Raw genomic sequence first — 41429 nt, forward strand, 5'->3', positions numbered from 1 at the left:
TTTCGGTAAGCTTTGGCCGATGAGATCCCGCCCAACAAACCAGTACAACATACTCGCGTCGGATGCGGCATCGGCCTTCAATGCAATATGTTCATTTAAATGACTTTGCCTCAAGCTATAAGTGACATTTCTCAGGGGGGAGCGAATAACAGGATCTATGTTAGTGAGCTGAATAGTGTTACAACAAGATTCGGGCAACTGTGGCGCCAACTTACGTGGTAACCCCGCCTGCTCAAATAAACTCGCCATGTCCGAAGGCCAGAACGCGAAGACTTCTTGGTGCTGGGTTTGAGTATCATAGGGTGGACACACTGCCATACCCGTTTGATTATCAACCCAAACGGGACGATGTAGCGTAGACACTTTGACGGGTGAAACGCCGGGAATAAACCAACCCTCAACCACTTTAGGGCACCACAGGTTAGGCAACTCACCTGACTCAGCGCAAATGTTCACTTTTTTCACTGTACTAGGTTGAGCTAAGGCTTTATCGGCGGTACTCGGCAGACTTGCCTGCAAAGCATCACTGATACTAAAAAATAATGGCCCAGCAATTTCAGCACCAATAAAAGCAGCATTCGGCGTTGCATCGAAATTCCCTACCCAGACCACCAATACATAGGGGCCAGCGACGCCAGCGCTCCAGGCATCATGGAATCCCCAAGAGGTGCCCGTCTTCCAAGCCACACGCCAGCCCTGTTTAGGTAAACCATCGGCGCGTGGATTGTCTTTAAGCATGTCCAATACAAGAAAGCTCGCCGCTGGACTCAATAATTGAGTGCTCGGCGGATTGATGGGCTGATCTGTCCTCTCCCGTAAAGGATAATATCGTCCCTCACTCGCCAGCATTAGGTAGAGTCTGCCAAGCTCCATCATAGTCAGCTCGCCACCCCCTAAGGCAAGTGCCAGCCCATAATGGCTTTCTCCCCTTAGGCCAAGTATCTGGGCTTGTCGTAAAAAGCCGTACAAATTAGGACGAGTCAACTGCCCTGCCAACCACACGGCAGGTAGATTGCGGCTCTTGATCAAAGCATCGTGGGCACTAATAGGGCCCGTGAAGCGATGGTCGAAATTCTCCGGTTCAAAACTCCCAAAAGCGGTAGGCGCATCCTTAATGATACTTTGGGGATGAATAATTCCTTGATCTAAACCTAACGCATAGAGAAAGGGTTTCAGAGTTGAACCCGGAGATCTACGGGCGACAACACCATCAACCTGACCATAAATCATGGGATTAAAAAAATCAGCGGATCCCACCCAAGCCTTAATCGCCTGATCACGGGTATCGATCAATAGCGCTGTGGCATTATTCACGCCCAAATGGCGCTTACCCGCAACATACTGACGAATTCGCAGTTCCAGCAGCGTTTGTAACTTAGGCTCTATTGTCGTGTGAATAATGGTCGCGTCTTGGCGTAGTTGTCGACGAGTAAAATGGGGCGCCTTAAAAGGCAGCTCGTTGCGTTCAGCACCTAGGGCCGTCAACACCAGCAAGCCTTGATTGCGAGGATCATCTGGATAGGTCTGCTGCCAAAATAGCGCCAGCCTATCCCTTGCCGCTTGAAAGTCTGCCTGAAATCGAGCCCGACGCGCCGGACTCTGAGGCATAACCGCTAAGCTCAAGGCTTCGCTCAAAGACAACTCACCCGCGATTTTATGGAAATAAATCTGACTTGCAGCACCAACCCCTTCGATATTGCCCCCCATGGGTGCGAGGTTAAGATAAGCCTCTAATAGCTCATGCTTGCTATAACGAGCCTCTAACCAAAATGCCGCCAAGATCTGCTCTAATTTGCCCGACACAGTGCGACTGTTAATATCATAAACTCGACGAACTAACTGCATAGTCAGGGTCGAGGCACCTTGACGATCACCGCCCACATAAGTGGCTAACATGGCACGTACTAATGCGACTGGATTAACACCTGGGTGATAATAGAAATAGCGATCTTCCTTTAACAACATGACCTTAATCATGATGGGGGAGATATCCTCTAAATCTTGCCAGAGTCGATATTGGCCATCAGTGGCTAAGGTCAGGCGCATTAAAGAGCCATCGGCAGCCAACACCTCACGTGAACTGGGCATCAGTTGACTCAATGGCTGCGCAGGCCAAAGTCTAAGCCCTAGCAATATAACGGCTAGGGCGACTAAGGCTAGATAAACGGATCTCATGGAGCAGAGATCACTAATTCACTGCCCGCCCCCAGTGCTTGTTGCAGAGGATCATACAGCCCTTCAGCATAGGCAGCTGGCACTTGGAAATGGCCAACATTGGTTGCGCGAGCTTTATAAGTAAAGGTGCCCACATCACGGCTAGCCGTGCCATACAATACGACTCTATCCTCACGGACATTGAGCCAAGAAGGTGACCAATCACTCCGTTCGCCAACGCCTATTGGCGGCTGCCAACCACTGAATTCTTCACCTTTGTCTCTATATACTGGCTCAACACCACCTGGGAGCAGATCGATAACAACGACTTGTTCCAACTGTTCGAGCGACGTCGCACGCAGTCGCAATCGAACTAAGAACTCCTCTCCGACTTTCAATCCCTTAAGCGGCTCGCCCTTAAGATCGAGATAATCGCGACTCACTTCTAAACCGTGACTGAAAGCGGCAACGGGCTGCTTATCAAAACCCGCTTCCATCAACATGTAGAATGCATCGGCAGCACCCGTCTTTTGGACTTTGACCTTATCGGTAGTAAACGGTAACTCAGTCTTGGGCAAAGTTTGCAGCAGCCACTTGTCCGCCACTTGAGCGGTTAACGTCAACTCACCACTGCTTGCTTGCTGATCGTAAGCCGCCAGTGCTCGTACTAAGGTTCCTGCAGATAGAGAAGTATAACGTTGTGCCGATAGCCAATTACCCACACGTTCTAAGAATCCCTCGGGTAGCTTCTCAAGGCGTTCTGGTGCGTGGCGGGCGACTAGGGTTAGCAATTGAGCATCATGGACCAAAGGATCTAAATATAGATCGAAACGCTTCGGCGTTTTCTGCATCAATTCCCATGTTTGTGCTTCCCACAGCGGCTTAGCCAGCGTCTGTTGCTGCATGAGTGTAAAACTCGCCGCTAGCCAAGCACTTGCAATATCAGACTGCCAATCTTTAGGATAATAACGCTGTAATCGATCGCGAATATCAGCCAGAGCACCACTGACCTGCACACCTTGGCGAGCCAAGAGATAAGTGCCGTAGGCGCGCTGACGCAACTCGCTCAAACCACTACTCGGGCCACTACTCAGCACTGATAAATAGCCGTTGGCTCTCTCTAGCATGTCCTGCGGCACAGCATAGCCATTGCCTTTGGCGTCCAATAGCATATCCACGACATACAGGGATACCATAGGTTCGACAACGGGATTTGCCGCCCATAGACCGAAGGCACCTTCACTGTTCTGGCGGCTACGGAGCTGAGCAATCAGTTGATTAAAGGCGGGGAAATTCTCCTGCGGTTTCCCTAATATCAGGGCTGGAACAGATTTAGATACCAGTTGTTCGGTACAGGCATGGGGATAACTATCGAGATAAGCACTTAATCCCTGCGCCCAGACCAAGGGACTGCTTTGCAGTCCCGCCTCTTTGCGGCTAAAAGGCTCAAATAACTTACGCTCCAGCGATAATTGCTTCTCAGCACTATCCAACACTGCCGTCTGCAACTGCACGCGATTCGTGGCTAGAGGCCGGATTGAAATACTCTCTCCAATCTGGAAATCTCCTTGTTCACCCTTGAGCGTCCAATGCAACTTCGCCTCTCCCAGAGGCTCAATCGCCTTGAGTTTGAAACGCGCCGTCGCCTCTTGTCCCGGTAGAATATCAAACGATTGCTCAGCACCCTCTAGCTGGGTCAATCCCCCCTCCAAAGATAGCGCCACTTGGACATGGGTAGATGTAGGCTCAGTATTGTAGAGACCCAGTGTGATTTCGGCCTCATCACCTGGAGCCAAAAACGCGGGCACATTTGGACTCATCACCACTGGCGCCTTCACGTGAACAGAAGCTTCGGCAACACCCATATTGCTGTCAGTCACACTGACGGCAAAGAAATGAATCTTTCCATTAAACGTATCGGGGACACTGTAATTAAACTGCTGTTCACCGGCGCTGAGCTCCTGTAGTCCAGACCAATATACGACTGGCGATGCACGCTTACGCTTAAACGGATTCAAATTTGCAGCGAGCAAGGCTTCGGCATCGCCGCCCGGTGCGGCATTACGCATTAACACGTTAAGATCTGGTAATAACAAGTCTAAGATTTGGCTCGAGTTTACCGTCAACGCCTTTTTAGCAAAGAAGTGTCCTAACGGATCGGGAGTTTGATAACGGGCGACTTGTAATATGCCTTCATCCACCCCAAAGACCACGACTTTTGAGGCTGTAGACAAGTTCAAGGCAATCTTTAGATCATTACCCGGCTTCATCTGCTCTGGCAGGCTTAACGACAAGGGCTGACGACGTTCGCCTAAATCTATCTTAAAGGGTTTAACCGCATAGGATAACGGACTCATAAAAATCTCATCTGAGTCTGGCGCGCGCAAGAACTGCACGTTTACATAGGCATTGCCTTCTATCCCCTTTGGCAATTGGATCGATTGCACCGAGCGACTGCTATCTGCTTTAAACCATTTAAATGCATAAACTTTATCTCGCTCAATGGTGATCAAACCCGCACCAGTGTAGGGAGCTTGAATCGCGAGTTTGATCGTCTCGCCGGGTTGATACTCATCTTTGTCTAACTTGAGCTGGAGTTCAGCATTACGCTCTAAGGCACGACTCGCATTTCCCTGACCCGCAACACTATAGTCAATTTGATTAAGCTGGCGCCCTTCGGCATCGATGATCCTTAATCGGTAATCACCAGACTCACGCGTATCGAGAGACAAATCGAGTTGACCCTGCTCAAGCTGTAAATCTGTGCTTTCCAATAGCGTATCTTTACGACGTGACTCATAACGATACGTGCCATCATTTTGCTTCACTAACACAGAGACCCAACGTCGAGCAATACGTTCAGCCTTAAGTTGTACGGCTCGAGGTTGTAAATCTTGACCCACAGTCACTAGCTTAAGATGCCGCTCTCCACCTTTGCTAATAAAGCCCAAATCACCATCGGCTTGATAACCCAGTAGCATATCGGCGCTCGAGACCAGCGCCTGATCTTGAGCACTCACACCTCTACCGGATCCTGCCTCATACACTTTTGCGAGCAGATGCAACTTGAACGTCGTCTGTCCGAAACGATCTAAGGCGAGATTCAGCCCTGCAACGCCTTCTTCATTGGTGTTCACTTCCGCTAAGGTCTCACGGAAGGATTCTTTCAACTCACCTAACACACCAAAGTAATAACCTGGCCATTGCTTAAAACTAATATCCGTGGGCGACAGTACAATTTCACCCGTCACGCGTCGATCACCCGCAGGTCCACCAAACAGCTGCTCGGCCTGAACCTTAGCCGACACGTCCTCAGGTTTTAACCACCCTAAACCAGTGCCGCCATCCGTCGCACCTAGGGTTACTCTGACCTTGATACGATCAGGTTCAAAATCGCGAACTTTAAAGCTCACCTCACCCAAACGAGTCAAACGATGTTTATCGCGGATTAACGATAAGCTGGCAGTGTAATCACCTGCCACTGCGGCCTCGGAACTGCTAAAGTCCAAACTGTTAAAACCGCTCGTGTCTAAATTAAATGTGCGATCTAATACATTAATGCCACGCGGATCTGTCACCACCATTTTGACCGGCAAGCCCTTAAAAGAGGCTGCCCAACTCTGGCTCCTGACTAAACTCGCCACATGGGCCGTTTCACCTGGGCGATATAACCCACGGTCAGTAAAGAGATACGCACTCAGCGTATTAGGATCTTCACTCTCGTAGCTACCGCCAATATCAAAACGGGACATATCGAGCTGACGGTGCCAATCGCCTATCGGCAAGAAAGACACATCTCCGGCTTTTTCTACCCGATAGAAAAGCGGCGTCTTTTCACGACGCAATTCACCTAACTGAGGTAAATGCACATGGCCTTGTGGATCAGTAAGTCCTTGTGCCACTGGCAGACCGTTGCGTCCGACCACTTCCACCTTGGCATCGGCAATCGCTAAGCCCTTGGATAATGACTGCACAAATATATCCAAACTGCCGTCGACACTGCGCTTAGCCAAAATCCCCAGATCAGTGACTACCACAAAACGTAAATCATGGGCCTCACGTGGATAATCGTCGAAGGTACCGTAATTATTCTCTTCGGCGGGCGTTAACTTAAGCACAAAAATGCCGCGCTTATCCGCGAAGTAGGATTTAAGATCCACCTGACCATAGGAGGTTTTAGCGGGATCAGTCGATGCGAAGCTTTGGGTTATTTCCGTGCGCGTCACCAGTCGATCGAAGGCGGCATTGTTAAAATACTGAGCCGTGAAAATTCCCGAATTCTGATCCACCAGCTGATGAAGTTGATCGGGCAACAGTTGAGCGACCTCAATCCTGACATCTGCAACACCTCTCACGAAATAACCTAAACGTTGATCATCATTTAACGTTAGTAGCGCGCCCTCGCCGAGGAACGAAAGCGCCTTGGGATATTCCGGCATACGCACCACGGAAAAAGCGGCATCACGGGACAAATAGCCACCCTGACCTTCCACATGCTTAGCCACCTTGATGGCAAGATAACGACCAACAGGTGCTTTAAATTTAAAACTATGTAACTGGTTAAGGCCTTCCGCTCCAGGGTTTTGACTCAAAGACACTTTAGGTGCTGCCAGCAACACTGAGTCAGTGACATTTTGAGTATTCCAGTACGTATTCCCTTGGGGGTCTTTCTGAGGCAACAACCAAGCTTCGACCTTGCCTTTAAGTGCCTCATCTCCCACGGGACGAGAACTCTCCATGGTCAGTACAGGCTCAGGTTCTTCCTTATCGTTATAGGCGAAACCAATTTGTGCCGCGGAAAAACTCAACTGATAACGTCCCGGTACACTAACCTGCGTACTGCCTTCTGCGGCCGGATTCCCGCCAGTTGCCGCTTTAATCCCTTTACTCAGTTCTAACTTAACCGAGCTCGGTTCCAATGGCGTCGCTAAAGGCGCCGAGTGAATATAGGCATTCAGGTGTTTATCATCGAAGGTCAGCTCATAATCACTGTCTTGGCTATAGGTTAAACCTGGGCTTAACAGTACAGACAAAGCTGGCTTAACGGTTTGTGTTGCGACGGGATGACTAAAATGAACGGTTGCGACAAACTTTTGAATATTGGGCTGATTCGGATCATGGTAAAGGCGGGCATCGCTAATATTGGCACTAAAGGGAGCGGTCTTAAACTCGAGGCGATACTTATCCAGTAGGATATGACTGGCTAATAATGTGTCACTATCCAGTGTGAGATCGTAGGCTTGATCCACTGGCCAGTCACCATCCGGTTGAAACTGTAGATGTTTATCGCTCGCCCAGCGCCATTGACCAGCAATAGCGGGGCTCAAATGAACGCCCTTATTCAAGGGTTTGCCTATGTTATCTAGGGGGGCAACTGAATCGCTAAAACGAACGACGAGCGGTGCAACCTGAGTCGTCTCAGCCTCGTAATTAGTCAATGACGGCGCGAATATTCTAGACTGCACAGTCTGTGGTTTAGGTAAATGCTGATACCAATCCCACGCCTTCCATAGGCCTGCTGCAACGAATAATAGGGCTAATAGGCTACCGACACTTTTGCCTGGATGAGCTTTGCACCAGCGCATCCAAGGTGGTGATTGCCAATGACCAAAAATATTTGCTAACAGAGTCTTCATCCCTAATTTCTCCTACATCCCCGCGGATGCATCCAATGGCAGTATGACCAACACGAATTAAATAAATACCCACATCAACCGAGGCGAATGGGGCTAGATGTTACAACCCATATACGATTTTGCGTGGGCTATGTATTTCCATCCACAGCTCCGCCGCAGCGTCTGCCTAGACTGACAGCAACCAAGTTTAAACTAACATCTCAATAGATTACTTAGCCTTAGGCCTGAATGGCTTGATCACGGCTTCGTTGCACTCTAAATACGGGCCTTCCATCAAGTCGATACAGTACGGAATGGCGGGGAACACGGCATCTAAACATTCGCGAATCGATTTTGGCTTGCCGGGTAAATTCACTATCAAAGAATCACCCCGTAAACCTGCGGTTTGGCGCGATAAAATGGCTGTCGGTACAAACTTTAAGGATTCAGCACGCATCAACTCGCCAAAGCCAGGCATCATGCGATCGCATACGGCTTCTGTGGCTTCAGGGGTAACATCGCGTTTCGCAGGTCCTGTGCCACCCGTGGTGACAATCAAACAGCAGTCCTGCTCGTCGGCCATTTTGATCAGCGTCGCTTCAATCACATCCTGCTCATCGGGGATCACTTGATAAATCGGCTCCCACTCGCTGGTGAGGTAGTCGTTGAGCGTGTCGATAATCGCCTTGCCTGAGATATCTTCATAAATCCCCGCGCTGGCGCGATCGCTTACCGTCACAATACCGATTTTTGCTTTGCTCATAGGAAATCCCCAATGATGTTGAAATAAAACATACCGAAATAAAAATGTCGACATCTAGCATGGAAGAAGCCGCTGCAGCTTCGACCTTAAGTCGCAGCTAAAATAGCATAAATGCTCGGAAAAGGGGGCGACTAAAACGTGATTAGGTTCGCGCTATGCTATTGAAAAATGACGAGCGGAAAATCTAAAAGGCAAAAAATCCAAGGTCAACTCAACAGGCTCGCCTTGGATTTTATCGTTAATACAGGCAGGTTTAGCTAACCTGCGCCAACGTAGGTAAGGAGGGAAACGCGCCCTTTTGTCCGCAGGTAATCGCGCCGCAGCGAGTTGCAAACACCACCGCCGCCTCTAAGTGCGCTTTGCTTTCGAGCCTTTGTTTCAAGGTCAAATTGCCTAAATCGTATTCCAGCTCTAAGCCTAAGGCGAACAGGAAGCCTGAGATAAAACTGTCGCCCGCGGCCGTGGTATCGACGGCTGAGATTTTGGGGACGGGTACGCTAAACCTTTGCTGCGCTGTGATGCATTGCACTGGGTTGGCGCCATCGGTGACCAAAATCACCTCAACCCCTTGGGCGAGGCAGAACTGCAGATAATCTTCAAAGCTCTTATCCCGCGCCAGCGCTAAATAGTCCGCTTCTTCGCGGCTCATTTTCAGCACTTGAGTGTAGCGAAAACACTGCTCAACCCGCTCGGCCAGCAAGGACGTATCCTGCCACAGGGATAAACGCAGGTTCACATCGAAACTCACTAAAGTCGCGAATGCATTGGCACAACGCGCACCATAAAGGCTAGTGTTAAAGATGGCGGTTTCGGTAAAGGTATTCGAGCAAAGGTGAAAGATATCAATCCCCTGCCATGGGATATTGTCAAAATGCTGATTGCTGTAGCGCATATCGGCTGTGCCATTTCGGTTGAACTCAAAGGTGCGCTCACCCTGTTCATCTAAATTCACCAGCACAGTCGCGGTAGCGGCGCCCGGCACTTCGGCAAGATAATCGGTCGCCACCCCCTGATCCGCTAAGGCTTGCTTTAACATAACGCCATAATGGTCGGCGCTGATGCCACCGGCAAAGTAACTCTTACCGCCGAGTTTAGCGTAACCCACGGCCACATTAGCGGGCGCGCCACCCGCAATCGGCTGATGATGTTTGCCCGTGGCATCGGTTGGCAGCAAGTCCACTAACACCTCACCAAAACTGAGTAATTCCGTCATTTCCACTCCAACTTTGTATTCTATATTCTGCATTCTGTAGCAGGCAAAAAGCCCACTTTCATGGGCTGTTTTGGGCTTAACATTTTTTCTGTAAAAACAGTTTCTGTAGCAAGATCCGCTTAGAACTCGTATTTAAGCGTCGCACTCGTGGTGCGGCCATTAATGGTACGGGCACGGATGATATTGTTATCAGGGATTGAGCCTTCTTCCGCTTCAGTAATACCAGTGGCATTAAACAAGTTGTTGACGTTTAAAGACACACTCATAGCTTCGGTCAGATTGTAAGTCGCAAAGGCATTTACTTGGTTGTAGCCGTCGAAACTTAAGTCGTTATTATCTTGAGCATAAGAATCCGTGGTACCGATTAAGTTAACGCCCACTGAACCTTGGTCAAAGTTGTAACGGCCCATCAAAGAGTAGATAAAGTCAGCCTGTCTTCTTGGGGTGTTACCCACCACTTCTGGCGTTAATGCATCTTTAGCAATCTCAGCATCGGTCCAGGTTAGGTTGCCTCTAAAGTCGAAGTCACCGATAAAATAGGCAGACTCGATTTCGATACCTTTGGCTTTGTACTTACGGTCGAAGAAACGTTGGCTGGTGGCTTCAAAGTTTTGCTCTTCGGTTTCAGAGTAGAACGCCGTCGCGAACACAGACAAATCATCGTAACGGTACTTAACACCTAACTCATATTGGTCAACGATATCAACCGCATCTTCCTTCGCCACTGAACCATCGGCACGCACTTTACCAAATAACAGACGGTCGGCATTGGCGCGGCCACCGTGGCTCAAGCGTGCAAAAGCAGCTAAGTCACTGGCAAACTGATAGTTAGCACCTAATGAGTAAGAGGTGTAGCTCCAATCGTAATTTACTGGCTGAGGATTCGCATTGTCGATGGAAGACACGCTCTGCTCAGGGATTGAAATCACCCCATCGAGATTCATATCCACTTGCGATTGCACGCTACCTGCGTAGTTACCGCTCGCATCACCGCTGTCATAACGCACACTGGCATCAAGCGATAAGTCACCAAAACTCGAGGCTAACGCGAGGTAAGGCGCTTTAATGGTGTAGTCGGTATCGTAATTACGTTGGCAACAATTTCCCCAGTAAGGTACGCCATAACCATAGAGGCCATTGTCAGAATACGCCGTGCCATCGGCGGCAACCACATCTAATAGCGCGGCATTATCGCCCTTCACTTCCATCAGATAAGAGTTCCACATCCAGGTCATGCTGATGTTTTGCACCGCATTGTAATAACCTAAGGTCACGCTGGTATCGTCGAAGGTTTTAGTCAATTTGAAGTCGTTTACGATTGAGCCAAAGTCATTCATCTGCACATCAAAGGTATTGATACGCATGGCTAAACCGTCCATCTGACTACCAGCATTAGGGCCATTGGCGTAAATCAACTTAGCGCCAGTGCCTGCAATACTGGTGGCGATGTCGCTACCGTTGGCCACTTCGGCGGGGAATGGCGCGATGAAGTTACCGCTCACATCGGAGAAGCGGAAACGGTTTTCCACCTGCCAATCGTTACCTAAATCGAATGATGCTTCTAAGCCGACAGAATTAACCACAGGATTCATGCCATCGCGCATATCGCCACGGCGACGTTCTCCGTCGGCACCTAAGCTCAAGGTTGATTGGAAATACGCGGATTGAATCGCATCGGATTTAGCATCAAAACCTGGGATTGAACTACCATCTGAGTACATAGGCATAGGTAAGTAACCAATGCTTTTATCGTCTAAATGTTTGAAATACAGACGAACGTAACCCTTATCGAATTCTTTGGTTAAGTTAGCTTTGATCTGGCCGCCTTTGTTAGCGTTATAGCCAGCGTCGCGTGGGCCTTCGCCCGTACGCACAAAACCGCCCACATGGAAACGCAGGCTGTCGTTGATGCTAGTGCCGTATTCAAAGTCGGTACGGAAAGTGTCGTAATCCAGCCCTAGAGTGGTAGCAACACTGCCCGAATCCGAGGTGCCCGTTTTACTGATCACGTTGATAATGCCGCCGGGCGCATTACTGGCTGCAGTCGATGCCGAGCCACCACGGATAGATTCAATGGTTTGCACTGTTGAATCTAAGCGTAAAAAGATGTCTGCGTTACCGAAGGCGATATCGCCAAACTGTAGGATTGGCAATCCATCTTCTTGAATTTGTAGGAACTTAGCACCACCAGACGCCACAGGTAAACCACGCACGGCAATGTTAGCGTTACCTTCGCCACCAGTAGACTCAACCTTCATCCCCGGAATAATACGAAATGCCTCGGCCGATGAACGTGGTGAGCTCACTTCCAGCTCAGCCAGTGACACGCTGCTGACTGACACACTCGAGTCCATAACACGAGTGCCGCGGGCAACCCCAGTCACGGTAATTCTTTCTAAACCTAACGCGTCTTTCTTGGCTTCTTCCTGTTGTGGTGCTTCGGCAGCCCAAAGGTGAGAACTCACCAACACGGCCAATGTACTTAACAAGAATTTCTGTGATGTGCTTTTTATCATTTTTATGTCCCCACCCATATTTGAGATGCAGCCCTATCTCCCCATGGCTGCCTCTACCGAATTGTGATTAATCGAAGAACCATCTTAGTGATTGCTCAAGGTCATATTGAACTTAACTCTGAATCAACTTAATCGATTAAGTTAACAAGTTAGCAACTTAACAACAAAAAGCAAGTGCGTTTTTTGCACAGTTTTGGTTCGCACTCTGGGTGCACTAGGTCAAAGCATTGATTAATTGAAGAAATGTGACAGAAAAATATTTTCTGTCACAGCCCAAATTAGTGCGCTTCAGCCGTTAACAAATGGCGGGCAGGATCTTTAACGAGATTAAATCCGCTCAAGAGGCATAACAAAATGGCAAAACCAGTGGCGAGGTAGAAGCCATATTTAACATGGCCGAAAATATCGCCCACTAACCCCATCAACAAGGGCCCAACGGCAGCGGACACGGCAGTAAAAAACAAAATCACCCCAGCCACAGAGCCATGCTGATCCACGGGGAAACAGCTAATCCCCTTAGAATTAAGTGTGGGATACATCATCGACATAAACAGCCCAGACAAGGGCAACAAGACGACTGCCGCTTCAATACCGTAGATCATAGACCCGAGATAACAAGCACTTATCGCGAAGCTAAACCAGAACATTACTTGCTGCCACGGGAAGCGATCGAGCACCCAACCCCCTAAAAAGCGCCCACCCGCACGCAGGGTAAAGAAGATCGTCAGGGCATAGGCCGCAAGCGTGGTGTAATCGCCTTGATAGCTTTGCAGCAAGGTCGGCATCCACACGTAAATCGCCACTTCGGTGGCAACATATAAACCTATCGCGAGTGAAAACCCTAATGCATAAGGGTTTTTCATCATCTTAAAGGTGCTGGCAAGGTTAATGGCATCCGTCGAGGAGCGCTTAATTTGCGGATAGTCAGCCCGATAAGCTAACCAGCACAGCACTAAACAGAAACAACCAGCGCCAAAATACAGATACTTCCAAGAAACGCCGCTGATCAGTAAATAACTGACGATGGCCGGCCCTATCATGGCGCCGACACCAAAGTAGCCCTCCACCGTATTCATAGTGCTCGAATGCTGTTTTGAGGAAGTCGAGATATCGCCGATAAGCCCGAGTGCGCCGGTTTTAAAGACGCCAATCGCCGTGCCGACAAAGGCAAGTAGGAACAAGAAATAGTAAAACGATTCCCCCAGCGCGAACATAAAGCAGGCGAGCGCGAATAATAATAACCCCAATAGAATGGTTAACTTACGCCCAATCTTATCTGCTAAGAAGCCTAAAAACAGTCCACTCATCGCGATAAAAATCATCGGCATATAATGGAAAGCACTGGCCTGCGACATGGACAAACCAAACTGGGATATCAGCTCTGGAATAATGACACCCACGGCATCTGAGGTCATAGCGAACATGAAAAACATTAAATATGTGAGTACCCGAATACGGGTGTGATTGCGGTTATCGCAACCTTTTGAATCACTTACCATACCATTTCACCTTATCGTTATTATAACTAAGCACCCTCTTACTAAGTGGCAGCATTAAGAGAGCGTTTTAGTTTTTATGTTGTGTACAGCAGTGAGCCAGCCTCCCCCAAAACTTGAGACTAACTCAAAAATCCAACAAACCACTTGAATAATGTTTCATATTGGTTAAATATACAACTTAATCGATTAAGTTTAGTTGTGCAATCAATTAAAGGATTGCCATAAACCTTTACTCTAAAAAGACAACTCAAGCGTGGGCAAAGTATGAAAAACCAAGTGCAACTGATCACCTATGTCGACAGAATTACCAATGCAGGGCTCAAGGAGCTCAAAGCGCTACTCGATGACGAGTTGCAAGGTCTATTCGGCGGCGTACATCTTTTGCCTTTCTATTTCCCCATTGACGGCAGCGATGCGGGCTTCGATCCGATAGACCATGTGCAAGTCGATTCACGCTTAGGCAATTGGGATGACGTTAAACGCATTGGTGACGACTACGACATCATGGCCGACCTTATCGTTAACCACATGTCCGCCGAATCGCCAGAATTTAAAGACGTGCTCAAGCACGGCAAACAATCGACTTACTGGGATTTGTTTTTAACCAAAGACAAGGTATTTCCTGAGGGGTTAAGCGAGCAAGATCAAGCCGCTATCTATCGTCCGCGTCCGGGCAGTTGTTTTAGCACTTACACCTTAGCCGATGGCTCGACCGAAGAGTTTTGGACCACCTTTACCCGCAATCAAATCGATATCGACGTTCATTCCGCCGCGGGTAAAGATTATTTAAACCGAGTGCTGGCGCGTTTCGACCACAGTAAAGTGAATCTGATCCGCTTAGATGCTGCGGGTTATGCAATTAAAAAGCCCGGCACTAGCTGCTTTATGATTGAAGAGTCCTTCGAGTTCGTGGATAAGTTAGCTAAGCAAGCCAATGCGTTAGGTATGACAACGCTGGCCGAAATTCATTCGCACCACATGACTCAGGTCGAGATCGCCAAGCGGGTCGACATGGTGTACGACTTCGCCCTGCCACCGCTCATCTTGCACACGCTGTTTAGCCAAGATTGCCAAGCCTTGACCCATTGGCTGGAAATGGCGCCGCGCAACTGCATCACCGTACTCGACACCCACGACGGCATCGGCATTATCGACGTCGGCCCTATGGATGGCTTGCGCGGATTATTGACCGAAAATCAAATCGATAATCTGGTTGAAACCATACATGGCAACAGTAAGGGCGAGAGTCTACAAGCCACAGGCGCGGCCGCCAGCAACGTCGATTTGTATCAAATCAACTGCACCTATTACGATGCCCTCGGTCAGAATGACCTAGATTATTTGATGGCGCGGGCGATTCAGTTTTTCGCACCCGGTATTCCGCAGGTGTATTACGCGGGTCTGCTGGCGATTCCAAACGATATGGATCTGCTCAACAAAACCCATGTCGGTCGCGATATCAATCGCCCTTACTTGAACCGTGAAAAAGTGCAGCAAGCCATGCAGAAACCTGTCGTTAAGGCGCTGACTCAGCTGATTAAACTGCGTAATAGCAGCCCTGCCTTCGATGGCCGCTTTACGATGGCATCAGCAGAACGCACGTTAACTTTATCTTGGACAGCGGCCGAGGCTCAGGCGAGTCTCACCCTCGACTTTGCCAATAAAGAGGGCCAAATCATCCTTTTAGATAAGCAAGGTAAAGAGACACAAGTGTCGTTATCAAAACTGTTGGCTCAAGCATAAGCTTGCGTTCCTGTTCGGACTTGAGCTTAGGTTTAAGTTCAAGCTAAGCGACATAGTGTTGAGATAGCAAAAAGGCGCATTGAATGCGCCTTTTTTAGTTAAAAGATGTAGAGACTAGCAGCTCTTACCGAGACGTAATTCATAGCCCAAGACTTCCGCATGCACGGCATCACTAACAAACATTTGCGCCGCTTTTCGGCCCTTCTGCTCAGAATATTGATAGACTGTCGTTAACGGCGGATTTGAACGTGTGCCTTCATCTATGCCATCAAAGCCCACGACTCGCACATCTTCAGGAACATTCAGCCCCATGGCCTGCGCCTCACCGAGCACACTCAAGGCGATTAAGTCACTCATGCATAAAAACACATTCGGCCGTGGAGTCGAATTCAACGCTTCTTTTGCCGCTATCGCCGCATAGTCGGCATTGCTCTCGGGGATATTCCAAATGCGGTCCTGCCCCAGAATAACGCTCACTTCTTCAATCGCTTGCAAGTAACCCTGTAATCTTTGATGGGCAACTGAGGTGTCGATTTCTAACAAATTCAGATCATACACGCGGCACGTTAAGTGGGTATCGAGCAAACGTAGCCCCAAAATAGCCACATTGTCTGCGGGTGACTGCAATGCCAGTTTCGCCACTTCATAGGCGGCTAACTTATTGTCTATGCTCACTGATGCATTGCGGTGGATATCAAAATCGACGGTGACGACCTTTTTCTTGACCTGCTTTAACTGCTCGGCCAACAGGGCATTACGCGGGCGACCATAACAAATAAAGCCATCCACAAAGTCGGCCACCGCATTCACGCTGTCCGAACTGCCCGAAAACAGCAGCAAATTGAGCTTTTCTTGCTCCAAGACAGAGGCCACGCCCTTCATAAATTTACTGGCGACGGGATCGGACACCATGTATTCCACGCTGTCCGACAGTACCAAGGCGACAGTATCGAACTTGCCCTTACGTAGGGATTGAGCCGCTTTATTTGGTCCGAAATATCCCAACTTAGTGCAGGCAGCTAAAATGTCGTTACGACGTTTTTCAGATAATTGGTCGGGGCGATTAAACGCGTTAGAAACAGTGGCATTAGAGACACCCAACTCGTTGGCTATGCTCTTTAGGGTCCAGTGTTTTGTTGTTGTCATGCTTATGTCCTGGAATCGAATAAGGCCACAAAAATACGGCTCAGCGCAAATAGTACACGGCTTAAATGGGTCGTGCACCTGCAAATCTAGACTTAATGCGCAGTTTCGCTATCGTGATCTTTTAATGCCGTTGCAGGGGATAAAAAACCGACTATCGCGGCACACAATGCCACACCCGCAGCGGCCATAAATCCGTACTGGAAGGCTTGATGCACCACCTCTGTCGGCAATGTTTTAATGGCGGCGATGCCAAGTTCAGAACCCGTGAGTGGCAACAGACTATAAAGCAGCACGCTAAACAGCGCAGTACCGATAGCTGCCCCCATAGAACGACACAGTGACACCATAGCCGTGATCTGGCTGAGTCGCGCCTTGCCCGACACGCTCTGCACTACGAGCTGCACACTCGGCATCACAGTCCCTAATCCTATTCCGACCAACACACCTAAGCCGCCGATCACATTGGCATTAGGCGGCACAAAGCTAATCAATAACAAGCCGATGAAAGCTAAGCCCATACCAAAGGTCGGCAACCACTTAGGCGCGACATCTTTACTTAATAGTCGGCCCGCAATCGTCGAGCCAGTAACAATACCAAAGGTCATAGGCAAGAGCAGCAAACCGGTTTTGGCGGGATTAGTGTGTAAACCCACTTGCAGATAAATCGGCAGGAAGAAAATCATCGCAAACAAACAGGCCGCAAACAACGCCGCCGTCAACAGTGGCATATACACGGCCTTCTTCGCCAGTAAATCTAACGGCAGAAACGGGCTAGCCAATCGCCGCTCCCACAATAACAAGCCTAAAATGCCGAACACCACAAAAACGGCAAAGCCTAAGCTAGTCGCAGAAAGCCAAGCAAATTCTTGCCCCGCCACAGATAACCAATATAAGAGTGCGGTGATAATGGTCGGAAACAAGACCACGCCCACTAAATCAAACTTGCCTTGACGTACGGGTTTAACGCTGCGCTTATGCAGCCCATTGAGTCGCCATACCGCCAGCATGGCCAGTGGAATATTCGCCCAAAATAGCCAATGCCACGAATAGGCGTGCACCACAATACCGCCAATGACAGGGCCGCCAACACTCGCTAGGGTAAACATAGCAGCAAAATAGCCTTGGAAACGTGCCCGCTGCCGAATGGGAACTAACTCGCCAATCAAAGATTGAGACAAACTCATCAAGCCGCCACCGCCCATGCCCTGCAAGATACGTCCGGCGATCATGTGATCCATAGTGCCCGCACTCGCCGAAACGATGGAACCCAGTGCAAAAATCACTATGGCGATCATCAGGATTTTCGCGCGACCGAAGTTATCCCCTAACCAGCCATAAATCGGCACAGAAGCGGCCATCGCCAGCATATAACCGATAGTGATCCACGAGGCTTGGCGCAGGCCGCCAAGATCTTCAACTATGGCTGGCGTCGCCGTGGCGAGTAAGGTTTGATCGACTGCCGCCAAAAACATGGGCAAGAATACAGCCGAGAAAATGGCGAGAAAAACAGAAGTAGGTAAAGGGTCACTCTGGGATAACGCAGGCTCTAAGGACATATTGTCTCCGCTAACTCATCAGCCCAAGTGCAAAAAGAAAGTGCATAAAGAAGATGTGCTAAATTCGCCGTGCATTCCAATACTTAGACGCCCAATAACTGTTATGCAGGCTCGAAATCTTCACCCCTTGGCTAGTGGAAACATGGAGAAAATTATCGTCTCCCACATAAATGCCAACATGGTGTGTGCTCCAACCTGTCTTGAAAAATACTAAGTCGCCCTTGCGCAGTTGATTTCTCGGCACAGGTTTTCCTAGTGCTTGTTGTTCTTCAACCGTGCGCGGCAAGGTCATACCCAACATCTTCTGATAGGCGACCGACACAAAGGCCGAGCAATCTATGCCCCGCTTAGTGCCACCGCCTAAACGATAGGGCACACCGCGCCACTCAGAATGCAGTTCGGAGATATTGCTATCGTTCCAAACCGTGGCGGGTTCAACTTGCTTTACCACAGGCTTAGGTTCTGGCGCGCTAGCACAAGCACCAAGGCCTAAGGCTAAGATAATTATCAGTAATCGTTTCATAGCTTCAAACTCATTGCAGGCAGATTTCACAGTAACGTAATTTTGAGTTTTTATCAGGTAAATTCAGGGCGGCTGGGGATCAAAATGCCCCAACACCCGCGCACTCTAGCAGACTAATGTAACCCAAAGCTTAAAACTATAACGCCGTCCACAATAAACGCACGCCCACCAGCACCATTAAAATCAATATGATGCGCTTAAATAACCTGTCGTTAATTTTATCTTGAATAAACAGACCTAGCTTTACCCCTAACCATGCCAGCGGCACCAGTAACAGAGAAACTAAAATATTCTCTTGGTTAATCTGCCCAAGCAAACTGTAGGGGATAAGCTTGACCAGATTTACCACAGCAAAAAATACCACAGCCGTGGCTAAAAATTCTGCCTTAGCCAAACGCAGCGGTAACAAATAAGCGTTGAGTGGCGGCCCGCCCGCATGGGCAACAAAGCTAGTAAATCCCGCAGTTAAGCCACACAAGCGCCCTACCAGAGGTGAAGGTGATGCTTGGGTTTTATCCCCCAGAATCAAACCATACAAACCAAAACCAAGGGACACACAACCTAAAATCGCCCGAAGATATTCTTCATTCAACCTATCAAACAACAGATAAGCGATAAAAATACCCACTATCGCCGCGGGCAGTAATATCCATAAATGACGCGGATTATGTTGCCCCCACCAAGAACGCACACTCAAAAAATCCATATAAATCAGCAGCGGCAACATAAGCGCCGCCGCTGTGGTAGGGCTAATGGCCAGCGCCAATAGCGGGACAGTTAAGCCGCCCACGCCACCCGCAAAACCGGATTTAGAAATCCCCGTAATCAACACTGCGGGTATAGCCACCAACCAAAAAAGAGGGTCCGTTAACATCAACACATCCTGAATAACGCTTTATGGCTATCAAGTTACCTGTTGTTGAGGTGATAAAAAAGCAAAAAATCCGCAGCCATTTAGCTGCGGATTTTTGTTTTAGCTTTTGGCTAAGCCGGACTAAGTGTGTGTGCTTAAGCCGATTCTGCCGTCATGTTCACTAAGCGCGGTGTACTCTTAGTCGCTTTCTTGGCTGACACTGGGTTTTTAGGTTCTGGTAAACGTATGGTTAATGACATCACTAACGCCACCACCAGCAGCACTAAAATCACGTTGAAGGTCGCAATAAAGCCACCGAATAACGAGGCGACAATCGAACCGATAATGCTGCCGACACCAAAACCTAAGTAGATAACCCCATAGTTTTTAGTCAGGTTATTCAGGCCGAAGAAGTCGCTCACCAGTGAGGGATAAACAGTAATAGTGCCACCAAAACTAAAGGCAACGCAGGCGACCGCGACGAAGAACAGGTTAGCATTCAAAGGAATGAACAACAGTAACACCATACCTACTAAGGTGATGATCTGCGCCAGTGAAATAACGCGAATGCGGGGGATTTTGTCCGACAGAATACCCAGCACTAAACGACCACTGAGGTTCGCCATAGCAATCACAGCAACAGCATTGGCGGCGACCAGTACAGGCAAGTCGACCATCTTCTCGCCGATATCTTTAGCCACACCAATCACATACAAACCACTCATACAGGCAGACAGGAACATCAGCGCCAGCATCCAGTATTGCGGCTTACGCATGGCTTCTGCGAGGGTGAAGTCGCGGCTTTCGGCCTGCTGACTTGCGGCTGATTGTGCAGGCGCATCTTTCATCAACATACCGCCACATAACACCAGCGCCATGGCGATCAGGCCCCACTGTTGGAAGGTGGTTTCAAGGCCAGTATTTTCGAGTAACAGCACGTTGATGTACTTAAATCCAAGACTACCTAGACCATAGGCGCCAATCGCTAACGCCGAAATCAGCCCTTTGCGTTCGGGGAACCACTTCACGCAGTTAGACAAGGTCATCAAGTAGCCAGTGCCATCGGCAAAGCCCACTAAAATCCCTGCGCAAAGATAAAGCATCATCAAGTTACTGGCTTGGGCTGTGAGTAAGAAACCCAGCCCAAGTAATAGGCCTGCGCCTAAGGTGACATTACGCACGCCGAAGCGTTCCTGTAATTTGCCCGCCATGGAAGACGCCACGGCCAAAGACAAACTCAGCAAACCAAATACAAACGCCACTTGGCTGACAGGCTCGTCGAGCTTAGCAGCCAACTGCGCATTGAACAGGCTCCAAGTGTAAACTGAGCCGAGTGCAAACTGGGTGATAATAGTACCAACTAAGGTCAGGTACCGAGTACGGTTCATCTCTTTAGTCATGATGCATCTCGCTTTAGGGGATCAGGAATTGAGTCCACTATAAGAGAGATGCCATTCGCGCCGATCAATTAAGGCATGAAATACAGATCTGCAGGAATGAATGACAATTACAGCCTCATCAGCTGTCGAAAAGCCTTAATATTACTACGGCTAACGGGCACCTCGAACGACAAATCATGCAATCGGATCAGGTAAGTACTATTGAACCAAGGCACGATTTCGCGGATCTTGTTGATATTGACGCAATAGGAACGGTGGCAGCGGAAAAAGCCCTCGGCGGGCAAGCGGCTGACAAACTCGCTAATGGTCATCTGCATCACATAACGGTCGGTGCGGGTATACACATAGGTCAGTTTTTCATCGGCCTCGGCGTAATAAATTTGCTCGCAAGGCGTAACGATAATCCGCTCCCCTTTGACTAAGTTCACGGTACGACTCGCATTACTCGCGGCTTCATGTTGCGGCTTTGGCGCTTGCCGCCCCGCCTGTTCAATCTTCTGCAATAAGCTGATGATCCGCGGCTCATTGTAGGGCTTGAGAATATAATCAAAAGCTTCAAGCTCAAACGCTTCTACCGCAAATTCTTTATAGGCAGTGACAAACACCACATGGGGTGGATGGGTCGATTTATGCAGATTCTTCGCCAACAATAGGCCATCGATAGACGGAATTTGGATATCCAAAAACACCACATCAACCTCATGATCCTGCAGATATTTAAAGGCCTCCAAGCCATCTTCAAAGCTTGCCACTATGTCTATCTCACTGTGGCTCTTTACTAAATACTCCAGCTCCTCACGGGCCAGATATTCATCTTCAACTATGATGGCTTTTAACATACTTGCGCCTCATTTTCCGGTAAATAAAAGCTGACTTCAGTCCCCGGTTCCAGCCGTTTAAGCTGCAGCCCTTCGCCGTACAATAACTTCACCCTCTGGTGCACATTCATCAGCCCAATACTGCTGCTTTCTATGCGACCCGCGGCGACGCCATCTATCACCTCTTGGCTGATGCCATAACCTGTGTCACGCACGGCCACGCGAATGCCAGAATCGAGTTTTTTCACTTCTATGGTCACTCTACCCGGCGCACTGCGCGGCTGAATGCCGTGCAAAATGGCGTTTTCCACCAGCGGCTGCAACAAGAGGCAAGGTACACAAAAATGCACATCGTCGACATCGAACACCACTTCAAGCTTGTCGCCAAAGCGCGCTTGCTCAATCGCCACATAATCGCGTACTTGTTTGACTTCCTCTTGGATATCAATCAACTCATCGCCCTTGGCTAGGTTATAGCGCAGATAATCGGCCAGATTGGCAATCAACTCCCGCGCCTGCTGCGGCCGAATTCGGATCAGAGAAGAAATCGCATTGAGGGCATTAAATAAAAAGTGCGGGTTAATCTTGCTCTGCAGCGCAGTAAACTCCGCCTTGCGGGTCATCTCCTGCAGTTGCTCGATACGCGACACTTCCATCTGGGTCGAAATCAACTGCGACAAGCCCACCGCCATCTCTCGCAGCGAGCTGGTAATCCGATAGTTATTGCGATAATAAATCTTCAGCGTACCGCTCACAGTGCCGTTTTCACGCAGCGGGATTATGATGACCGAATGAAAATCCGATAAATGATATTGGCGTAAGTCGTTGTTAATAATGTTTTGATCTAGCTCTATCGCCCTTTGAGTCATCTCGCTAATCGCTTGATGACCATCGACCTCGTAGTAATCTTTGCCAACGCCCATATAGGCCAATACATCGCGAGTATCAGTAATGGCCACGGCATCGGCATGGATCTCATTACGGATAACGGCGCACACTTGCTCTAAGGCATGGCGGTCAATTTTGCGGAAGAAAGGTAAGGTTTTATTGGCGATATCCAGCGCGAGCTTGGCCTGCTTAGCGGCAATGAGCTCTTTCTCATCGTCGAGGTCCTGCACTAGCTTAATAATCAGTCCGATACACACAGTGCCCGCAATCATGGGATAGGCAATATGACTGACTATCTCAACGCCCACCTCGTGTGGCTCTGTCAGCAACCAAATCAACAACATGGTCAGCGTTTCGCACAACATGCCCGCCACAATGCCATAAATCCATAACTTAGATTTGGGGCATTTGTAGTAAATCCAGGTCGCCATTAGACCGGCAATAATGCTGGCGATTAAACACGGAATAGAGGTATCACCATCCATATCAATCAGATATCTATGCAGCCCCGACAGCACGCCCGCGGGAATACCAACCCAAGGGCCAAATAATATCCCGCCGGAAATAATCGCGATAATCCGCACGTTGACCAACGCGCCTTCAACCTCAATGCCGGTATAGGTACTGAACACCGCAAATAAGCAAAATATCGCCGCCACTGAGACCAGCTCTGCGGGAGTGTGATTACGCTTTTGGAATAAACGCTGGAACGGTCGAGTGCGGGTTAAAAAGAACAAGGTCATCAGCATCAAGGCCGCCCGTTCAAATACCGCCAGTAACATCATTTGATTTTCGAGCACGCTTTCCCCTTAATCAATCACGCTGAGTGACAGCCTAATTCTATATGTGAATTCTATCTGTGTTAGTGTTAAGCAGTATGCTGAATGGATTACGGCTTAGGCTGGCAATGTCGCCGCCAACACCGGTACCGATAAAAGATAGACTCGATTTTGCAGATCTGACTTAACGCGTGAAGGATAAAAATCACCGAGACTAACCCAGAACTCGTCCGCTATTACGGCTCGAGTAAAACATCAAACGCTAATGCCCCACATAAATACAGGCTTGCTAAAGTAAAGGACAGCAAAAACTCCCATACACGCGGGCTCAGTCACATATTCACGTTTGAATTGGGTTAACAGAGTTATCCAAGGGCGATTTTAACAGCTCAATTACCCAACCATATGACTGCGTCGATTTGCAAAATCCACGGGAATACCCGAAGCTAAAACCTTCGGCTCGAATGCAAGATGGGATCTGAAACCAGTTCAGCATGCCAGACTAACACTAACTAAGTGTGTCCTCGCAAAGGAATAAGGAGCGAACATGAGTGAAGTTCAAGCACAGTTTTATGGTGGCCCTAAGGAATGCCCTATTGAAAATGGCCGCATTCAAGTTCAACGAATTTCCCCCAAAATAAGTGATGTCGGCGGCATTCCCGTCGCACGGGCGATCCCACAAAAAGAGCGTCGTCTTATCGGCCCTTGGTGTTTCCTCGACCATATTGGCCCAGTCACCGACGGCCCTGAGCTAAACGTTGGCCAGCATCCGCACATTGGGCTGCAAACTTTTACTTGGATGCTCGAAGGCGAAATCATGCACAAGGACAGTCTCGGCAGCGCCCAAGTGATCCGCCCTAAACAAGTTAACTTGATGACCGCCGGACACGGTATCGCCCACACCGAAGAATCCGTCGCTGGCCATAGCACTATGCACGCGGCGCAGCTGTGGATTGCCCTGCCGCTTGAGCATAAAGACACAACTCCGAGATTCGATCACTATCCCGAACTCCCCACTTGGCACGATGCGGGCGTTGATTTCACCCTACTGATTGGCAGTTGGCAGCATCAACAGGCGCCCACATTGCACTTCTCGCCGATAGTGGCGATGGATTTATTTGCCGCCGAAAACACTGAGCTCACTCTGACTCTCGACCCGAGTTTTGAATATGCCCTCATGCCACTCGAAGGCTTTTTCCGCATCGATGACCAAAGCTTCAACAATAACGACCTCGCCTATCTGGGGATGTTACGCGAAAGCGTCACTGTCGAACTCGACGCGGGTTGCCGCATATTGCTGATTGGCGGCGCGCCACTGGCCGACCCTGTCAGTATTTGGTGGAATTTTGTTGGCCATAGCAAAGACGAAATCGCTCAGGCTCAAGCGGATTGGGAAGCCCACTCGACACGTTTTGATACTGTGCCCGGCTATGAGGGCAAGCGCTTAGTGCCACCGCCGATACCTTGGTGATCTTCAGCTAAAGAATGGCAGGCAAATACTTGATAGCGAGCCCATTAGCATCAATCCGATAACGGCCCACGCCTAGAATGGCTTACCCCATAAGTTTATGGGGTAAGCCTGATTATTAGCTCGCAGTTTGATATGAGTGCGCGAGAACAGCCCGAGCAAACTGCACGCTAAGCCACTCACAGGGCTATAAATTTTACGGATTTTTTACGCGCTATCTTAAAATGGCTTTGCTAGAGTACAGACACTTTCTTTATATGCGTCTTTCTATCCATGACTTCATCCATAGCGGCTCCCATGACTCAATACTGGCGTTCGCACCCAACATTTTTTACCGGCACAGTGCTGGTTATTGCGATTTTTAGCAGTGCATTTATCGATTATTTTGCAGGCTCCACCATAGCCGTGCTGCTGATCTTACAATTGGCCGTGGTCGCAGTGGCCCTGCAATGCAACGCTAACTTTGCCTATTTTGCTGCTGTGTTTGAGGCGACAAGCTTTAATTTTCTGTTTACCACGCCGCGCTATTCGCTACAGATGTTCAATCTTGAGGACATTCTCAATCTAACTGTGTTTTTACTTGTCGCCCTGACCACCAGCAAATTGGCCGAACTTTATCGCCGCCAGCAAGCTGCACTCGAACAAGCTCAGTTACGCAACAGCATCTTATTGTCGGTTTCCCATGACTTACGCACGCCGCTCTCGACCATCATAGGCACCCTGACGACACTTAAGGAATACATGCCTAAGCTCAGTGCGTCGCAAAAGACTGAGCTGATTGATAGCGCGGCCGCCGAGAGTCATCGTCTGCATCAATATATCGAAAACCTGTTACAGGCCACTAAGTTACAACACGGCGCCCTCAAGTTCAGCCTGAGTGAAGACGCCATGATGAATGTGTTGCACCAAGCTATCGGCCGCTTTCCCGCCGCGCAGCCGCGAATTGTTATCGACAGCGAGGCCGAACTGCCGCCGCTGATGATCAGCAGCTCTTTGATTGAACAGGCCATTTTTAATGTGCTGGATAATGCGCTGCGCTATTCGCCCTTAGATAAACCCGTCACAGTAAAAGCTTACCAGCAGGGCGATATGCTGCGGTTAGATATTCAAGATGAGGGCGTAGGCATCGCCGCCGCAGAGGCGCAGGCTATTTTTGAACTCTTTTATCGCCAGCATCCCTCCACCGATGGCGGCGCAGGCCTTGGGCTTGCCGTTGCGAAGGGCATAATTACCGCCCATGGCGGCCAGATCAGCGCCGAACCTGTGGCTAAGGGCAGTCTTATTCGTATTGCTTTGCCGATTAAAAAGGGAGAGCAATAAATGGCTTACAAGGTGCTGGTTGTCGATGATGAAGTGCAAATTCACACTTTTATGCGGATATCGTTAGAAGCGGAAGGCTTTGAATATCATGGCGCCGCCTCGATTGCCTCTGCCCTCGCCCAATATCAAGCACAGCGGCCACACGTGTTAGTGCTCGACCTTGGCTTACCCGACGGCGATGGCATCAGCTTGCTGCAAACCCTACGGCAGCATGACAAAGTGCCCGTGCTTATCTTAACCGCCCGCGATCAAGAGGAAGAGAAAATCCGCCTATTGGAAGCGGGCGCCAATGATTATCTCAGCAAGCCATTTGGGATCAGGGAGTTAATCGCGCGCATTAAGGTATTAGTCCGCGACTTAGTGGACGAACCCGCCTTGAGTGATGTGCTGCAATTTGGCGCACTTAAGCTGCAAAAAAGTACCCACCAGCTTTGGCTCGACCAGCAAGAAATCGCCTTAACTAAAAAGGAATTCGCCCTGATTGAGACCTTAATGGCTCACCCCGGTCAATTAGTGAAACAAACCGAATTACTGCGGGATATTTGGGGCGAAACCCATACAGAAGACAGTCATTATCTGCGGATTCTGGTCAGTCAGTTACGCAAAAAGCTTAACGACAGCACAGAGCAACAACTGATCAAGACAGAAGCGGGACTCGGCTATCGCTTGACTGACATGAGTCAAAAATAACGTTTTTATCATCAACACTTTCAAAAAATCATAAAAGGATGTTTGTATGGCGCATTTTACCGTTATTGGATTAGGCCGCTTCGGCGTCGCCGTGAGCCGAGAACTGATCCACTTAGGTCATACGGTTACAGGTGTCGATAATGACCATAAAGCTGTTGAAAAATATGTAGAAATTCTTACAGAAGCCGTAATTTGCGATTGCGCTGATGAGGCGTCACTAAGGGAACTCGATCTTGCCAGTAGCGAAGTTGTGATTGTCGCTATCGGTTTTGATATGCAATCGAGCCTGCTGTGCACCCTGGCACTGAAAAATCTCGGCGTGCAAAATATTTGGGTTAAAGCCAGCAATAAGGCGCACCACACCATATTGTCTAAACTCGATGTTACTCGGATTATCCACCCTGAAGAAGATATGGGGGTCCGCGTCGCCCAGTCGCTAAACTACCCTATGGTTAATAACTTTCTCGCTATCGGCGATGGGCTCTATATTGTTGAAATCCATATTAAAGCCCATTTGCATCAAGCCACAGTTGGCCAGCTGCTGGGGAACTTGCAAGAGAAAAACACTGATGAGCAAACTAACGTGCAACGCAGCCCTAAGGGCAAAGTCGCGCCGTTAATGGTCAAACGTGAGCAGAGCGTATTTAGCAAGATTGATAGCGATTTTACCTTGCACACAGAGGATGCCTTATTCCTTTGCGGTAGCCGTGCCGAGTTAAAACAGCTCGCGCCAAGGTTGGTGTAAGGTGGTTCAATGGCATCCTTCGCTCACCCTAGAGCACACTCCTAAAACCGGCAAAAAACTCTTTGGCGCGCCGCCCTTTATCTTAAGTGCAAGCTTTGCTCTGTTAATCCTCGTCGGCACATGTTTACTTAAACTGCCCATCGCCACTGTGTCGCCCATTACTTGGCTGCAAAGCCTGTTTACCGTCACCTCGGCGGTGACAGTAACAGGGCTTGTGGTCGTCGATACTGGAAGTGTGTTCACGCCCTTTGGCCAAGTGATAATCGCGCTGCTAATTCAATGCGGTGGTTTAGGCTTGATGACCTTTGCGATTGTCACCCTTATAGCCCTTGGCGGTAAGATTGGCTTTCTACAGCAAACCGTCGCAAAAGAGGCGTTTAATCAAACCGATACATCGACATTAGTCTCAACCGCCAAAGCCGTATTTGTGTTTTCGCTGCTGGTTGAAGCCGTAGGCATGCTGATTTTATCAGTGCATTGGAGCCATGAACTCGGCTGGCAAACTAGCTTATTCCACGGCTTTTTCTATACCATTAGCGCCTTTAATAACGCAGGTTTTGCCCTCAGTGCCGACAGCCTAATGCCCTATGTGGCCGATCCCGTGATCAACCTAACCATCACAGGTTTATTTATCATTGGTGGTTTAGGATTTTCGGTGTGGATAGATCTTCGTAGGAACAAACGTTGGTCAAAACTCAGCGTTTACAGCCGCATGATGATCACCGGCACTATTGTCATCAACGCGGTCGCCGTGATTGCGATTTACTTTATTGAGTACAACAACCCCAACACCTTGGCGCCCTTAAGCGAACTCGGAAAATGGTTAGCCTCATGGTTTCAAGCCGTTACACCGCGCACCGCAGGTTTTAATACCCTAGCGATTGACCAACTCGAAGACGCCAGTACCTTGCTCATACTCGTGCTGATGTTTATCGGCGGCGGCTCATTAAGTACCGCCAGCGGCATTAAAGTCGTCACCTTTATGGTGCTGATTTTGGCCACTTATGGTTATTTACGCCGCGACGAAGCCATCTATGTGTTTAAACGGGAAATCCCCAAAGATACCGTCAGCAAAGCCTTAGCACTGACCATCATCTCTCTGGTCGTATCTTGGCTGGCCATCTTCATATTGGTATTAAGCGAGAAAGCGCCGTTAATCGATATCGTCTTCGAGGCCATATCCGCACTGGGCACTGTCGGTTTATCCCGCGGTTTAACAGGCAACCTCACCAATCTAGGCCAAGCCATCATCATCTTTATGATGTTCATGGGTCGCCTCGGCCCACTCATGCTCGCCTATTTCCTCGCGAATCCAAGGGTGAAAAAACTGCGCTATGCAGAAACCAAACTGGCGATTGGTTAAAGAAATTAGTTGGAAGGCTGGCACTGCAAGTCAGTGCCGCCCTTCGAGTCTGTTCACCGCTATAACACTTTCCGTTTCTTTTAAAAGAACTATTCCGATAGGCGATTCGATGGCTTCATGCCATCGAAAACCATATCAGTGGCACTCTATATCTCAGAATTCCCCCAACTGAGTCATTCTTTCTAAGCCACCCATTGTGATCACCTTGAAAAACGACGAAAGCACTCCCGCCATATATCTAAATATCTGATGGCATAAGCTATCCATTGATTATCCACTTCAACCTTTATCCGCTATAGTGGATGTTGCATAATATTCCATTGACCAAACTCCAGCTAACTCATTGCCAATGAATAAAAAACTCACCTTCGCTCTATCAAAGTTCGACTTTTAGACCTTAGCAGAAATACGCTTGGTGATAGCACGAAAGATACTGTAGGTTATATTCCATACTATCAGTGGCTTTGTTTTTATTTGTAGCAGTTAAACCCATTAGTAGAACAAGAAAAGCTAAGGTTTGAATGAAGACTGTTGCTAATTAAGCAAGAACTTTGAGTTGATCAATAACTGAAGCTAATAAGTATGTTTATTAACTAAAAAGTCGGGTGGTAGCGATAGATATGTTTCAAATACAGGATTTAGTCGACCTTCAAGCCTTATCAGAGTCAGCGGAGTTGGAATTTAAATTGGCTCAAGGACAAGATGGTAAAGGTAAATTACCTGATGATTTTTGGCCAACTTACAGCGCAATGGCCAATTCTCGTGGTGGCTATGTTGTTCTCGGTGTGCGTGAGAAAAAAGGACAACTGACATTAGCTGGGATTGAAGATATAGAGATTGTTCACAAACAATTGTTTGATATCGCAGGTAATAATGCCAAAGTAAACATAAACTTACTGACAAATGATAGTGTTCAAACGGTGAACATTGAAGGAAAATCACTACTAGTTATAGAAATTCCAACAGCTCGTCGTGACCAAAAGCCTATTTATCTGAAAAATCAGCCTATGAAGGAGACTTACACTCGTCTACACGAAGGTGATCACCGCTGTAGTGAAGAACAGGTTAAGCGGATGATGGCAGAGCAGGTAGAAGATAGCCGAGATGATAAAATTCTCACTGGTTTTGACTTCTCTGATATCGACATGGACAGTCTCAAAGCATACAAGAACTTATTTTCAGTTGCTAAACCGCAACATCCTTGGCTGGAATTAGACCTTTTTGAACTGTTTAAAAAGCTGGGTGGATGGAGAAAAGATCGTCAGACTAGCGTTGAAGGTATAACGTTAGCTGGAGTATTGATGTTCGGTACTTGGGATGCCATTCAAGACGCTGTTCCGAATTATTTTGTTGACTATCGTGAACGAGATGAAGCCAGTGTTGAGCGTTGGGTGGACCGCCTTTACCCCGATGGATCTTGGTCTGGAAACGTGTTTGATTTCTATCGTCGTACATACCGGAAATTGGTCACGGACTTAAAAGTACCATTTGAACTTCAAAATGGTATTCGCTTGGATGATTCAAAAGCCCACGAAGCTATTCGTGAAGCATTAGTGAATACGCTTGTTCATGCAGATTACACAGGACGAAGCTCAATCCTTATCGTAAAGCGGCCTGATTTATTTGGTTTTCGCAACCCAGGGTTGATGCGTGTCCCCCCAGAAATAGCAGTAAAAGGTGGTGAAAGCGATTGTAGAAACCGCAGGATGCATCAAATGTTTCTGATGATTGGTGCGGGAGAGCGTGCTGGTTCAGGAATTCCCAAAATATATAGTGGATGGGAATGGGCAAAGTGGCGAACCCCGAAGTTGTACGAAAAATATGAACCGTCAGAGCAAACCCTCTTAGAGTTATCAACCGCAAGCCTTATCCCAGAAGAAGTAACTCAGTTGTTAGCGGTTAAGTTTGGCAACACCACCTTTTATTCACTCAACGAACTTGAGCAGATGATTGTTGTAACCGCAGCAATTGAAGGCTGGGTAAACCACGAACGAGCTTGTCAGCTAACCAGCAAGCATTCTCGTGATGTTACGCTGGCTTTACCTCGACTAGTCGATAAGGGCTTTCTTGTCGCAAGTGGAAAGAAAAGAGATAAGTCATACAGCTTACCAGGAATGGAGTTGCCATCCCCAGAGGAAGTTTTTTCTAATGCGTTAACTCCTATAAATAACTTAACGCATAACGCCAGAAGCTTAACGCATAGCATTGGTAACTTAACGCATAACAACAGTAATGCTATTGACTCGAACGAAACTAGAGATGATAAAGGCAGGTTTATCAGCTCTTTAATTGACAAACCATTTGTCGATAGCCTTGATGTGTTAAGCGAATCATTTCGACAAGAACTTAACGCTTTAGCTGCTCCTGCCAGAGAACAGCGTCGATTAGATACAGTTATTATGAAGTCGCTGATTGCTGGCCTCTGCCAAGAACATTACATCTCTGTTTCTGTTTTGGAAATGATATTAGATCGTAAACCTCAGAGCTTACGACAAAATTACTTGAAGCCTATGATTTCAGAAGGGTTGCTAAAAATGGCGTTTCCTCATAAGCCTAATTCACCAAAGCAGGGGTATACCACGGCGGACTAATTTTACGTTAGGAATCGACTTCTAGTATAAGTAGATTTATATCCCTAACATCAATAGGCTGAATTACTACTAAGTAAATCTACTTTGTCTTCGTTCTAATTCCCGACTTAAACTTGTGTAGTGACACTTTACACAAAGATTAAACCACTCGACCTGCGGCGACGCCTGATGCCCAGGCCCACTGGAAATTAAACCCGCCTAACCAACCACTTACGTCCATGACTTCACCAATAAAGTAGAGTCCTGCGACTTTACTGGCTTCCATGGTTTTGGATGACAACTCATTACTATCAATACCACCTAAGGTCACTTCTGCGGTGCGGTAGCCTTCAGTGCCGTTCATTAATAGTGTCCAACGGTGGATATCATCGACTAATTTTGCGCGCTCGGCGTGCACTAGTTGATTTAAGGCTTTGTTCAACAGGGCCTCATCGAATAGCACTTCAACCAGCCGTTTAGGCAACCATTGGCTGAGAGTGTTACGCAGGCTTTGCTTAGGGTGCGCGGCGAATTGTTGCTCTAGCAATTGCGCCAAATCCATATTCGGCAAGAGATCGATTTCTATGGTTTCGCCCGCTTTCCAATAGTTGGAAATCTGCAAAATTACAGGGCCAGATAAGCCGCGGTGAGTGAATAGCAACGCTTCGCTAAATGCAGTGCCATCTTTGGCGGTAATGCGGCTCGGCACGGCTATGCCCGACAAAGGTTCGAAACGAATTTTATCTTCACTGTGCCAGGTAAACGGTACTAAACCTGCGTGAGTTGGCAGCACTTTTAAGCCAAACTGCTCGGCCAGTTGATAACCGTAAGGCGTGGCGCCGAGTTTAGGCATGGATAAGCCGCCGGTGGCGATAACCAGTGAGTCGCAGCTCAATTCGCCGCTAGAAGTGTTGAGCTCAAAGTGCCCTGCCTCGGTCTTTTTAACGGCCAGAATATCGGTGCGCAGCTTAATGGTCACGCCCGCCCATTCACACTCGGTCAATAGCATAGTGACTATCTCTTTAGCCGAGTCATTGCAGAACAATTGGCCGTGATCGCGTTCGTGGTATTCAATGCCGTGGCGCTCGACCAGTTCAATAAACTGCTGCGACGGATAACGTGCGAGTGCCGACTTAACAAAGTGGGGATTACCACAAAGGAAATTTGCGGGCTCGACTTTAAGGTTGGTGAAGTTACAACGCCCGCCGCCGCTGATGAGGATTTTACGCCCGGCTTGCTTGGCATTATCGAGTACGAGTACATCACGGCCTCGGTAACCTGCGGTCGCTGCACACATCAATCCCGCGGCGCCGGCTCCGATAATAATGACATCATGATGTTTCACGCTCTTACTCCACACAGATAAATTGATTGGTATTGGCTGCCAACGGGCAGTTTGCTGACTCGCGAACCTTTAGCAAGCAAGTCAGCAACCGCTAAACGGAGCAAAGATAAGCTCAAACGTTAGGCACAAAAAAGGGCGCTATTTTAGCACCCTTTCCTTTATTCAGCATCATCACGGCTCGCGGTTTATTGCGCGGGCGTTTCTGATTTCTTTTCTCTGCTGAGCAATTCTTTCGCAGCATCGACGGGCGATTTACCTTGGTACAAGACTTGGTAAATCTGCTCGGTGATTGGCATTTCAACCCCAAGGCGTTTCGCAAGCGTAAACACTTCCTTGGTATTGCGATAACCTTCAACCACTTGGCCGATTTCAGCCTGTGCTGTCATCACATCACAGCCTTTACCTAAGGCTAAACCGAAACGACGGTTACGGGATTGGTTGTCGGTACAGGTCAACACTAAGTCGCCTAACCCCGCCATGCCCATAAAAGTGGCCGCATTAGCACCTAAGGCTTCGCCTAAACGAGTTAACTCAACTAAACCACGGGTAATCAAGGCTGTTCTGGCATTGGCACCAAAGCCGATACCGTCGGACATGCCCGCACCAATCGCGATCACGTTCTTTACCGCGCCGCCAAGTTGCAGTCCGGTAAAGTCGTCGTTGGCGTAAACCCGCAAACGTTTAGGGCTGTGTAACAGCTCGACGAGATCGTTGGTGAATGTAGGACAAGTGCCCGCAACCGAAATGGCCGTAGGTAAACCCATGGCTAATTCTTTCGCGAAGGTAGGCCCAGATAACACCGCCAGCGGATATTGCTCACCTAACACATCACGGGCCACATCTTGCAGCAAACGTCCGGTTTCAGGTTCGAGCCCTTTCGTTGCCCATACGATGCGCGCATCGCTACGGAGTAACGGTTTAGCTTGCTCAAGCACAGTTCCAAACACATGGCTTGGTACTACCACTAACACATTGTTACTGGCAGCTAAGGCTTTGGCTAAATCGGCTTCGATCTGTAAACAATCAGGAAACGCAATACCAGGCAAAAAAGCTTGGTTGCACTTGTCTTGAGCGAGCGTTTGCATGTGGACAGGATCGTGTCCCCATAACAAGGTCTTATGACCGTTGCTGGCTAAAGAAATGGCAAGGGCGGTGCCATAAGAGCCCGCCCCTAATACCGTGATATCGGCAGAGTTTTTCATGTAATTAAGCGTTAGCTTCTTCGGCGGCTGGTGCAGTCGCAGCAGCTTGACGTTGTTGCACGTATTGGGCAAACAGCGCGTCGAAGTTAACTGGTGCTAGGTTCAGTTGTGGGAAAGTACCACGACCGACTAAGCTGCCCACGGTTTCGCGAGCATACGGGAATAGGATGTTAGGGCAGTATGCACCTAATGAATGCGCCAGTTGTGGCTCAGTCAGACCAGTGATAGAGAAGATACCAGCTTGTTGTACTTCACATAGGAAAGCGGTATCGCCACCGTTTTGTGCAGTTACCGTTAAAGACAGGACAACTTCATACACATCGTCAGCTAATTTAGCGCTGCGCGTGTCTAAATCTAACTTAACTTCTGGGTTCCATTCTTTTTGGAATACAGCTGGGCTGTTAGGCGTTTCGAAAGAAACATCTTTAGTGTAAACACGTTGGATGTTGAATTGTGGGGCTTGTTGTTCGTTGTTTGCTACTTCAGCCATAATTTCCTACCTATCCTATCAATGTTGTATCGGCTTTTCGTTGAAAGCCAATTATTATTTGAAAGCCAATTCATCTTTGAACGTAAATTGGCTCGGGGCTTATGTTACTCAAGGCCTGTATCAGATCTCGGTATCATCCCAACTTGCACCCATATTCGGGTATCGATCGAACCAGTCTAAAAACTTACATTAAGCCCTTAGCGACCGCAGGATCAGTATGCCAAACAATGATGACTGTATTGCTGCACTGCCTAAAGGATAGGGTGCAGCTTAAATCATAACTGCCGCCGACAACTTATCTTTTGCTTTTTGAAACAGGCATATTTGCTGCCTGCCATTCACCCATACCACCTTTCAAGTTATACAGGTTTTCGAAACCTTGTTGGCTTAAAAGCTGAGCGGCTTGAGACGAGGTCATGCCAGCATTGCATACCAATATAATGGGACTGGCTTTAAACTTTTCAAGGGCAGATATCTGATTATTTTTAATATCTGCTAGCGTAACGTTAATTGCATCAACAATATGCCCCTTGCGGAACTCGTCATTAGAGCGCACATCAACGACTTTAGCGTCCTGTCTGTTCACCATAATTGTCAGTTCTTGGTGAGAAATACTTTTGATTTTTGACATGCTCGATTTGATGATACTCGCGACAAGCACAACAAATAATCCCACCCAGGCCAGACTTAACATTGAGTGAGCTTTAAAAAATTCGATATATTCTTGCATGATGATTGCCCGCATAAATGGCGAAAATTCGATAAGGGCACAGAGTATACCGATTGCCTTGGCAGATTGCAGCAGTTTAGTCACAGTTCGAGATCGCACTTTTAGCGCAATTGCCTAGGTGCTTGTTACAAGCCAGCCACAGAATTGGACGAATTAGTGATTCGATGACCTTAATCGGGGTAAAGCGCTTTTTCATACCCCGCTAACGTAGTAATATTTGACCAATTTCAGATTTCTATCGCTTCTATAAAACTTAAAGGTATCACTATGACGACAGCTAAACGTCCGCTCGCGTTGTTGATCCTCGATGGCTGGGGCTACCGTGAAAACACGCATAACAATGCGATTTTCCACGCCAACACTCCGGTACTCGACCGTCTCAACGCTCAATATCCCCATAGTTTGATTTCAGGTTCTGGCTTAGATGTAGGCTTACCTGATGGCCAGATGGGAAATTCTGAAGTTGGCCACATTAACTTAGGCTCTGGCCGTGTGGTTTATCAAGAACTCACTCGCATCAGTAAAGCCATTGCAGATCATGAGTTTGAACAAAATCCAGCCCTGTGCGATGCGGTTGATTCAGCCATTAAAGCCGGCGGCGCAGTGCACATTATGGGTCTGCTTTCTGCCGGTGGTGTTCACAGCCATGAAGAGCATATCGAAGCGATGTGCCGCATGGCCGTTGCCCGTGGCGCAACTAAGGTTTATCTGCATGCTTTCCTCGACGGCCGTGATACACCACCGCGCAGCGCTAAAGGCAGCTTGAGCCATTTTGATGATCTGTTTACTACATTAGGCCATGGCCGTATCGCCTCGATTATTGGTCGTTACTTTGCAATGGACAGGGATAATCGTTGGGATCGCGTCTCGCAAGCCTACGATTTGATCACCCAAGGCAAATCCAAATTCCAATACGACAATGCGGTTACTGCACTAGAAGCGGCTTACGAGCGTAACGAGAACGACGAGTTCGTCTCTTCATCGGCAATTACAGATGCAGACGGCCAAGTCGCCACCTTGCAAGATGGCGATGCACTGATATTTATGAACTTCCGTGCCGACCGTGCCCGCCAAATCACTCGTAGCTTTATCAACCCAGACTTCGATGGTTTTGAGCGCGCTGTCGTGCCGAAAATGCACTTTGTCACTCTGACTGAGTACGCCGGCGACATCAAAGCCCCTATCGCGTATCCATCTGAAAACTTGGTAAATACCTTAGGTGAAGTGCTGCAAAAACAAGGTCGCACTCAACTGCGTATCTCTGAAACTGAGAAATACGCCCATGTGACTTTCTTCTTCAACGGCGGCAAAGAAGAGCCATTCGAAGGTGAAGATCGCATCCTTATCAACTCACCTAAAGTGGCGACTTACGATCTACAGCCTGAGATGAGTTCAGCCGAGCTGACCGACAAGTTAGTGGCGGCGATTGAGTCGACCAAGTACGACGTGATCATCTGTAACTATCCGAATGGCGACATGGTTGGCCACACGGGTAATTTCGATGCCGCCGTTAAAGCCTGTGAAGCGGTTGACGCTTGTATCGGCCGTGTAGTTGATGCACTGGCGAAAGTGGGTGGTGAATGCATTATTACCGCCGACCACGGCAACGCCGAGCAAATGACGGACGAAACCACAGGTCAGGCGCACACAGCCCACACCAGTGAACTGGTACCTTTCGTCTTTGTGGGCCGCGATGCGACCATAGATGACGGTGGTAAACTCAGCGATGTCGCACCGACCATCTTGACCTTGATTGGCGAAGCCATTCCAGCAGAGATGACGGGCAAGCCCTTAATCCACATTAAAGAGTAACCGTTACCTAGTGAGCACTCGACTCCTTGTTGTTAAAGCCAGCATTCTTGCTGGCTTTATGATGTTATCTTTCTCGGCCAACGCTTCTGATTTGGAGAAGCGTCAGTCCGAGTTGAAATCAATCCAAACGCAAATAAATCAACAACAAAGCGCGTTAAAAACCACCAGTAAACAAAGAGAAAAATTGCTGTCATTGCTGCGAAGCGATGAAGAAGCGATTGCGTCAGCGGCTAAAAAAGTCAACAGCACTAAAAATAGTTTAGCGCAAATCGATACTAAACTGACCGAGCTAAAACAACGTCAAGATGAGCTAGAAACGCTTAAAGTGACTCAGCAGCAAACACTGTCGAAACAGCTGTCGAGCGCCTATCTTGCCGGTAATCACGATTACACTAAGATGATGCTCAATCAGCAAAGTCCTGCGACTATCGAGCGTATGTTGGCCTATTACCAATACCTCAATAAAGCGCGGATGAAGTCGATCAACGAATTAAAGCAAACCTTGACCGAGCTAGATGAGATCAAGGTGTCGCAAACGAGTAAACAAAAGCAATTAACCAAACTCGTGGCCGAACAACAGGTCCAAGCCAAACGTTTGAGCCAAGAGCAAGATCAGCGACAACTGACCATCAAAGAGCTGCAACGCACCTTAAATTCTAAGGGCGCTGAGCTGGAGCAGTTGCAAATTGAAGAGGCCAGCTTAAAGCGCGTGGTCGAACAAGCGCTGCGAGCCATGAAAGACAATCCTTCGATGGAAGGTTTTGGTAAACAAAGTGGCAAACTCAAATGGCCAACTAAAGGTCGCGTCAGTGCCAGCTTTGGCAGCCAGCGTTCCGGCCAAGTGGTATGGAAAGGCACTATGTTATCCGCGCCAGAAGGGCAAAATATTCGAGCCGTTTCAGGTGGTAAGGTTATTTATGCCGACTGGTTACGTGGTTTTGGTCTGGTGATGGTCATCGATCATGGCAAAGGTTATATGAGCCTTTACGGCCATGCTCAAACCCTATTAAAAAGCCCTGGCGACATGGTAAAAAGCGGCGAAGCGATAGCTTTAGTCGGACGTTCGGGTGGACAGAGCGAGGCTGGCCTATACTTTGAAATAAGGCACAAGGGGCAAGCCGTCGATCCAGCGAAATACTGTCGCTAATCATAACGGTCCCCTCATCACAGGGGACGGCTATGAAACACATGATCCGCTATATCAGTTGCGTTGGATTAGGCCTGACTTTGGGCCTATCCATCAGCCTCTCTAGTCAAGAGAACGCTAAGTCTTATCGCAGTGATTTTGACTATCCGTTACTGCAAGATGTGCTTGAAACTGTTGAAACTTATTATGTGAAAACCGTTTCGAAAGAAGAGTTAGTGCAAGCGGCAATCAAAGGTATTTTTGAGCACTTAGATCCCTATTCCAGCTTTTTGAATCACCAAGAATTACTCGATCTCAAAGACTCCAATCGCGGAGAATATTTTGGTTTCGGCTTCGAAGTCGCAACCCAAAATAACCACATCAACATCATCGCCCCCTTCGCCCATTCCCCTGCAGAACAAGCCGGAATACGCGCAGGCGACATTATCGTTAAGCTCAACGACACACTGGCGACCGAGACTAACCTCGCCAATATTCTCGCCGAGATAAAAAAACATAGCCTCAGCAATCAAAGCATTAAGCTAGTGCTTAAGCACAGCAATGACGATGCGACCTTTGAGGTGTCACTCAAGCCGAGCACTATCACTATCGAATCTGTCACCACTCAACTGCTTGATGGCAATATTGGGTATGTCAGATTAAGTAGCTTCCAAGAAAACTCGACCGAAGATATGGTGCGCTCACTTAGCCAATGGCAAAACAAACCGCTTGCCGGACTCATCTTAGATTTACGTAATAATCCCGGCGGCCTGCTCGACCAAGCCGTTAAAATTGCTGACCTATTCCTCGCCAAGGGCCGAATAGTCTCAACCTCAGGCCGCTTCTTCGATGCCAACTCCGACTACTACGCCTCACCACAAACCATGCTGACTAACGTGCCCATGCTAGTGTTGATCAACAAAGGCTCGGCCTCTGCATCCGAAGTGCTCGCCGCCGCACTGCAGGAAAATGGTCGAGCTAAGCTGTTAGGTGAAACCAGTTTCGGTAAAGGCACAGTACAAAGCCTGATCCCCATCTTAGAAGATGGCAACGCGATAAAACTCACCATTGCTCAGTACAATACCCCCAGAGGTGAAAACATTCACAATATAGGAATCGTCCCAGACATAAAAATTGCCGCAGAAACTGGTTCCGGCGCAGGTAATTTGGCTATAATCGACGCCCTATCCGTCCATGCATCTCTGGCCCAAGATCATCAAGTGACCTCAGCCATTGCATGGATACAGCATCATGACTAATAAGAAGAAACTGTGCGCTTACTTTATTCCTTGGCCCTATTGGCCCTAAGCATTTCTCAAAGTCATGCTGCTCAAATTGCCCTCATTATTGATGACATAGGTTATCGTCATACCGATCAAGCCGTGCTGGCACTGCCCAGCACAGTGACACTCTCAGTGTTGCCTCATACTCCTCTAGGCAAAGAACTCGCAAATGCTGGCCATAAAAAGGGCCACGAAATCATGCTGCATCTTCCTATGCAGGCGCTTAATGGTAAGGCGTTAGGGCTGGGTGGATTGACCAATACTATGACTGAGGCACAAATTCGCGCCAGTGTTATCGATGCGATTAACAGCGTTCCTTTTGCTAAAGGTGCCAATAACCACATGGGGAGTTTATTGACTCAACTCGATGATCCTATGCTGTGGGTGATGGAAACCCTCAAACAAAAGCATCTGTATTTTATCGATAGTATGACAACAAGGTTCACTAAGGCGGGAGAGACAGCGGATCAGTTAGGCGTGCCGTTATTAAAACGCCAACTGTTTCTAGACAATGATATCAGTGCTAAAGCACTCGAAAGACAATTTAACTTAATGATAAGTCAGGCACACACTCAAGGTAGCCTAGTGGCGATTGCCCATCCTTATCCAGAAACCATGCGCTTCTTAAAGGCCAATCTACAAAGACTAAAAACCGAGGGGATTGATCTAGTACCTGCATCAAGCTTGCTCCCCATCGGCATTGCACACAAAAATGGAACTAATCCAGCTGTAACACTGAGATAGACATGTCAGGCAACAAGGCAAGTAACTCATCACGATTACTCACAATGTCCAGCAGAGTATATTGATCGAGCACATTCAAATACGCTTCAACTGCTTGTGCTAACACGCCTTTCAGCTTACAGGCAGGCGTGAATCGGCAGTAAGGTTTACTGCAATCAATCGGCGCCAACGAGTTTTCTAACACCCGAACTAACTGACCTAAGTTAATCTCACTCGCAGGCTTACCCAAACGGAAACCGCCCATCTTACCGCGAATGGTTTCGAGGTAACCCATCTTGCCTAAATGATGCACTATCTTAGAGACATGATTTGGCGACAAATCAAATACCTGAGTAATTTCAGCAATTCTAAATAAAGTGGTTCTGTCTGGCTGAACCGCCAAATACATCAAGGTTCGAACGCCAAAATCGGTATAACGAGTTAACTGCATATTTCACCTGTCAGCGATAAACTTAATGAGAGGTTTGAGCTTCGAGTTGGGTAATCAACCAAAGCGCCTCTTCGTTCGAATGACCACATACATCTTCCGATGCATCAAAATCACTACAAACCGCGGGACGATCGGGCGAGCCGAAGATCAAACATAAATTGGCATCACTCAGCTGCACACAACGCTCACCCGCAGCCTTACCATTTGGCATACCAGGAATACTGCTGCTAATTGAAGGCGCAATACAGCAAGCACCACACCCAAGACGACAATTCATTTTCGTTACTCATGAAAGACATAAGGCATTATACCGTTTAATTTGTCCGAGATCAGTGTCACAGGTCAATACTGCCAAGTCGCGCACAAGCGCCATTCTGTGCGTGAAAGACATAATATGAAATAAGTGGGACAAACTTAGACAAAAGTAGGCTGAGATTTAAATTTTACGCCGACGAATGTGAGGTAGCGATGCCGAACTGGGCTGTTAAGCAGGGATGCTGTTGGACGGGACGGCCGCGACGATTGAAATAGATAAATTCCAGATACGAAAAAGCCCTAACATTGCTGTTAGGGCTTATCGAAATGTTGGCGGAGCGGACGGGACTCGAACCCGCGACCCCCGGCGTGACAGGCCGGTATTCTAAC

At 48.3% G+C, this 41429-nt stretch carries 30 protein-coding genes (1 of these 30 only partly in view); 11 read left to right on the top strand and 19 right to left on the bottom strand.

What is annotated here, in order from left to right; genetic code table 11:
* The 6 genes from pbpC to MO387_RS05275 all read right to left on the bottom strand — a co-directional run.
* Positions 1 to 2175, bottom strand: partial view of a penicillin-binding protein 1C gene (pbpC, locus tag MO387_RS05250; protein WP_107946171.1) — the 5' portion only. 108 nt of this gene lie to the left of the window's left edge; the window shows 2175 of its 2283 coding nt (coding positions 1-2175); its start codon is at positions 2173 to 2175; the stop codon falls past the left edge of the window.
* Entirely contained in the window at positions 2172 to 7790 is a 5619-nt protein-coding gene (locus MO387_RS05255; RefSeq protein WP_107946170.1) for an alpha-2-macroglobulin, read from the bottom strand. Before MO387_RS05255 ends, pbpC begins: the two co-directional genes overlap by 4 nt.
* A 208-nt stretch (positions 7791 to 7998) precedes the next feature.
* Positions 7999 to 8532, bottom strand: coding sequence for a molybdopterin adenylyltransferase (gene mog, locus MO387_RS05260; RefSeq protein WP_006083754.1), 534 nt, complete (start codon positions 8530 to 8532; stop codon positions 7999 to 8001).
* A 253-nt stretch (positions 8533 to 8785) separates the two neighbouring features.
* A complete protein-coding gene (locus tag MO387_RS05265; protein ID WP_107946169.1) occupies positions 8786 to 9745 on the bottom strand; it encodes a carbohydrate kinase in 960 nt (319 codons plus the stop codon).
* A 119-nt stretch (positions 9746 to 9864) separates the two neighbouring features.
* Positions 9865 to 12261 (bottom strand): TonB-dependent receptor, encoded by a 2397-nt coding sequence (locus tag MO387_RS05270; protein ID WP_011982022.1) that lies wholly within the window; start codon positions 12259 to 12261, stop codon positions 9865 to 9867.
* A gap of 278 nt (positions 12262 to 12539) precedes the next feature.
* Complete coding sequence (locus MO387_RS05275; protein ID WP_006083757.1) at positions 12540 to 13760, bottom strand: MFS transporter; 1221 nt, start codon at positions 13758 to 13760, stop codon at positions 12540 to 12542.
* A gap of 264 nt (positions 13761 to 14024) precedes the next feature.
* On the opposite strand from MO387_RS05275, the gene gtfA reads away from it, so the two are divergent.
* On the top strand, positions 14025 to 15503 hold the full coding sequence (gene gtfA, locus MO387_RS05280) for a sucrose phosphorylase (protein ID WP_107946168.1): 1479 nt from the start codon (positions 14025 to 14027) through the stop codon (positions 15501 to 15503).
* 114 nt (positions 15504 to 15617) lie between these two features.
* Here gtfA and MO387_RS05285 read toward each other — a convergent pair whose 3' ends face one another.
* The 7 genes from MO387_RS05285 to MO387_RS05315 form a co-directional block, all read right to left on the bottom strand.
* Positions 15618 to 16649: a LacI family DNA-binding transcriptional regulator gene (locus MO387_RS05285; RefSeq protein WP_107946167.1), complete on the bottom strand. Its 1032-nt coding sequence runs from the start codon at positions 16647 to 16649 to the stop codon at positions 15618 to 15620.
* Between the two features lie 92 nt (positions 16650 to 16741).
* Positions 16742 to 18205, bottom strand: a complete 1464-nt coding sequence (locus tag MO387_RS05290) for an MFS transporter (protein ID WP_107946166.1) — start codon at positions 18203 to 18205, stop codon at positions 16742 to 16744.
* A gap of 58 nt (positions 18206 to 18263) precedes the next feature.
* The gene (locus MO387_RS05295) at positions 18264 to 18728 is read right to left on the bottom strand and encodes an NlpC/P60 family protein (protein WP_014620907.1); all 465 of its coding nucleotides are present in this window, start codon (positions 18726 to 18728) and stop codon (positions 18264 to 18266) included.
* A 136-nt stretch (positions 18729 to 18864) separates the two neighbouring features.
* Entirely contained in the window at positions 18865 to 19602 is a 738-nt protein-coding gene (locus MO387_RS05300; protein WP_006084819.1) for a sulfite exporter TauE/SafE family protein, read from the bottom strand.
* Positions 19603 to 19736: 134 nt separating this feature from the next.
* Complete coding sequence (locus MO387_RS05305) at positions 19737 to 20981, bottom strand: MFS transporter (protein WP_107946165.1); 1245 nt, start codon at positions 20979 to 20981, stop codon at positions 19737 to 19739.
* 107 nt (positions 20982 to 21088) lie between these two features.
* The gene (locus MO387_RS05310; RefSeq protein WP_006083764.1) at positions 21089 to 21820 is read right to left on the bottom strand and encodes a LytTR family DNA-binding domain-containing protein; all 732 of its coding nucleotides are present in this window, start codon (positions 21818 to 21820) and stop codon (positions 21089 to 21091) included.
* Positions 21814 to 23487 (bottom strand): sensor histidine kinase, encoded by a 1674-nt coding sequence (locus MO387_RS05315; RefSeq protein ID WP_325050866.1) that lies wholly within the window; start codon positions 23485 to 23487, stop codon positions 21814 to 21816. Before MO387_RS05315 ends, MO387_RS05310 begins: the two co-directional genes overlap by 7 nt.
* Positions 23488 to 24013: 526 nt before the next feature.
* Between MO387_RS05315 and MO387_RS05320 the strand changes: the two genes are divergently transcribed.
* The 6 genes from MO387_RS05320 (at position 24014) to MO387_RS05345 (ending at position 31643) form a co-directional block, all read left to right on the top strand.
* Positions 24014 to 24937, top strand: coding sequence for a pirin family protein (locus MO387_RS05320; RefSeq protein WP_107946164.1), 924 nt, complete (start codon positions 24014 to 24016; stop codon positions 24935 to 24937).
* Positions 24938 to 25207: 270 nt separating this feature from the next.
* Positions 25208 to 26254 (top strand): ATP-binding protein, encoded by a 1047-nt coding sequence (locus MO387_RS05325; RefSeq protein WP_012196484.1) that lies wholly within the window; start codon positions 25208 to 25210, stop codon positions 26252 to 26254.
* A complete protein-coding gene (locus tag MO387_RS05330; protein WP_107946163.1) occupies positions 26255 to 26944 on the top strand; it encodes a response regulator transcription factor in 690 nt (229 codons plus the stop codon).
* 46 nt (positions 26945 to 26990) lie between these two features.
* Positions 26991 to 27689, top strand: a complete 699-nt coding sequence (locus tag MO387_RS05335) for a TrkA family potassium uptake protein (RefSeq protein ID WP_107946162.1) — start codon at positions 26991 to 26993, stop codon at positions 27687 to 27689.
* A gap of 1 nt (position 27690) precedes the next feature.
* Complete coding sequence (locus MO387_RS05340) at positions 27691 to 29052, top strand: TrkH family potassium uptake protein (RefSeq protein WP_107946161.1); 1362 nt, start codon at positions 27691 to 27693, stop codon at positions 29050 to 29052.
* A gap of 620 nt (positions 29053 to 29672) precedes the next feature.
* Positions 29673 to 31643: an RNA-binding domain-containing protein gene (locus MO387_RS05345; protein ID WP_107946160.1), complete on the top strand. Its 1971-nt coding sequence runs from the start codon at positions 29673 to 29675 to the stop codon at positions 31641 to 31643.
* Between the two features lie 139 nt (positions 31644 to 31782).
* On the opposite strand, the gene MO387_RS05350 is transcribed toward MO387_RS05345, so the two are convergent.
* The 4 genes from MO387_RS05350 to MO387_RS05365 form a co-directional block, all read right to left on the bottom strand.
* Positions 31783 to 32967, bottom strand: coding sequence for an NAD(P)/FAD-dependent oxidoreductase (locus MO387_RS05350; protein ID WP_107946159.1), 1185 nt, complete (start codon positions 32965 to 32967; stop codon positions 31783 to 31785).
* Between the two features lie 185 nt (positions 32968 to 33152).
* Positions 33153 to 34169, bottom strand: coding sequence for an NAD(P)H-dependent glycerol-3-phosphate dehydrogenase (gene gpsA / locus MO387_RS05355; RefSeq protein WP_006083776.1), 1017 nt, complete (start codon positions 34167 to 34169; stop codon positions 33153 to 33155).
* Between the two features lie 4 nt (positions 34170 to 34173).
* Positions 34174 to 34659 (bottom strand): protein-export chaperone SecB, encoded by a 486-nt coding sequence (gene secB, locus MO387_RS05360; RefSeq protein WP_006083777.1) that lies wholly within the window; start codon positions 34657 to 34659, stop codon positions 34174 to 34176.
* Between the two features lie 295 nt (positions 34660 to 34954).
* Complete coding sequence (locus MO387_RS05365; RefSeq protein ID WP_006083779.1) at positions 34955 to 35389, bottom strand: rhodanese-like domain-containing protein; 435 nt, start codon at positions 35387 to 35389, stop codon at positions 34955 to 34957.
* Positions 35390 to 35656: 267 nt separating this feature from the next.
* Here MO387_RS05365 and gpmM point away from each other — a divergent pair, with 267 nt between their 5' ends.
* Genes gpmM through MO387_RS05385 form a run of 4 tightly spaced genes read left to right on the top strand, consistent with a single transcriptional unit; the run spans position 35657 to position 40354 of the window.
* The gene (gpmM, locus tag MO387_RS05370) at positions 35657 to 37201 is read left to right on the top strand and encodes a 2,3-bisphosphoglycerate-independent phosphoglycerate mutase (protein WP_107946158.1); all 1545 of its coding nucleotides are present in this window, start codon (positions 35657 to 35659) and stop codon (positions 37199 to 37201) included.
* 10 nt (positions 37202 to 37211) lie between these two features.
* Complete coding sequence (locus tag MO387_RS05375) at positions 37212 to 38348, top strand: peptidoglycan DD-metalloendopeptidase family protein (RefSeq protein ID WP_107946157.1); 1137 nt, start codon at positions 37212 to 37214, stop codon at positions 38346 to 38348.
* Positions 38349 to 38380: 32 nt separating this feature from the next.
* Positions 38381 to 39586 carry a S41 family peptidase gene (locus MO387_RS05380; RefSeq protein ID WP_107946156.1) on the top strand — a complete coding sequence of 402 codons (1206 nt, stop codon included), beginning with the start codon at positions 38381 to 38383 and terminating at the stop codon, positions 39584 to 39586.
* A 12-nt stretch (positions 39587 to 39598) separates the two neighbouring features.
* A complete protein-coding gene (locus MO387_RS05385; RefSeq protein ID WP_107946155.1) occupies positions 39599 to 40354 on the top strand; it encodes a divergent polysaccharide deacetylase family protein in 756 nt (251 codons plus the stop codon).
* Here MO387_RS05385 and MO387_RS05390 read toward each other — a convergent pair.
* Complete coding sequence (locus MO387_RS05390) at positions 40329 to 40784, bottom strand: Rrf2 family transcriptional regulator (RefSeq protein WP_006083784.1); 456 nt, start codon at positions 40782 to 40784, stop codon at positions 40329 to 40331. The two genes, MO387_RS05385 and MO387_RS05390, sit on opposite strands and share 26 nt — an antisense overlap.
* Before the next feature lie 22 nt (positions 40785 to 40806).
* Entirely contained in the window at positions 40807 to 41061 is a 255-nt protein-coding gene (locus tag MO387_RS05395) for a YkgJ family cysteine cluster protein (RefSeq protein ID WP_006084804.1), read from the bottom strand.
* Positions 41062 to 41429: the final 368 nt, after the last annotated feature.

Origin of the sequence: Shewanella sp. N2AIL (assembly GCF_022690845.1) — a bacterium.
GTDB classification, from domain to species: Bacteria; Pseudomonadota; Gammaproteobacteria; order Enterobacterales; family Shewanellaceae; genus Shewanella; species Shewanella baltica.

What these genes read in the sequence shown, in the direction of transcription:
- MO387_RS05255 (WP_107946170.1), bottom strand. Translation starts at nt 7,790, where the DNA reads ATGAAGACTCTGTTAGCAAATATTTTTGGTCATTGGCAATCACCACCT.
- mog (WP_006083754.1), bottom strand. Translation starts at nt 8,532, where the DNA reads ATGAGCAAAGCAAAAATCGGTATTGTGACGGTAAGCGATCGCGCCAGC.
- MO387_RS05265 (WP_107946169.1), bottom strand. Translation starts at nt 9,745, where the DNA reads ATGACGGAATTACTCAGTTTTGGTGAGGTGTTAGTGGACTTGCTGCCA.
- MO387_RS05270 (WP_011982022.1), bottom strand. Translation starts at nt 12,261, where the DNA reads ATGATAAAAAGCACATCACAGAAATTCTTGTTAAGTACATTGGCCGTG.
- MO387_RS05275 (WP_006083757.1), bottom strand. Translation starts at nt 13,760, where the DNA reads ATGGTAAGTGATTCAAAAGGTTGCGATAACCGCAATCACACCCGTATT.
- gtfA (WP_107946168.1), top strand. Translation starts at nt 14,025, where the DNA reads ATGAAAAACCAAGTGCAACTGATCACCTATGTCGACAGAATTACCAAT.
- MO387_RS05285 (WP_107946167.1), bottom strand. Translation starts at nt 16,649, where the DNA reads ATGACAACAACAAAACACTGGACCCTAAAGAGCATAGCCAACGAGTTG.
- MO387_RS05290 (WP_107946166.1), bottom strand. Translation starts at nt 18,205, where the DNA reads ATGTCCTTAGAGCCTGCGTTATCCCAGAGTGACCCTTTACCTACTTCT.
- MO387_RS05295 (WP_014620907.1), bottom strand. Translation starts at nt 18,728, where the DNA reads ATGAAACGATTACTGATAATTATCTTAGCCTTAGGCCTTGGTGCTTGT.
- MO387_RS05300 (WP_006084819.1), bottom strand. Translation starts at nt 19,602, where the DNA reads ATGTTAACGGACCCTCTTTTTTGGTTGGTGGCTATACCCGCAGTGTTG.
- MO387_RS05305 (WP_107946165.1), bottom strand. Translation starts at nt 20,981, where the DNA reads ATGACTAAAGAGATGAACCGTACTCGGTACCTGACCTTAGTTGGTACT.
- MO387_RS05310 (WP_006083764.1), bottom strand. Translation starts at nt 21,820, where the DNA reads ATGTTAAAAGCCATCATAGTTGAAGATGAATATCTGGCCCGTGAGGAG.
- MO387_RS05320 (WP_107946164.1), top strand. Translation starts at nt 24,014, where the DNA reads ATGAGTGAAGTTCAAGCACAGTTTTATGGTGGCCCTAAGGAATGCCCT.
- MO387_RS05325 (WP_012196484.1), top strand. Translation starts at nt 25,208, where the DNA reads ATGACTTCATCCATAGCGGCTCCCATGACTCAATACTGGCGTTCGCAC.
- MO387_RS05330 (WP_107946163.1), top strand. Translation starts at nt 26,255, where the DNA reads ATGGCTTACAAGGTGCTGGTTGTCGATGATGAAGTGCAAATTCACACT.
- MO387_RS05335 (WP_107946162.1), top strand. Translation starts at nt 26,991, where the DNA reads ATGGCGCATTTTACCGTTATTGGATTAGGCCGCTTCGGCGTCGCCGTG.
- MO387_RS05345 (WP_107946160.1), top strand. Translation starts at nt 29,673, where the DNA reads ATGTTTCAAATACAGGATTTAGTCGACCTTCAAGCCTTATCAGAGTCA.
- gpsA (WP_006083776.1), bottom strand. Translation starts at nt 34,169, where the DNA reads ATGAAAAACTCTGCCGATATCACGGTATTAGGGGCGGGCTCTTATGGC.
- secB (WP_006083777.1), bottom strand. Translation starts at nt 34,659, where the DNA reads ATGGCTGAAGTAGCAAACAACGAACAACAAGCCCCACAATTCAACATC.
- MO387_RS05365 (WP_006083779.1), bottom strand. Translation starts at nt 35,389, where the DNA reads ATGCAAGAATATATCGAATTTTTTAAAGCTCACTCAATGTTAAGTCTG.
- gpmM (WP_107946158.1), top strand. Translation starts at nt 35,657, where the DNA reads ATGACGACAGCTAAACGTCCGCTCGCGTTGTTGATCCTCGATGGCTGG.
- MO387_RS05380 (WP_107946156.1), top strand. Translation starts at nt 38,381, where the DNA reads ATGAAACACATGATCCGCTATATCAGTTGCGTTGGATTAGGCCTGACT.
- MO387_RS05390 (WP_006083784.1), bottom strand. Translation starts at nt 40,784, where the DNA reads ATGCAGTTAACTCGTTATACCGATTTTGGCGTTCGAACCTTGATGTAT.
- MO387_RS05395 (WP_006084804.1), bottom strand. Translation starts at nt 41,061, where the DNA reads ATGAATTGTCGTCTTGGGTGTGGTGCTTGCTGTATTGCGCCTTCAATT.